At 69.8% G+C, this 56,627-nt stretch carries 50 protein-coding genes (2 of these 50 cut by a window edge); 18 read left to right on the forward strand and 32 right to left on the reverse strand.

The window, feature by feature from the left end; all coding sequences use genetic code 11:
- Positions 1-1,142, reverse strand: partial view of a YncE family protein gene (locus GF068_RS44295; protein ID WP_153820622.1) — the 5' portion only. It extends 1,696 nt beyond the left edge of the window; 1,142 of the gene's 2,838 nt are visible here — the first part of the coding sequence; it begins with the start codon at positions 1,140-1,142; its stop codon lies beyond the left edge, outside the window.
- Positions 1,143-1,455: 313 nt separating this feature from the next.
- Between GF068_RS44295 and GF068_RS17890 the strand changes: the two genes are divergently transcribed.
- The 5 genes from GF068_RS17890 to GF068_RS17910 all read left to right on the forward strand — a co-directional run bounded on the left by GF068_RS17890 (position 1,456) and on the right by GF068_RS17910 (position 7,492).
- Positions 1,456-1,896 (forward strand): BlaI/MecI/CopY family transcriptional regulator, encoded by a 441-nt coding sequence (locus GF068_RS17890; RefSeq protein ID WP_206079495.1) that lies wholly within the window; start codon positions 1,456-1,458, stop codon positions 1,894-1,896.
- Positions 1,893-3,857: a M56 family metallopeptidase gene (locus GF068_RS17895; RefSeq protein ID WP_153820623.1), complete on the forward strand. Its 1,965-nt coding sequence runs from the start codon at positions 1,893-1,895 to the stop codon at positions 3,855-3,857. Before GF068_RS17890 ends, GF068_RS17895 begins: the two co-directional genes overlap by 4 nt.
- A 119-nt stretch (positions 3,858-3,976) precedes the next feature.
- The gene (locus GF068_RS17900) at positions 3,977-4,771 is read left to right on the forward strand and encodes an SDR family NAD(P)-dependent oxidoreductase (RefSeq protein ID WP_153820624.1); all 795 of its coding nucleotides are present in this window, start codon (positions 3,977-3,979) and stop codon (positions 4,769-4,771) included.
- A 105-nt stretch (positions 4,772-4,876) separates the two neighbouring features.
- Positions 4,877-6,631, forward strand: a complete 1,755-nt coding sequence (locus GF068_RS17905; RefSeq protein WP_153820625.1) for a cation:proton antiporter — start codon at positions 4,877-4,879, stop codon at positions 6,629-6,631.
- Positions 6,632-6,745: 114 nt separating this feature from the next.
- Positions 6,746-7,492, forward strand: a complete 747-nt coding sequence (locus GF068_RS17910) for a hypothetical protein (protein ID WP_153820626.1) — start codon at positions 6,746-6,748, stop codon at positions 7,490-7,492.
- Between the two features lie 11 nt (positions 7,493-7,503).
- Here the strand turns inward: GF068_RS17910 and GF068_RS46305 are convergent, their stop codons facing one another.
- The gene (locus tag GF068_RS46305) at positions 7,504-9,675 is read right to left on the reverse strand and encodes a right-handed parallel beta-helix repeat-containing protein (protein ID WP_153820627.1); all 2,172 of its coding nucleotides are present in this window, start codon (positions 9,673-9,675) and stop codon (positions 7,504-7,506) included.
- An 11-nt stretch (positions 9,676-9,686) separates the two neighbouring features.
- Positions 9,687-9,971, reverse strand: coding sequence for a hypothetical protein (locus GF068_RS45165; protein ID WP_153820628.1), 285 nt, complete (start codon positions 9,969-9,971; stop codon positions 9,687-9,689).
- Here GF068_RS45165 and GF068_RS17925 point away from each other — a divergent pair.
- A complete protein-coding gene (locus GF068_RS17925) occupies positions 9,949-10,275 on the forward strand; it encodes a hypothetical protein (protein ID WP_153820629.1) in 327 nt (108 codons plus the stop codon). The genes GF068_RS45165 and GF068_RS17925 overlap by 23 nt on opposite strands.
- Positions 10,276-10,302: 27 nt before the next feature.
- Here GF068_RS17925 and GF068_RS17930 read toward each other — a convergent pair whose 3' ends face one another.
- Positions 10,303-10,449 carry a hypothetical protein gene (locus tag GF068_RS17930; RefSeq protein WP_153820630.1) on the reverse strand — a complete coding sequence of 49 codons (147 nt, stop codon included), beginning with the start codon at positions 10,447-10,449 and terminating at the stop codon, positions 10,303-10,305.
- 232 nt (positions 10,450-10,681) lie between these two features.
- On the opposite strand from GF068_RS17930, the gene GF068_RS17935 reads away from it, so the two are divergent.
- The gene (locus GF068_RS17935; RefSeq protein WP_153820631.1) at positions 10,682-12,115 is read left to right on the forward strand and encodes a vWA domain-containing protein; all 1,434 of its coding nucleotides are present in this window, start codon (positions 10,682-10,684) and stop codon (positions 12,113-12,115) included.
- 33 nt (positions 12,116-12,148) lie between these two features.
- Positions 12,149-12,940 (forward strand): dienelactone hydrolase family protein, encoded by a 792-nt coding sequence (locus GF068_RS17940; RefSeq protein ID WP_153820632.1) that lies wholly within the window; start codon positions 12,149-12,151, stop codon positions 12,938-12,940.
- On the opposite strand, the gene GF068_RS17945 is transcribed toward GF068_RS17940, so the two are convergent.
- The 3 genes from GF068_RS17945 to GF068_RS17955 are packed head-to-tail and all read right to left on the reverse strand — an operon-like array spanning position 12,941 to position 16,069.
- A complete protein-coding gene (locus GF068_RS17945; RefSeq protein ID WP_153820633.1) occupies positions 12,941-13,786 on the reverse strand; it encodes a carbohydrate ABC transporter permease in 846 nt (281 codons plus the stop codon). It lies immediately after the preceding gene.
- Positions 13,783-14,706 (reverse strand): carbohydrate ABC transporter permease, encoded by a 924-nt coding sequence (locus tag GF068_RS17950; RefSeq protein WP_153820634.1) that lies wholly within the window; start codon positions 14,704-14,706, stop codon positions 13,783-13,785. Before GF068_RS17950 ends, GF068_RS17945 begins: the two co-directional genes overlap by 4 nt.
- Positions 14,707-14,716: 10 nt before the next feature.
- A complete protein-coding gene (locus tag GF068_RS17955; RefSeq protein ID WP_153820635.1) occupies positions 14,717-16,069 on the reverse strand; it encodes an ABC transporter substrate-binding protein in 1,353 nt (450 codons plus the stop codon).
- 106 nt (positions 16,070-16,175) lie between these two features.
- Here GF068_RS17955 and GF068_RS17960 point away from each other — a divergent pair, with 106 nt between their 5' ends.
- Positions 16,176-16,352: a hypothetical protein gene (locus GF068_RS17960; RefSeq protein ID WP_153820636.1), complete on the forward strand. Its 177-nt coding sequence runs from the start codon at positions 16,176-16,178 to the stop codon at positions 16,350-16,352.
- On the opposite strand, the gene GF068_RS17965 is transcribed toward GF068_RS17960, so the two are convergent.
- The 15 genes from GF068_RS17965 to GF068_RS18035 form a co-directional block, all read right to left on the reverse strand.
- Positions 16,309-17,340: a diacylglycerol/lipid kinase family protein gene (locus GF068_RS17965; protein WP_153820637.1), complete on the reverse strand. Its 1,032-nt coding sequence runs from the start codon at positions 17,338-17,340 to the stop codon at positions 16,309-16,311. The genes GF068_RS17960 and GF068_RS17965 overlap by 44 nt on opposite strands.
- Positions 17,341-17,419: 79 nt before the next feature.
- Positions 17,420-22,582: an MYXO-CTERM sorting domain-containing protein gene (locus GF068_RS17970; protein WP_153820638.1), complete on the reverse strand. Its 5,163-nt coding sequence runs from the start codon at positions 22,580-22,582 to the stop codon at positions 17,420-17,422.
- 142 nt (positions 22,583-22,724) lie between these two features.
- Positions 22,725-23,516 carry a hypothetical protein gene (locus GF068_RS17975; protein ID WP_153820639.1) on the reverse strand — a complete coding sequence of 264 codons (792 nt, stop codon included), beginning with the start codon at positions 23,514-23,516 and terminating at the stop codon, positions 22,725-22,727.
- A 2-nt stretch (positions 23,517-23,518) separates the two neighbouring features.
- Positions 23,519-24,286 carry a hypothetical protein gene (locus GF068_RS17980; RefSeq protein WP_153820640.1) on the reverse strand — a complete coding sequence of 256 codons (768 nt, stop codon included), beginning with the start codon at positions 24,284-24,286 and terminating at the stop codon, positions 23,519-23,521.
- Entirely contained in the window at positions 24,283-25,026 is a 744-nt protein-coding gene (locus GF068_RS17985; protein ID WP_153820641.1) for an ABC transporter ATP-binding protein, read from the reverse strand. Before GF068_RS17985 ends, GF068_RS17980 begins: the two co-directional genes overlap by 4 nt.
- Positions 25,023-25,694: a TetR/AcrR family transcriptional regulator gene (locus GF068_RS17990; RefSeq protein WP_153820642.1), complete on the reverse strand. Its 672-nt coding sequence runs from the start codon at positions 25,692-25,694 to the stop codon at positions 25,023-25,025. The genes GF068_RS17985 and GF068_RS17990 overlap by 4 nt, the downstream gene beginning before the upstream one ends.
- A 103-nt stretch (positions 25,695-25,797) precedes the next feature.
- Entirely contained in the window at positions 25,798-26,130 is a 333-nt protein-coding gene (locus GF068_RS17995) for a hypothetical protein (protein ID WP_153820643.1), read from the reverse strand.
- Positions 26,131-26,322: 192 nt separating this feature from the next.
- Positions 26,323-28,236 carry a chloride channel protein gene (locus GF068_RS18000; protein ID WP_153820644.1) on the reverse strand — a complete coding sequence of 638 codons (1,914 nt, stop codon included), beginning with the start codon at positions 28,234-28,236 and terminating at the stop codon, positions 26,323-26,325.
- Positions 28,237-28,346: 110 nt separating this feature from the next.
- The gene (gene bla / locus GF068_RS18005) at positions 28,347-29,354 is read right to left on the reverse strand and encodes a class A beta-lactamase (protein WP_170319547.1); all 1,008 of its coding nucleotides are present in this window, start codon (positions 29,352-29,354) and stop codon (positions 28,347-28,349) included.
- A gap of 84 nt (positions 29,355-29,438) precedes the next feature.
- Entirely contained in the window at positions 29,439-30,269 is an 831-nt protein-coding gene (locus GF068_RS18010; RefSeq protein ID WP_153820646.1) for a hypothetical protein, read from the reverse strand.
- A gap of 77 nt (positions 30,270-30,346) precedes the next feature.
- Positions 30,347-30,973 carry a hypothetical protein gene (locus GF068_RS18015; protein ID WP_153820647.1) on the reverse strand — a complete coding sequence of 209 codons (627 nt, stop codon included), beginning with the start codon at positions 30,971-30,973 and terminating at the stop codon, positions 30,347-30,349.
- Positions 30,974-31,048: 75 nt separating this feature from the next.
- The gene (locus GF068_RS18020) at positions 31,049-31,462 is read right to left on the reverse strand and encodes an MYXO-CTERM sorting domain-containing protein (protein ID WP_153820648.1); all 414 of its coding nucleotides are present in this window, start codon (positions 31,460-31,462) and stop codon (positions 31,049-31,051) included.
- Positions 31,463-31,503: 41 nt separating this feature from the next.
- Entirely contained in the window at positions 31,504-32,475 is a 972-nt protein-coding gene (locus GF068_RS18025) for a P1 family peptidase (RefSeq protein ID WP_153820649.1), read from the reverse strand.
- 15 nt (positions 32,476-32,490) lie between these two features.
- Entirely contained in the window at positions 32,491-33,717 is a 1,227-nt protein-coding gene (locus GF068_RS18030) for a DmpA family aminopeptidase (protein ID WP_153820650.1), read from the reverse strand.
- A gap of 68 nt (positions 33,718-33,785) precedes the next feature.
- Positions 33,786-34,442, reverse strand: coding sequence for a TetR/AcrR family transcriptional regulator (locus GF068_RS18035; protein WP_170319548.1), 657 nt, complete (start codon positions 34,440-34,442; stop codon positions 33,786-33,788).
- A 178-nt stretch (positions 34,443-34,620) separates the two neighbouring features.
- Between GF068_RS18035 and GF068_RS18040 the strand changes: the two genes are divergently transcribed.
- Positions 34,621-35,886 carry a monooxygenase gene (locus tag GF068_RS18040; protein ID WP_153820652.1) on the forward strand — a complete coding sequence of 422 codons (1,266 nt, stop codon included), beginning with the start codon at positions 34,621-34,623 and terminating at the stop codon, positions 35,884-35,886.
- A 7-nt stretch (positions 35,887-35,893) separates the two neighbouring features.
- Here the strand turns inward: GF068_RS18040 and GF068_RS18045 are convergent, their stop codons facing one another.
- Entirely contained in the window at positions 35,894-36,535 is a 642-nt protein-coding gene (locus GF068_RS18045; protein WP_338046444.1) for a response regulator, read from the reverse strand.
- The gene (locus GF068_RS18050; protein WP_170319549.1) at positions 36,532-37,680 is read right to left on the reverse strand and encodes a sensor histidine kinase; all 1,149 of its coding nucleotides are present in this window, start codon (positions 37,678-37,680) and stop codon (positions 36,532-36,534) included. The genes GF068_RS18045 and GF068_RS18050 overlap by 4 nt, the downstream gene beginning before the upstream one ends.
- Positions 37,681-37,868: 188 nt before the next feature.
- On the opposite strand from GF068_RS18050, the gene GF068_RS18055 reads away from it, so the two are divergent.
- Together GF068_RS18055 and GF068_RS18060 are read left to right on the forward strand one after the other, a co-directional pair.
- Positions 37,869-39,032, forward strand: coding sequence for an alpha/beta hydrolase family protein (locus GF068_RS18055; RefSeq protein WP_153820654.1), 1,164 nt, complete (start codon positions 37,869-37,871; stop codon positions 39,030-39,032).
- 185 nt (positions 39,033-39,217) lie between these two features.
- Positions 39,218-40,294 (forward strand): class I SAM-dependent methyltransferase, encoded by a 1,077-nt coding sequence (locus tag GF068_RS18060; RefSeq protein WP_153820655.1) that lies wholly within the window; start codon positions 39,218-39,220, stop codon positions 40,292-40,294.
- A 75-nt stretch (positions 40,295-40,369) separates the two neighbouring features.
- Here the strand turns inward: GF068_RS18060 and GF068_RS18065 are convergent, their stop codons facing one another.
- Positions 40,370-42,316: a M56 family metallopeptidase gene (locus GF068_RS18065; RefSeq protein ID WP_153820656.1), complete on the reverse strand. Its 1,947-nt coding sequence runs from the start codon at positions 42,314-42,316 to the stop codon at positions 40,370-40,372.
- On the reverse strand, positions 42,313-42,699 hold the full coding sequence (locus tag GF068_RS18070; RefSeq protein ID WP_153820657.1) for a BlaI/MecI/CopY family transcriptional regulator: 387 nt from the start codon (positions 42,697-42,699) through the stop codon (positions 42,313-42,315). Before GF068_RS18070 ends, GF068_RS18065 begins: the two co-directional genes overlap by 4 nt.
- Positions 42,700-42,838: 139 nt before the next feature.
- Here GF068_RS18070 and GF068_RS18075 point away from each other — a divergent pair, with 139 nt between their 5' ends.
- Positions 42,839-43,462: a glutathione S-transferase family protein gene (locus GF068_RS18075; RefSeq protein WP_153820658.1), complete on the forward strand. Its 624-nt coding sequence runs from the start codon at positions 42,839-42,841 to the stop codon at positions 43,460-43,462.
- Positions 43,463-43,468: 6 nt separating this feature from the next.
- On the opposite strand, the gene GF068_RS18080 is transcribed toward GF068_RS18075, so the two are convergent.
- Positions 43,469-43,768 carry a LysR family transcriptional regulator gene (locus GF068_RS18080; protein ID WP_153820659.1) on the reverse strand — a complete coding sequence of 100 codons (300 nt, stop codon included), beginning with the start codon at positions 43,766-43,768 and terminating at the stop codon, positions 43,469-43,471.
- A gap of 106 nt (positions 43,769-43,874) precedes the next feature.
- Between GF068_RS18080 and map the strand changes: the two genes are divergently transcribed.
- Positions 43,875-44,657, forward strand: coding sequence for a type I methionyl aminopeptidase (gene map / locus GF068_RS18085; protein WP_153820660.1), 783 nt, complete (start codon positions 43,875-43,877; stop codon positions 44,655-44,657).
- Positions 44,658-44,716: 59 nt separating this feature from the next.
- Here map and GF068_RS18090 read toward each other — a convergent pair whose 3' ends face one another.
- Positions 44,717-45,055 carry a hypothetical protein gene (locus GF068_RS18090; RefSeq protein ID WP_153820661.1) on the reverse strand — a complete coding sequence of 113 codons (339 nt, stop codon included), beginning with the start codon at positions 45,053-45,055 and terminating at the stop codon, positions 44,717-44,719.
- A 122-nt stretch (positions 45,056-45,177) separates the two neighbouring features.
- Complete coding sequence (locus tag GF068_RS18095) at positions 45,178-47,355, reverse strand: catalase (protein WP_153820662.1); 2,178 nt, start codon at positions 47,353-47,355, stop codon at positions 45,178-45,180.
- Between the two features lie 222 nt (positions 47,356-47,577).
- On the opposite strand from GF068_RS18095, the gene GF068_RS18100 reads away from it, so the two are divergent.
- Together GF068_RS18100 and GF068_RS18105 are read left to right on the forward strand one after the other, a co-directional pair.
- Positions 47,578-48,819, forward strand: a complete 1,242-nt coding sequence (locus GF068_RS18100; RefSeq protein ID WP_170319550.1) for a S41 family peptidase — start codon at positions 47,578-47,580, stop codon at positions 48,817-48,819.
- A 95-nt stretch (positions 48,820-48,914) separates the two neighbouring features.
- Positions 48,915-50,072: an alpha/beta hydrolase family protein gene (locus GF068_RS18105; RefSeq protein WP_170319551.1), complete on the forward strand. Its 1,158-nt coding sequence runs from the start codon at positions 48,915-48,917 to the stop codon at positions 50,070-50,072.
- A 10-nt stretch (positions 50,073-50,082) separates the two neighbouring features.
- Here GF068_RS18105 and GF068_RS18110 read toward each other — a convergent pair whose 3' ends face one another.
- Together GF068_RS18110 and GF068_RS18115 are read right to left on the reverse strand one after the other, a co-directional pair.
- Positions 50,083-51,051 carry a pirin family protein gene (locus tag GF068_RS18110; RefSeq protein ID WP_153820665.1) on the reverse strand — a complete coding sequence of 323 codons (969 nt, stop codon included), beginning with the start codon at positions 51,049-51,051 and terminating at the stop codon, positions 50,083-50,085.
- 47 nt (positions 51,052-51,098) lie between these two features.
- Positions 51,099-52,445: a DEAD/DEAH box helicase gene (locus GF068_RS18115; protein WP_338046445.1), complete on the reverse strand. Its 1,347-nt coding sequence runs from the start codon at positions 52,443-52,445 to the stop codon at positions 51,099-51,101.
- A 378-nt stretch (positions 52,446-52,823) separates the two neighbouring features.
- Here GF068_RS18115 and GF068_RS18120 point away from each other — a divergent pair, with 378 nt between their 5' ends.
- Positions 52,824-55,307 (forward strand): serine/threonine-protein kinase, encoded by a 2,484-nt coding sequence (locus GF068_RS18120; protein WP_153820666.1) that lies wholly within the window; start codon positions 52,824-52,826, stop codon positions 55,305-55,307.
- A 13-nt stretch (positions 55,308-55,320) separates the two neighbouring features.
- Here the strand turns inward: GF068_RS18120 and GF068_RS18125 are convergent, their stop codons facing one another.
- Positions 55,321-56,172: an SDR family oxidoreductase gene (locus GF068_RS18125; protein ID WP_153820667.1), complete on the reverse strand. Its 852-nt coding sequence runs from the start codon at positions 56,170-56,172 to the stop codon at positions 55,321-55,323.
- 107 nt (positions 56,173-56,279) lie between these two features.
- Between GF068_RS18125 and GF068_RS18130 the strand changes: the two genes are divergently transcribed.
- On the forward strand, positions 56,280-56,627 hold the 5' portion of the coding sequence (locus tag GF068_RS18130; RefSeq protein WP_153820668.1) for a prolyl-tRNA synthetase associated domain-containing protein. Its footprint extends 174 nt past the window's final position; 348 of the gene's 522 nt are visible here — the first part of the coding sequence; it begins with the start codon at positions 56,280-56,282; the stop codon falls past the right edge of the window.

The raw sequence follows: 56,627 nt of genomic DNA on the forward strand, positions 1-56,627 counted from the left end.
CCGCAATCGGCGTCGTTCGAGCAGCTATACGTGCAGGAGCCCACCGTCGTATTGCACGTGCTGAGGACGTTCACGTTCGAGCATTGCGCGTTCGTCGTGCAGGCGTTCTTCTGCGACGGGCCCACCGGGCCGGCCGGCGAGGCGCAGATCGACGTCACGTACGCGAGGTCTTTCTGGATCGTGATCGACTGGAGCTGGTTCGGGAAGCAGCCCGTGGTTTGTCCCTTCGAATCGACGAAGCCCGTGTCTTCGAGGGACGGGAGCAAGATCGTGCCGACGGCGCCGTCGGACTTCACGGCGTAGACGATGCCCGCCCAGTTCGTGTCGACGTTCGACGTGCCCTGCGCGTCGATCTGCTCGGGGGCCGTGCGCTGGGCGAAGAACTCGGTCGCGTAGATCTTCTCGTCGCTGTCGTCGGCGTCGCCGTCGTTCGTGATCGCGAGCGAGCGCGGGTGCGCGAGCGCCGGCCGGGGTTTGTCCGCGGTGACCGAGGGGCCGAGCAGGCCCGTGCCGGCCAGCGGCCCGTTCAGATCGACCGTCTTCACCACCGTGAGCGAGCCGATGTCGATGTGCGAGAGCGTGCCGTCGATCCAGTTGGTCACGTAGAGCGAGGTATTGTTCGGCGTGATCGCGATGGCCGTGGGCTCGCTCCCGACGGCGACCTCCTTGCCCACGACGGGCGTGCCCTTGAGGTCCTGGATCTCCACGACCTTCTGGTCTTTGCGGACCACGACATAGGCCTTTTCGCCGCAGCCGTCGATCGCGACCTGCCACGGCTCACCGCCCACGGGCAGCTCGGCCTTCTTCGTGAGCACGGGCAGGCCGTCCACCGCGTCGTATTCGACGGAGAGGACCGTCACGCTGCCTGCGCCGCGGTTCACGGCGACGACGGTCGAGTCGTCCGCTGAAATCACCACGGCTGCGCCGCGCGTCGCGCCCGGGGCCGGCGTCGGGCAGAGCTCGGCGCCTCCCCCTGCGCCGCCTTGCCCGCCCATTCCGCCGGCGCCGCCCATCCCGCCGGCGCCGCCCATTCCGCCGGCGCCGCCGACGCCGCCGCCGGTACCGCCGCTGCCCGAGCTCGAGGACGAGCTCGTCGTTGTCGACGGATTCGTCGGTTCGTCGCCGCAGCCCGCCCCGGTCACTGCACTTCCCAGTATCAGAGCACAAACGCCGGCCAGCGCGCCCCCCAACCGACGCCGCTCCGGCCTGCTCATCGAAGCTCCTTGCATATCTCCCCTTCCTTTGAATGTGCTCCGGATCCCCCCCGTTCGCCCGAGGCACATCGAGGTCGATTCTACGCGCGAAGGGAAACCTTGGTTTCGTTATTTCCTCGGGGCGACGTCGTCGCCGCCGGGCCACGCGAGCAGGATCCCGACCTTCCATGCTCCGACGATCTTCCTTGCCCTCCATCAACTACCCAGGTAGTATTACTCAGGTAGTAGAGACGAGGAGCACGTGTCGAACAGGGACAAGGGTAAGGAAACATTCGAGGACGAAGCCGAGGGGGGGCAGAGGCCCACGCACCTCGGTGATTTGCAGCTCGCGATCATGCGAGTGCTCTGGGAGATCGGCGAGGCCACGGTCACGGATGTGCACCAGGCCTTGCTCTCCGAGCGTGGTCTCGCGCCCACGACCATCGCCACCATGCTGAAGAAGATGGAGGAGAAGGGCGTCGTGGCGCACCGCGCAGACGGCCGGAAGTTCATTTACCGGCCCACGGTGAGCGAGGATCAGGTCACGCGGGGTATGGTCTCCGACCTGACCGAGCGCCTCTTCCGAGGCGATCCCGTGGCGCTCGTGTCGCACCTGATCTCGCGACACGAGATACGCCCGGACGAACTCTCCGAGCTCGAACGAATGATCGCCGCCGCCAGGAAGAAGGAAGGGAAGCGATGAGTACCCTCGTGGGATGGATGGTCACGTATCTGATACACAGCACGGTCCTCCTCGGGGGCGCGTGGCTGGTCGACCGTTTGTCGCGGAATCGCCCCGATTGGCAGGAGCTCGCGTGGCGGGTCGCCCTCGTGGGTGGTCTCGTCACGGCCACCGTGCAGACGGCGGCCTCGCTCCGCCCGGTGGGCGGGACCTTTTCGCTCGCCGAGCCGCCGCCGTCCACGGAGCGCGCGATTCAGCGCGAAATGCCCCGGGCGACGGAGATCGTCGTGACGACGGACATGGGCCCGGCGGTCATCGTGACCACGACGAACGCGGCTGCCATTGTGCCCATCGAGGCGAAATCCGCGTCGGCGGCGAAAACCACGCGCGAGAGCTTCCTCTCGTGGTCCAAGGTGTTCGTCGCGGGGTGGGCCTTCGGCGCGATCCTCTTGCTCGGCGCGCTCGGGCGCTCGTTCCTTTTCCTGCGCAAGCGCCTCGAGGGACGGCGTCGGCTCGAAGGTGGGCCGCTCGGCGACATGCTCGCCACGCTCGCCGCGCGTGAGCCCATCTGTATGCGGGCGCCGCTGCTCAGCGCGTCCGACAAGGTGCACGTCCCCATGGCGCTCGGCATTCGCCGCCCCGAGATTTGCGTGCCGGAGCGGGTGACGAAGGAGCTCGGGCCCGACGCGCAGGAGAGCGTCCTGGCGCATGAGCTCGGGCACGTGGCGCGGCGTGATCCGCTGCTTCGCCTGGTGACGAGCGTATTCTGCCGCGTGTTTTTCTTCCAGCCTTTGAACTGGCTGGCGGCGCACCGCCTCTCGGCGTGCGCGGAGCTCCTGGCCGACGATTGGGCCGCGCGGCGCACGGCGCGCCCGCTCGACCTCGCGGAATGCCTGACGAAGGTGGCGCGCTGGGTGCACCGGCCGATGTCGGGCCTGCCCGTGCCGACGATGGCGGCGGGGACGAGCGAGCTCCGGCAGCGGGTCGAGCGGCTCGTGCGGGGCGAGGGTTTGACCACGGAGCCGCGAAGGCCGCTGTGGGCCGCGCCCATCGTCGCTTTCGTCCTGACCGCGCTCACGTTGCTCGCGCCTAGCGCTTGCGGCGTGGCCGAGGCGAAAGGTTTGCCCCCGGCGCAATCGCCGCAAGCCAAGAAGGGCGCCGCGCCCGGACCGAGGCCCCTGCTCGTCGTCACGAGCGACGAGGACGAGGACGACGAGGACGAGACGCCCGTTTGCGAGGGTCCGAAACACAAGCGGAAGGCCAAGGACCACGCCAGACCGGAGAAACGTCACGGCGACGAGCACGCCCGCCGGCACCACGGCCGTCACGTCGATCAGGACGAGGACGAGGACGAGGACGAGGACGAGGACGACGAAGACGAGGAGATCACGCGTGGCCCAGGCCGCATCCGCGTCCACGTGCCTCGGATTGGCGCGCCAAACGTCGAGGTCGACGTCGATCCGCAGATCGAAATCGACATGCGGCAGCTCCAGCGCTCGATCCCCACGCCGGAGGAGATCGACGCAGAGCTCGAGCGAGCCCTCGAGCAGGCGCGCAAGCACGCGCCCGACGAGGCCACGCGCAAGCGCGTCGAGAAGGAGATCAAGCGGGCGCGCAAGCAGGCGCGCAAGGACCTCGAGGCGGCGCGCGAGGAGCTCCAAGCGGCGCGCGAGGAAATGCAGGAGCGCCTGCGCGAGCTACGCGAGCAGATGCCGGAGATCCGCCGCCGGGCCATGGAGAACGCGCGCGAGGCCGCAGAAGAGGCCGAGAAAGAGTCCCGGAAGGCGCACAAGAAGCACAAGAGGGCGCACAAGAAGCACCATGACGGCGTGCCGCCCTTGCCGCCCGCGCCTCCCATGCCGCCGGGACCACATGGCATGCCCATGCCGCCCATGCCGCCCATGCCGCCGGGGCCGCATCACGCGCCGATGCCCCCCGCGCCGCCGGCGCCGCCCGCCCCGCCGCCCCCGCCGGCGGACTGACAAGCCTCTTCCCTCCGACACGCCGACGACGGGACCGCCGGGCGAACCTGCAAAACGGCAGGGCTCGCTGCGCCGCGCCGCGCCGCGCGCTACCATCGTTCTTTCCGAAGGAGGAAGGTATGGACCTGGGATTGACGGGGAAGCGGGCGCTCGTGACGGGCTCGACGGCTGGAATTGGCCTCGCCGCCGCGCACGCCCTGGCGAGCGAAGGCGCCCATGTCACGGTGAACGGACGGACCGAGGCCCGCGTGCAGAGCGCCGTGGACGCCCTGCGGCGCGCGCTCCCCGGCGCGACGATCGAGGGCATCGCGGCGGACCTCTCGACCGCGGCCGGGTGCAAGACGCTCCTCACGAAGCTCCCCGACGTCGACGTGCTCGTCAACAACATGGGGATCTTCGAGCCCAAGCCATTCGACGAGATCCCCGACGAGGACTGGCTCCGGTTCTTCGAGACCAACGTGCTCAGCGGCATACGTTTGTCTCGGCATTACGTGACCGGCATGCGCGCCCGCAACTGGGGCCGCATCGTCTTCGTGTCGAGCGAGTCTGCGCTGCAGATCCCCGCCGAGATGATCCATTACGGCATGACGAAGACGGCGCAGCTCGCCGTCGCCAGGGGCCTGGCCGAGACGCTGCGCGGGACGGGCGTGACCGTCAACAGCGTGCTGCCCGGCCCGACGGCGTCGGAGGGCGTGGGCGACTTCGTCGCAAAACTCGCGGCGGCGCGCGGCGCCGACGTCGCCACGGTGGAGCGCGAGTTCTTCGCCACGGCGCGGCCGAGCTCGATCATCCAGCGATTCGCCGCGCCGGACGAGGTCGCCTCCATGATTGCGTACGTATGCAGCACACGGGCGTCTGCCACCACGGGCGCGGCGCTCCTCGTGGACGGCGGCGTCGTGCGCGCCATTGCTTGATTCGCACTCCCAAGCTCTCCCGACGCGAGCGGGCGCCCGCCCCCGAGACGCCCGCTCGCCAGGCTTTCGCAACGGCCCGCCTCCTGCTCCGTATGCTTCCACGGAATGCATACGTACGACCTCATCCTCACGCTGACGGCCGGGCTGCTCGTCGCGCTCGTGCTCGGCATGATCACGCGGCGGCTCGGCGCGTCGCCCATTCTGGGTTACCTGCTCGCCGGGATCGTCGTCGGCCCGAGCACGCCCGGTTTCGTGGCGAACCTCGAGCTCGCCGGGCAGCTCGCCGAGGTGGGGATCGTCCTGCTCATGTTCGGCGTGGGATTGCATTTCCACCTCGGCGATCTCCTCAAAGTCCGGCGAATCGCGGTCCCGGGCGCGGTCGTCCAGAGCCTCTTCGCCACCACGATCGGGGCCGCGGTGGCGCTCGCCTTCGGCTGGTCCGGCGCCGCCGGCCTCGTGCTCGGCATGGCGGTCTCCGTGGCGAGCACGGTCGTGCTGATCCGAATGCTCACCGATCACGACGCCCTGGAGACGCCGCAGGGGCACGTCGCCGTCGGCTGGCTGATCGTCGAGGATATCTTCACGGTCGTCATTCTCCTCATGGTCCCGATGCTCGCGACCCTGCGCGGCGCAGAGGCCTCCGCTGCCCAGACCGCCTGGCTCATCGGCGTTGGACTGGCGAAGCTCGCCGCGCTCGTCGTGCTCGTGCTCGTCGTCGGCGCACGCGTCGTGCCCTGGTTCTTGACGAGGGTCGCGCGATCGCGGAGCCGCGAGCTCTTCACGCTCGCCGTGCTCGCGGTCGCCCTCGCCGTCGCGACGGGCTCTGCCGTCATTTTCGGCGCATCCATGGCGCTCGGCGCGTTCCTCGCGGGGATGGTCGTCGGGCAATCGAAGGTGAGCCACCAGGCCGCCGCCGACGCCCTCCCGATGCGGGACGCATTCGCCGTGCTCTTTTTCGTCACGGTCGGGATGCAGCTCGATCCCCGCTCGCTCATCGAGACGCCCGGCCTCGTCCTCTCCGTGCTCGCGATCATCCTGCTCGCCAAGCCGCTCGCCGCGCTCGTCGTGGTCGTCGTCTCGGGGTATTCGGTCCGCACGGCGCTCACGGTGGCGATCGGCCTCGCGCAGATCGGCGAATTCTCGTTCATCCTCGCCGACGCGGCGCTGAGGCTCGATCTCTTCCCCGCGGAGGGGCGCAGCGTCCTCGTGGCGAGCGCGATCGCGTCGATCGCCCTGAACCCCCTGCTCTTCCGGCTGATGGATCCGCTCGAGGATTGGCTGCGCGCGCGGCCGTCCATCTGGCAATGGCTCAACCGTCGCGCAGAGGCGCGAGGCGAGGCGCTGAGAGACCGGGCCCCGAAGGAGCCGACCCGCGAATGCGAGATCCGCGCGATCGTCGTGGGATACGGCCCCGTCGGCCGTACGGCCGTGGACATCCTCGATCGCTTCCACGTCTGCTCCGTGATCGTGGAGCTCAGCATCGACACAGTCACGGAGCTCTCGAATACGGGCCGGAACGCCGTGTATGGCGACGCGCGCCGGCCCGAGGTCCTGCAGGCCGCGGGCATCGAGACCGCTGATTACCTGGTCTTGACCACGCCGAACCCCGAGACGAGGGCCGCGGTGGTCAACGTGGTGCGGAGCCTCGAGCCCGATCTACCCATCTTCGTGCGCGCCCATTACATGAACGAGCGCGCGACGCTGGAGAGCCACCACGCGACGGCCGTCTGTTACGAGGAGGCCGAGGTCGCGGTCCGGCTGGCGGAGATGCTGTTGACGGAGATCGGCGTCGATCCGCAGCAAATCGCGGAGGAGTCGATCCGGATTCGCGTGGAGCTCGGGCCCGGCGCCACGCCTTGACGCGGCGCGTCCGGTGGGGTGAGGAGCACGTATTCATCTTGCGGCGCGACGCCGACCCGGGATACGATGCTTCCCAGGGCTCGCGGATCACGCGCCCGGGCGGAGGGAACGACCTTGAATTCATCTATCACGGAGGGGCGGAAGAAATACGCGGGGCGCCTCGGCGCCGCTTTCCTCGGCCTCGGTTTGCTCGCGGCGCCGGCCACGTCGGCTGCCCAGACGAGGAACGCGCCCCCGCCGCCGCCCGCGGCCACGCCGCCCCCGACCGCGACCACGCTGCCGCCGCCGCCCCCGCCCCCCGCGGACGCGGCGCCGCCGCCCGGGGCTCCGCCGCCCGGCGCGCAGCCGGGCCCGTACCCGTACCCATACCCGTATCCGTATCCGTACGGGCAGCCCGGTTATCCCTATCCGCCGCCGCCTCCCGGCTATGGCTATCCGGCCGATGGTGCGGAGCGCAAGCCGATCATGCCGTACAAGGGTGGAACCATTCCTCCCGGATACGTCCTCGAGGAGCGCGTCCGGAAGGGGCTCGTCATCGCGGGCAGCGTCCTCTTCGGGACGTTTTATCTCTTCACGGCGGCAGGCGCGGCGGCGGCCCAATCCGACGATGCCCCTTGGGGAGCGCTCTTCGTGCCCGTGCTCGGCCCCTTCATCGTCGCCGGGGCGGGCGATTTCAGGGGGTCGGACGCGGCGATCGCGAGGCCCCTGCTCGTCTTCGACGGCCTCGTCCAGGCCGGCGGGGCGGCCATGTTGATCGCGGGCCTCGTCGCCAAGCAGAAGGTCCTCGTGCGAGAGGACCTCGTCGCCCGCACCGAGCTCGTCGTGGGGCCGGGGTCCGTGGGAATGAAAATGAGCTTTTGAGGGAGGTCGCTCTACTCCCTGGCGCCGCGCCTCCGCCGTCGCGAGAGGCCCCAAGCGAGCGCCGCGAATGCATACAGCCCGATCCCGGGGGCGGCGCCATCCCCGAGGCGACAGCCACAACCCGCGTCCTCTTCGGCTCCGCCGCCCGCGCCATCGCCGCCCGCGCCATTGCCACCGGGGCCGTCTCCGCCCGCGCCGCTCGACGAGGCCCCCGAGCCGCCGTCCGGCAAACCGCCGTCCGGGAGCGGCCCCACCCCTCCCCGCTCGAACGCCCCGAGATCCGGCGCCGCGCCGACGACGAATCGATCGTTGATGCCCTCGATCACCACGCCCACGTCGACGAGCCCGCTCCCCTCCACCGGCGTGAAATCGCCGCCCTCCGCGTCTTCGTATTCGGGCTCGACCTGAAAGCCGTGGCCCTCGATCGTGCCCGAGGCCGAGAGCTCCGCGATGTTCGCGTATTTCACGTCGATCCATTTCACGAAACGCGGCGCCCCGTCGAGGATGTCGGTGTACAGATTGTCCCAGTCGAGGTCCACGGGGCCGCTCGGCGTGACGCTGCTCTCGATGACGTAGCGGTGCGAGGCCCAGATGTTGTTCCGCGTGATCAGGTTCGCGAAGGGGATCGTGGGCGCGATCGCCTGCGCCCCCTCGAGGCCCGCGGCCGGCCGGCTCGTCGTGTGGTACACGAGCATGAACCCCTGCGAGCCGTTGTTCACCTTGAGCGCGTGCTCCTTGAAGCCGTCGATGACGTTTCGCACGACAAACAGCGGGCCAACGTCGATCGGCGCGAGCGAGACGCCGTTCAGCACCCCGCGCATGTGGTTGTTCCAGAGGCGCACGTTCACGCAGGCGCCTTCGGGCTCGAGCCCGTCGTCGCCGTGCTCGACGAGCACGTTGTCGTACACGTCCGTCTCCGGAGCGATCGCCTCCGAGGCGTCCCCGAAAACCCCGATGTAGACCCCATTGAAGGTGCCCGTGAGCTGGTTTCGCCGCACGATGTTGCCCCCGCCGCCGGTGATCGAGATGGCGCTCGCCTCGGGCGTATGGCCCTTGACCGAGCTCCAGGGCCACGACCAGATGCTCGTGTCGCGGACGATGTTGTCCTCGATGACGTTCTCCGCCGCGAGGGGCCTGCGCACGCGGACGCCGGCGTTCATGTGGTGAATATGGTTTTTCCGGACCCACGCGCGCGCCGTGTCGCGAACGTCGATGCCCGCCCCCTCGGCATCGGCGCCGAGGTACCGGATCTCGAACCCCTCGATCACGACGTCGCTGACGGTATCGAGGAGGAACCCGACGTTCCGGACCGCCACGTGCATCGTATGCCCTGCCGGCGATCCGCCGTCGGGCAGCTTCACGTAGATTCGATTCGCGGCCGCGTCGACGTAGAACCCGCCCGCGAGGCCCGCCGCGCCGGATTGGAGGTCCGCGAGGGAGCTGTAATCGTAGAGGCGCGTATCGTCCACGGCGACGTACTGGCAAGCGCCGGAGAAGGGCGCCGAATGGATGCCGTCGCCCTCCGATTGAAAGACCGAACCGTCCTCGAGCGCCGGGTCGGATCCGTCGAGGATGGCGCCCGGCTCGGCGACGAACCAGACCGGGGCTCCCGCGTCGCCGCCGTGGCTTCCATTCACGGTCACGGTCTCGCGATACACCCCGGCCGCGACGTGCACGACCGTCCCCGGGCCCGCCGCCGAGGCCGCCGCGTTGATCGTCTTGAAGGGCGAGGCCTCGGAGCCGTCGCCGCCGTCCGAGCCATTCTTCGCGTCCACGTAGAGGTGCTTGCTCCCCTGGGGCGGGGGCGCGTCGTCGCGGGTGCGGATCGTGCCCGTGGTTTCCTGGGGCGCGGCGTTGTCGGGATCGTCGAGCGTGACGCGCACCTCGTATTCGGTCGCGGGCTCGAGGAAGAGGGCGCTGCCGCGGCGCGGGCCGGGCGTGCGGAGGAGCGGATGCCCCGTCGTGAAGCTCGCCTCGCCGACCTTGCGAAACGCGAGCTTCACCGTGGCGTCGCCGTCGTCGTCCCCCGTGACCGCGGCCGTCACGCCCACCGCGTGAATCGTGGGCCGGAGGGTGAGATTGCCGAGCGTGGACGTATCCGCGGCGCGCGCCGCGCCGGCGGCCGTGGCGATCAGCAGGAAGAGAGAAGATACGAGAATCGGGCCTTGCGGGTATCGAAGCATGGGCCAGGATCTTACGCACGACCGGGACGGCCGGAAAGGTTTTTTCGTTCGTTCCGGGCGCACTGCAGAAATGAAGGAATTTCCCTGATTGCGCCGCCGCCATCGGGTGGGTATGAGCCTTGGAACGACGGAAGAAAAGGAGAACGCGCTGTGACCAACGCAATGCCCGCCATGAACATGCCGATGTCGATGATGCCCTCGTCCATGATGGGATCGCCCATGACGGGTATGCCCATGGGGGGAATGCCGCCCATGATGAACATGATGCCCGGCATGATGAACATGATGCCCGGCATGATGGGCATGATGCCCGGCATGATGGGCATGGGCATGATGCCCGGCATGATGAACATGATGCCCATGATGGGCATGATGCCCGGCATGATGGGCATGGGTATGATGCCCGTGATGTGCCGGATGTCCTATGAAATGACGAAGGACGGAATCACCTGCAAATTGACGCCCGGCGACGGCACCTCCATGGAGATGATGAAGGAGCGCTGCGAGGCCATGGCCCGCATGATGTCGGCCGGCATGCCCATGATGATGTTGTGCGGAGGGATGCCGATGATGATGTGTATGCCGAGCGCGCAGAAGTGACCCGCCCGCGGCGGGCCGCTCCTCCATTCACATCGACGGCCAGACGGGGACCCAGAACCAGACCGGGACCCAGACGAGCACGACGGGCCCCGCCTGCGCCATTCGGCGCTGCTCGTCGGCGCGCTTCCTTCGGACCTCGTCGAGGTTGATCACGCGGGCGTAGCGCTGGTTCATCGGACGACCTCCAACAAAGCGTGGCATCGTCCAACATAACGGACGCCGCTCGTTGGATCAAGCCTTTCCGAGAGATCGGGCGTGAAGAAGCCGAGCTCACTCCAGGCCGAGCGGCATTTCCGGGGAGTTCGGCGATTCTCGACGAGGTCCTCCGTTCACGGACGCGACATTTCGCCGGAGGATCCAAATCTTCGGGCGCCGCCGCGCGTCTCAGGCGGGCTCCGGAGCCGCCATGAGAGTTTTCGCGTTTCGCACGTCGATCCCCTTCGCCCTCGTCACCCTCGTCCTCTTCGTCCTCGGCTGCGCGCCGGCCGCCTCGCCTCCCGGCGCGCGTGATCCGAACGCGATCCGCGTGGAGGTGGCGCTCGGCTCGCCCGTGCTGCTCGCGAACGGGGACAGCACGGTCTACGCCGTGCTGCGCATCTCCACGTCCACGCGCCCCGCGCGCGAGCGTGGCCCCGTGAACGTCGCGCTCGCCATCGATACCTCGGGCTCGATGGAAGGCGAGGCGATCGCCGCCGCGCGGCGCGCGAGCCTCGAGGTGATCGACGCGCTGAAGGACGGCGACAGGCTCGCGGTCGTCGTGTTTCATTCGAAGGCCGAGGTCCTCGTCCCTTCGACCGAGCTCGACGCCGAGGTCCGCGCCGAGGCGCGGCGGCGCATCGCCGCGATGGAGGCCCGCGGCACGACCGAAATGGCGGGCGGGCTCCAGACGGCGCTCGACGAGGTGCTCTCGAACGTGAACCCGAACGGCGTGAACCGCGTGGTGCTGCTCGGCGACGGGATCCCGAACCAACCGGCGAACCTCGAATACACGGCGAAGCGCGCCGCCGATCGTGGCGTCGCCATCACGACCCTGGGCCTCGGGCTCGATTACGACGAGATGCTCATGGGCAAGCTCGCGGACCTCTCGGGCGGCAGGTACCGCTACATCGAGACCGCCGACAAACTGGCTGGTTTTTTCCGGGAGGAGCTCGATCGCCTCGACCTGGTGTACGGCCGAAACGCCGCGGTCGCGCTGACGCCCGGCCCGGGCGTGCGGATCGACGCGATCGTTGGTGGTGAAACGATCTCCCCGGGCCATGCCAGGGCCTACCTGCCGCTCGGCGACATCACGCGTGGGGACAGCCGCGACGTCGTCGTTCGAATGACGGTGACGCCTCGCAAGGCGGACGTGCCGATCGAGCTGCTCGACGCGGTGCTCACCTTCGACGACGCGCTGGAGCAGGCGGGTCGGCTGGAGCGGCGCCTGTACCTCGGCGCGCGCACGACGCTCGACGAGGCCGAGGTCGCGAGAGCGAAGAACCCTGCCGTCGAGCTCTCGGCCGCGCTCGCCGAGGCGTCCGCGACCACGCTCCAGGCGCTCGAGCTCGGCAAGCAAGGCGCCTACCTGCGCGCGCGCGGGCTGCTCGAGAAGGGCGCCGCGGCGGCCCTGGCGCAGTCGAAGCGCACGCCGAGCGCCGAGCTCGAGAAACTCGCGGCGAACATGACCTCGGTGGCCAAGGACATGCCCGAGGCCGACCGACCCGCGCCGAAATCGCCCTCCTCGGGGTACGAGTACGAATTTTCGGACGACTCCATGGCCGCGCCGATGCCCGCGGAGGCCCCCTCGGTCGTTCGCAAACGCAAAGAGGTGCACCAGAAGGCCGTGGAGGCCCTCCATTGAACGGCGCCCGCATCCGCGCTACCCTCCGCGGCCATGCCCATCGAGCTCGACGGCTTTTCGCGTGAATCTTTCACCCACGAAGGCGCGACCCGGGACGTCTACCGCCGCGGAAGTGGCCCCGGCGTCGTCGTCATGAGCGAGATGCCCGGCATCACGCCCCAGGTGATGCGCTTCGCCGAGCGGGTCGCCGCGGAGGGTTTCACGGTGTTCATGCCGCAGCTCTTCGGCACGCCGGGACGACCGCTCTCCTTTCCTTATGCAATCACCGAGCTCACGCGGGCGTGCATCTCACGCGAGTTCGCGGTGCTCGCGGCCCATGAATCGAGCCCCCTCGTCGACTGGCTGCGCGCGCTCTGCCGTCACGTCCACGCGGAGCTCGGCGGGAGAGGCGTCGGCGCAATCGGCATGTGCATCACCGGCAATTTCGCGCTCGCGCTCATGGTGGATCCGGTGGTCGCGGCGCCGGTGCTCAGCCAGCCATCGTTGCCGCTCGGACTCGGCGCGGCTCGCCGCGCCGGAATGCACATCTCGGATCGTGACCTCGCCGCCGTGAAGGAGCGATGCGCGGCCGGCGCGCAGGTGCTCGCCATGCGCTTCACGCACGACCCGCTCTGCCCGGGCGAGCGCTTCGTGTCGTTACGCAAGGCCCTCGGCCCCGCGCTCGAATCCATCGAAATCGACTCGGGCCCGCAGAACCCCTGGGGCATCCCGCGGCGCGCCCATTCCGTCGTGACGAGCGACCTCGTCGACGAGGCCGGTCACCCCACGCGACAGGCGCTCGACCGCGTGCTCGCCTTCTTCGGCGAGCGCCTGCGAGAATCGTGATCAGCCCTTGACCGCTCCCGCGGTGAGGCCCGCGATGATACGTCGCTGGAAGATCAGCGCGAGCACGACGAGCGGCGTCGTCACGAGCACGGACGCGGCCATCATCTGCCCCCAGGGCACCTCGAAGGCCGAGCTCGTCGTCGCGGAGAACGAGAGGATCGCATAGGTCACGGTCCGTTTGTCCGGGGTCTGCATGAAGGAGAGCGCGAACAGGAGCTCGTTCCAGGCGGCGATGAAGGAGAGCAGCCCCGTCGTGACCATCCCGGGGGCCGCGAGCGGGAGCATGATCTTCGCGAAGAGCTGGAGCGGAGACGCGCCATCCATGATGGCCGCCTCCTCGATTTCGATCGGCACGGCTTCGAGGAACCCGGTGAGCACCCAGACGGTGAATGGCAGCGTGAAGACGAGGTACGTCAGGGTGAGGGCCGGCAACCGGTTGTAGAGGCCGAGCGCATTGACGAGCTGGAAGAGCGCGCCGAGGACGGCGATCTGGGGGAAAAGCGTCATCGAGAGGACGACGTAGAGCACGAGGCTGCGGCCGCGGAATCGGTAGCGGCCGAGGGCGAACGCCGAGAGCGCGCCGATCGCGAGGGAGACGAGCGTCACGGAGCAGGCCACGAAGACGCTGTTCAGCGCCGCGCGGAGGAAATCGTCGTTCGCGAGCACGTGGCGATAATGCTCGAGCGTCGGGTGCGCGGGCCAGAACCGCGCGGGCGTCGCGAAGAGCTCGGCGTTCGTCTTGAACGAGGACACGAGCGCCCAGCCAAAAGGAAACACGAGATACACGAGGAGACAGAAGACGCAGAGCCCGAACGCGACGCGCTTCGCCGTGGCCCGGACCTTCATGCCTCCCTCCCGCGGAAGAGCGCGATGTAAATGCCGATGAAGACGGCGATGACGAGGAAAATCGCGGTGGAGACTGCCGATCCATATCCAACGTCGGAGATGCTGACGAGGATCTCGTGGGCATACGTGGCCAGCGTCTGCATGTCGGGCCGGCTCCCGAACATCACGTAGAAGACGTCGAAAACGCGTAATGCGTCGAGCGTACGGAACACGAGCGCGACGAGCAGGGCGGGCCGGAGGAGCGGCAGGGTGATGCGCGTGAAGGCCTGGAGGCGCGTGGCGCCGTCGACGCGCGCGGCCTCGTAGAGCTCGCGCGGGATGAGCTGCAGCCCTGCGAGGAGGAGCAATGCGACGAACGGCGTCGTCTTCCAGACGTCCACGAGCACGGCCGCGGCGAGCGACGTCCTCGGGTCCGCGGTGAACGCGATCGGCTCGGAGACGAGCCCCAGGCGATCGACGAGGATGTCATTGAAGACGCCGTAGACGTCGTTGTACATCCATTTCCACATCTGCGTGGACACCGCCGTGGGGATCGCCCAGGGGACGAGCATCGCCGCGCGCATCGCGGAGCGACCCTTGAAACGAGCATCGAGGAGCAGCGCGATGCCGAGGCCGAGGGCGAGCTCCAGGATCACGGTGAGCACGGCGAAGAGCACGGTGAGGAGGAGCGCGTCCAGGAAAAACCCATCGTGGACGAGCTCCACATAGTTCGACAAACCCACGAACCGAGCCGGCTCCTCGCTGCCGAGCCGGGTGTTCGTGAGGCTCAGGTACAGGGTCTGGACGAGCGGATACAGCGCCACGAACGCCGTCACGACGAGGGCCGGCGAGAGGAACGCCCACGCCACCCTGGCGCGCCTCTTCGCGCGGCTCCCCGCGAGATTTTTTGTTTCTTTCGCGCCGCCCATGGTCGTGCTCATCCCGCGCCCCTCAGCGTAACGAGCGCCGGATGCGCCGCGCGATCTGCGAGAGCGCCTCCTCGGGGTCCGTCCCGTAAAGCGCCTTGCTCACGCCTTGATAAAAGGCGATGGACACCTCGTTGTACCTCGCCCCCGCCTGGCTCGAGGGCCGCGCGATCAGCGTCGACCCCCGGACGCGCTCGAGGAAAGGCAGGACCCGGGCGACGTCCGGATCCCTCTGCACCGCGGGGATCGTGGGGATGTATCCGCCGACGAGCGCCCGGAAGCGCTGCACCTCGGGCGAGCAGAGGTAGCCCACGAAATCGATCGCCGCGTCGGGAAAGCGTGAATACCTCGATACGCCGAGGGTCCATCCGCCCAGGGTCGCGCTGCTCTCGTGGCCGGGCTCGCGCGGGAGCGGCGCGACGTCGAAGCGCCCCTCGATCGAGGAGCCCTTCATGTTCCCCGCCGCGTACGCGTATGGCCAGTTGCGCATGAAGGCCGCATTGCCTCCCTGAAACACGTTGCGCGCGTCCTCTTCCTCGTATCCCGTCACGCCGATCGGCGAAATCGTCCCGACGAACCTGTGGAAACGCGCGAGGGCCCGCGCGGCCCGGGGGTTCTCGACCGTGGGCTCGCGGCCCTCCAGGATGGTGCCTCCTCCGTGCGAATGGATCCACTCGAGCGCATTGCAGGTGAGCCCCTCGTACGCCTTGCCCTGCCAGACGAAGCCGGCGAACGAGCGGCTGCGCGCGCGCTCCCCCTCCTGGATCCTCCGCGCCATCGATTCGAGCTCGTCCCACGTCGCCGGGGCCGCCACGAATCCGTACTTCTGGAGCAGATCGGTGCGATGGTAGAGCATGCCGAAATCGGTGAAATAAGGCATAGCCACGAGCCGCCCCTCCACGGTGTCGTTCCGGATGGCGGCCTCGAGGTGCGTCGCCGCGAGGCCCCCGAGGGCCTCTCCGAGGTCGAGCAAATGCGGCGCGAAAATGCCAGGCCATACGACGTCGAGCGAGAGGATATCCACATCGGCGGAGCGTGCCTGGAAGAGGCGCTGGTAGCCCGCGTAGGTCTCGGTGGCGTCACGCGGGCGCAGGACGACGTCCACGACGGCGCCCGTGTCCAGGGCGAACCGCCGCGCGAGGACACGATCGATGGCGGCGCCGATACCGACCGACTCCGCATAATACACGAGCCGCGCGCCCGCGTGCCGCGCGGCGCCCGGGACGGGCGGCGGCGGCGCGGAGACCTCGGGGAGATCCAGGGCCCCTTCGGCGTCCGAGGAGGGCGCGCCCCGACAACCGTGGATCAGCGCAGAGAGCGGGAGCGCCGCCGCCGCCGCGAGGAAGGAACGTCGCGTCTGCTCGCCTCTCTCGCCCATCGCCACGAGATCGTTCCGCCATCACTCGGCTTCGTCAAATGGTTTGTCCTCAAACGGCTCGGCAAAACGAGCGGCACGGTTCCTGCTGAAGCTGAAGGGACGGGTCATGGACCTCGACGTCGTGATCCGCGGGACGGGCACGCTCATCGACGCGTTCGGCGTCGCGGTCATCGCCCTGGGCATCGTGGTCGCGACGGGCCGGCTCGTTCGTCACCTCGTCTGGACGCTGGAGGTCGAGCTCAGCGGTCGGTTCCCCTGGCAGCAGCGGGGACGATCAGCCTGAGCACGCGAGGGAGGACCTCGATCGAAGCCCGCTCGTGGCGAGGGAACTCCTCGCCGTCGAGCTGACAAGGCGGGGGAGCGTCGCCTTCCGCGACGCGGAAATGGATATCGATCCGCGCGGACCGCCGCGTCCCCGGGGGCGCATCGGGGGCGACGAGCCGGGCGCGCGCGAGGGGCCCGAGCGAGAGGCCGAGCGTGGCGCGCAGGAGCCAATCGCGCCGCGTGGGAAAGGGGATCACCTCGAACAGGCCGTCGTCGTGGCGCGCGGTCGGGTCCACCACCCAACCGCCTGCGTACACGGGTGTCCCTCGAATCAAGAGCTCCGTGAGCCGCGCCTCGTATCGACATTCGTCGGCGGCGACCTCGGCCACGCAATCGACGTCCGTGCGCGGAGCAGAGAGGAGGGTACGGAGCAAGGCGCCACCATAAACGAGCTCGTCGCGGTACAGCGCCGCGGCCCCGAGGCGCCGGGCCCGATGGCGGTCCACGTTGCGCGCCGCGATCACCGCCGCGCCGATGCCATAACCCACGGAGTCGAAGAAGGTCGCGCGCGCGACCGTCCTGCCGGCGCCGTCCTGCGCCTCGAGGTTTCCCGCGTCGAGCCTTGTCTCCCGGCCGATGACGAGCACGCGGACATTACGATCGAGCGCGCCCTCACCGGCCCTCAGCCCGAAGCTCAGGCCGTGGTTGTTCGCGGTCCCCGCGGGGAGCATGCCGAGCGTCACCGCGTCCCTCCGCGGGCTCTCGAGCAGCCCCTCCGCGACCTCGCGAAACGTCCCGTCTCCGCCCATGGCAATGACGCATCGATACGGCTCCTCCGCGAGCGCGTCTCGCACCGCCTGCACGGTTTTCCCGCCGGGCTCGGTCGGCAAGAGGCGCGCCCCGAGCCCCGCCGCGCGAAGCAAGCGTAATGCGCGATCGATTCGCGCCGCATTACGCCCGCTCTGGGCCATCGGGTTCGCGACGAGGAGGTGCGTGGGCGCCGGCATCTGGGCGGAGTGTACCCGAAGCGAGGCGGGACGCCGCGCCCGTCAGGGCGCGGCCAGGAGGGAGGAGAGAGGGAGGGGCTCAGGCCGAGCGACGACGCCGGCGCAGGCCAAACGCCGCCACGACGAGCAGAGCGCCAACGCCGGAGGCCGTGGAGGACGCAGGCGCCGTCCGGCAGCCGCAGCCGCTGCTGTCCGTCGTTTGCCCGCCGCCGCCGGCGCCATCCCTGCCGCCCATGCCGCCCATGCCGCCTGCGCCGCCAGCGCCGCCAGCGCCACCGGCACCACCATTGCCGCCATTGCCACCGGCACCACCATCGCCGCCAGCGCCGCCAGCGCCGCCAGCGCCGCCAGCGCCGCCAGCGCCGCCAGCGCCGCCAGCGCCACCCGCGCCCATGGAGGGAATGCACCACTCCATGACCGGATCACACTCGTGGTCCGGGGCGCATTGGCTGTCGCTCGTGCAGCTCGTCGCGCACTTCGTCCCGTCGCAAGCGTACCCGGGCACGCAGCTCGTCTCCGTGCCGGCGACACACGTGCCGCCGCCGTCGCACTGCGACGGGTTCGTTTGCGTGGTCCCCGCGCACGCGCCCGGGGCGCATTGCGTGCCCGAGGCGTGGAGCGCGCACGCGCCATCGCCGTTGCACTGGCCGTTCTGGCCGCAGGTCGAGGGCACCTGGGCCGCGCACTCGTTATCCGGGTCCGTCCCGTTCTTGATCGGCCCGCACGCCCCGTCGGCGCCCTGGCCCTTCTTCGCCGTGGAGCAGGCCTCGCAGCCGCCATTGCAGGCCGCGTCGCAGCAGACGCCGTCCACGCAGAAGCCCGAGCTGCACTCCGACGCGTTCGCGCAGGGCGCGCCCGGCGAGCCCGCCGGCTGACAAGCGCCCGCATTGCAGACGTTGCCCGGCAAGCACTCGTTGCTGTTCGTGCAGGGGTTCTTGCACGTCCCCGCCGAGCAGACGTACGGCGCGCAGTCCTGCCCCATCGCGTCGTTCACGCACTGCCCCGAGCCATTGCAGATCTGGCCCGTCACCACGCTGCCCTGGCAGGTGCTCACGCCGCAGGAGGTGCCCTGCGGGTGGAGCTGGCAGGCGCCCGTGCCATTACAAGCGCCCGTCTGCCCGCAGCTCGTCGCGGCCTGCGTCATGCACTCGTTGTCCGGATCGACGCCGAGCGCGATGGGCCCACACACGCCGTCCGAGCCATTGCCCTTCTTGGCCACGGTGCACGCCTGGCAAAGCCCGCCGCACGTCGTGTTGCAACACACGCCGTCGACGCAGAAGCCCGACGCGCACTGGGCGTTCGTCGAGCACGCCCCGCCATTACCGAGCGGCGGGACACACGCGCCCATCACGCAGGCAAACCCCGAAGCGCAATCGGCGCTCGTCGCGCACGCGCCCTCGCAAGCGCCGCTCGAGCACGCGTACGGCGCACACTCTTGCCCCATCGTGGACGGGATGCACGTGCCCACGCCGTCGCAGATCTGGCCCTTCAGCACCGTCCCATCGCAGAGCGGGCTGCCGCAAGACGTGCCCGCCCCGTGGAGCTGGCAGGCGCCGGCGCCATTACATTGCCCCGTCCTGCCGCAGGTCGAGGCCGCCTCCGCCGAGCACTCGTTGTCCGGATCCGCGCCGACCACGATGGGCCCGCACGTCCCGTCCGCGCCCTCGCCCTTCTTGCCCGCCGAGCACGCCTGGCACGAGCCCGTGCAGGCCGTGTTGCAGCAGACGCCGTCGACGCAGTTGCCCGACTGGCAATCGGCGCTCGTCATGCATTGTGCGCCGTTGCCGAGCAGGCCCACGCACGCGCCGCCCACGCACGAGAAACCGGCCGCGCAATCCGCGCCCGTCGTGCACGAGCTCTTGCACATGTCATTGCTGCAGGTGTACGGCGCGCAGCTCGTCGGCGTGCCGTTCGCCGCGCACGTCCCCGCGCCGTCGCAGGCCTCGGGCTGGAGCGATCCGCCATTACACGTCGATCCGCAGCTCGTGCCCGCAGCATAGAGCTTGCACGCGGCCATGCCGTTGCAGCTCCCGTTCGTCCCGCACGAGCTCGCGCCCTGATCGGTGCACTCGTTGTCGGGATCGGTGTCGACCGCGATCGGCCCGCAGACGCCGTCCGCGCCCGCGCCCTTCTTCGCGGCGGTGCAGGCCTGGCAGGTGCTCGTGCAGCCCGCGTCGCAGCAGACGCCGTCCGCGCAGAACCCGCTCACGCATTGCGCGGCGATCGAGCAGGCCGTGCCGTTCGCGCCCGGCGAGACGTCCGAGAGGAGACGCGCGCGCGCCCGATCCGCGCCGTAGGGCTGCTGCGGATCGAACCGGTAGTACGTGGCGAGGACCTCCTGCGGCTTGCCCGCCGCGAGCTGCGGCCGGAGCTCGCGCTGCAGCACGTCGTTCGACACGACGAGCCCGCCCGGATCCTTGTTCGTGCCGGTGCTCGTGATACGCGCGGCGTAGATGTCCTGATAACTCGAGGTCACGCGGTCGTCCTGCCAGGCGACCCAGTACTGCGTGCCGTCCCAGGCCGCGGAGGGGTAGCCCTGGGTGTTCAGCGCGTTGCTCACGGTGATACCCACGACGTCGAGCACCGTCCCCGCGGCGTTGACGCGGGCGCCGCGCACGTCGTTGGAGCCGTTCCATGCGACAAACCAGTCCGTCCCGTTCGACGCGACCGTGGCGCTCGTCTCGGTCGAACCCACGACGGCCGAGACCGGGATCGCGAGCGCGCCCGCGTCGAGGACCGAGCCGTCGGGCGCGACGCGCGAGGCGAAGATGTCGCTCGAGTTCGTCGGCTTGGTCCAGGCGACGAGGTAGTTCGTCCCGTTGTACGCGAGGGCGGGGAACGAGCCGCCGCCGGTCGAGATCTTGATGCCCGCGGGATCGAGCACGGTCGACGCGGGCGCGACACGCGCGCCCCAGATCTCGACGCTGCTGGCGTCGCGCCACGTGACGAGCCAGTTCGTCCCGTCGGCCGCGACGACAGGGTTCATCTGGTTGCCGCTCGCCGTGTTCACGGCGACGCCGCCGGCGTCGAGCACGGCGCCCGTGCTGGAGACACGCGACGCGAAGATGTCGTCGTTGCCGGAGCCGTTCCGCCGGTCTTGCCAGACCACGAGCCAGTCGGCGCCGTTCGCCGCGACGGACGGGACGAGCTGCACGTCCGTCGCCTGCGAGATCGCGATCCCGCCCGGATCGAGCACCGTTCCCGCGCTGGAGAGGCGCGCGCCCCAGATGTCGCTCGTGAGGCCCGGGCGCAGGTCCTCCCAGACCACGAGCCAGTTCGTCCCGTTGTATGCGACGCGCGGGTGACGCTCGTCGTTCGAAGCGCGGGAGAGCAGCGTGCTCGTGGCGTCGACCTTGACGATCGCGTTCGACACGCGCAGCCCGTAGATGTCGGACGAGGTCCCCGTCACCTCGTTGCGCAGGTCGCTGAAGGCCACGTAGAAGTTCGTCCCGTCGTGCGCCGCCCCGGGGTACAGGCGCATGCCCATCTCGTTCGTCACGACGGTCGCCGTCACGAGCACCGCCGCGCCCGAGCTCACGCGTGCGCCATAGACCTGGATCTGGTCGTCCCAGAACACGCCGTAGCCGTTGCCCGCGAAGACGACGGCGACGTTCGTGGGAGCGAACGCATTCGCGCCCGACCCGATGGTGAAGCCGCTGCTCCCATCCATGACGCTGCCGGTCGACGAGATGCGCTGGCCGTAGACGGTGTTCGCGTTGGAGTGGTTGTCCCAGGCGAGCAGCCAGTTCACCCCGTCCGACGCCAACCCGATCGGCCCGTTGGGACAAACCGAGCTGTTGTTGCATGCGTAGATGTCGCTCGCGTCGATCACGGTGCCGGCGGGAGACACGCGTCGCCCGACGACGCGATAATACGACGCGCCCGTCCAGACGTTCGTCGCGACGAGGTAGTGCGTACCGTTGAAGGCGACCGCCGTGTCGACCGGATTGTACGTCGACGAGGTGATGGTCACGGTCGTCGGGTTGACCGTACCGTTCATCCCGACGAACGACCCGCGCACCACGTTGTTCGACCCGTGCACGATGAAGTAGTTCGTGCCGTCGAACGCGATCGAAGGAGCGCTCTTGCTGCCGCCGGTGGCAACGGCGATCCCGTTCGGATCCTGCACGACGCCTGCCGCGGTGACGCGCGCGGCGTAGACGTCACTCACGCCGTTGCGCGTGTCGAGCCACGTGACCATCCAGTCCGTCCCGTTGTTCGCCACGGCCGGCGAATACTGGTAGCCCTTCGCGACCGCGATCGGGATGCCCGACGTATCGAGCACGGTGCCGGCCGACGACACGCGCGCGCCGTACACGGCCTCGGAGCCCTGGTACCGAGTGTCCGACCAGACGACGAGGAAGTTGCCGCCCGCGTACGAGACGACCGTCTCGTACTGCTCCCTGGTCGTCGCGGCGTGCACGGGCGTGTCGATCGCGGTCTCGGGGCCGATCACGGGATCGAGCACCGCCGGATACGCGCTCGCGTCGAGCACGGAAGACGGCACGCGCAGCACGATGCGCCCGTCCACGAAGTCCGACTCCACGTGCGTCCGCACGCCGTTCGCGTCGATCCACGTGGCCACGCCGTAACGCACGCCGACGCCCGTCGCGGGATCGGCGAAGTGCAAGCCGCCCTCGGTCTCGCCGAGGAACTCTTCACCCGTCACCGCGATCTTCAGCTCGAGATCACCCACGCCCGCCGGGCGATCGGCGAATTCGAAGCTCTGCTCGACGCCCTCCTCGTCGTTCTCGAGGTGCTCGACGACGGCGCCGCGCTGGATGCCGAGGCTCGCGTCGGCGCGCACCGCGGCCGTGCCGCCGCGCGTCTCCACGATCGACGTCCCGCCGCGCGTGATGCTCTCCAGCGACGCGACGAACGGCGCCGTGGTGCTCTCCTCGGGCGTGACCGCGAGGTCGCCCTCGCTCGGCCACACCATGAGCGCCTCGGGGCTCGCCTTGACCGCGTACGTCACGTGCCCGGCCGAGAACTCGGAGCCCTCGGCGCGATAGCCGAAGTGCGTCCGGCGCATGACGGCGGCGAGATCGGGGGACGCGGCAGGGTTTGTCACGGCCGCGGCCTGCGCCGGAGCGCCTGCATTTTCCTGCGGGCCCGGGTTTGGCTTTTCAGAACTACACCCTGCGAGCGCGGCGAGGATCAGGCTGTGACAAACCCAGCCGATCGCCGCGCCGAGGATCCGCCGATGGGCGGCGCGCGTGCGTGGAACGGATCGAGATTGCATGTCTCCCACCAGGTGAATGCTGGCCCCGCGTGTACACCGCGGCTCGACGAGGCCGCAGCCGGCGGGGACGTTTTCGGCGCGCATCGGACAGCATGGACCGGCGCACGTCAAGCGACGGGGACCCGCATTCCGCGAGGAGACGTCAGCGCGTGTCGGACCGCTCGAGCACGCGACCGGCGAGCCGCACGAAGAGCACGCAGAGCGGGATCACGACCACGAGCGAGAGAGGGCCAAGCCACGCGGAGGTGGCGTCGTGCCAGAGGAGGGTGGGCATGGCGATCGTGGATCGCAACGTCGTGTGGTTCTCGTAGACGTCGGGGCGATAGATCAAGACGGCGCTCGGCAGCACGGGCACGAGCCACACGACGGCCCCGACGAGCAACGCATGGAAGGTGTCGCGCATGCGCACGAGCAGCGGCAAGAGCAGCGCGAGCAGGAGCAGCGCGTACGCGGTGAGAAAGAGCCCCGCGCCGAGCGCGCCTGCGAAGCTGATCATGTCGCCCGGCACGAGGTGCGGCACGAGCGCGATCGCCGTCACGATGGAGACGGCCGCGCCGCTCGCAGCCGCAGCGCCGAGGATGGGAACGACGCGCGCGGCGAGGACCACGTGGGCCGGGATCGGCTTGGCGAGCAAGAGCTCGAGCCGACCCTCTTCCCGGGCCGCGACGAGGGCGCCGAGCAGGCCCGCGAGCCCCACGAAAAACGCAGCGAAATACGAGGCGAGCAGGTCGTTGACGAGCAGGACCGCCGCCATGCCCCGGATGTCGAACGCCTGCTCCAGGAAGCGGATCACGCGCTCGGGCAGACGCACGAGGAGCGCGTGGGTCCCAAGGACCGCGGCGGCGCCGACGATCGCAGCCGCCATCGGAGCGCGGCGCGGCATGTGGCGCGCCTCGAGCACGTAATAATCGCGGAGCGAAGCCGACGTGGTCATGATCAAGCCTCCATGCGGCGCACGCCGGCGGCGCCGACGCCGATCGCGGCGATCGAGAGGAGCGCGAGGGCGAACATCGGCGGCGCGAGCTCGGCCGGGCCGAGGTGGTCGAGGCTCCCGAGCGAGAGCGCGCCGAGCGCGATGGGGTTCACGAGCAACGCGGGCCGCCACGCCGGCTGGTAGAAGCCGACGAGCGACATCCCGACGAGCAGGCCGAGCACCGTGAGCCCGATCAAAGCGGACGCGCCGCGGTGCTTCACCCAGGCGGCGATCGCGGCCGAGAGCCCGGTCGCGAAGACCGCGCCGAAGAGGTGCAGCGTCATCGCGGCGAGGAACGTCCCGGGTCGGAAGCCCGGCACGCGCGAGGGGAAGTAGAGCAGGCCGAGGAGCTGCGTGCCCACGTGGAGCGTGGCCATGACGCCACACGCGCTGATCGCGCGTAACGCGAAGTAACGCGGCATCGAGAGGGGTTTGGCCGCGAGGATCGAGAGCACGCCGACGTCGCGCTCGCGCAGCACGACGCCGCTCGCGAGCACGACCGGGAGGAACGCGATCGCCTTGTTCATCGCGAGGTCGATCCACACGAACATGAAGATCACGAACGGCCTGTCGTCGCCGAACCACATGGCGATCGCGTCCTGCACGTGCGCGGGCGGGCGCGCGAGCATCGCCGGAATGGCGAGCACCGCGTAGAGGAGCATGGCGCCGCAGAGCCACGTCTTGCGCTCGCGCAAGGTCGCGAGATAGTCGAGCCACTGGAGCCGGATCACGCGGCCTCCTTGCGCACGAGCGCGAGGTAGAGGTCGTCCATCGTGCGAGCGCCGTGCCGATCCTTGAGCTCTTCGACGTCGCCGAACGCGACGAGCCTGGCCCGATGCAGGACGGCCACGTGCCGGCAAAGCGCCTCGACGTCGGAGAGGATGTGCGACGAAAAGAGGACGGTGACGCCCCGATCGCGGGCGAGCTCGCGGAGCAGCTCGAGCAGCTCGTGGCGGCCGAGCGGATCGAGGCCCGAGGTCGGCTCGTCGAGCAAGAGCACGCGTGGCTCGTTGATGAGCGCCTGGGCGAGCCCCACCTTCTGCGCCATGCCGGTGGAGAAGCCGCGCAGCGCTCGATCCGCGTCACGCACGAGGTCGAAACGTCGGAGCAGCGCCTCCGCGCGCTCCGTGATCACGTCCCGCGGGAGCGCGAACATGGCGCCGACGTATTGCAAGAATTGCCGCGCCGTCATGTCGGGCGGGAGGGTGTAATGCGCCGGCAAATACCCCGCTGTGCGGCGAACCTCGAGCGTCTCCTGCCCGACCTCCCGGCCGAGCACGCGCGCCGAGCCGGACGTGAGGGGCGTGAGCCCGAGGAGCATGCGCAGCGTCGTGGTTTTCCCCGCGCCGTTGTGCCCCATGAACCCGAAGACCTCGCCGGGCTCGACGAAAAACGTGACGTCGTCGACGGCCGTCACCCCTCCGAATCGCTTCGTCAGGCCGGAAAGCTCGATTGCATGCGTCTTGGTCATCGCTTGGATCTCCTCGGTTTCGTGCGTCGGGAGCTCTCCGGCTCCTCGGGGTCCCTCTTCGCGGAGAGGCCCGCGCGGAAGACGTCGACGATCGCGTCGAGCGCGCGCTCGGGTGAAAAGAGGCCGAGCTCGGCGACGAGGCCGAGGTGTTGCGGGGCGAAGCGCAGCACCCCGAGGACGATCGGGACCGCGTCGCGATCGACGTCGGCGCGGATCTCGCCGCGCGTGATCCCCTCGTCGACCCAGCCGCGGATCATGGCGACCTGCGCCCGGCCCTGCTCGATCTTTTTCGCGTCCGAGGCGAGCCCGAGCGCGCGCAGATCCGGGTCCTCGCGGAGCAGCTTGCCGAACATCGGATCGGCGAGGAGCTGGCGATACGCGAAGCGCAGGGTGCCGACGATCCGCTCGAGTGGCGACTCGATCGTCATCACCTCCTCGACGTAACGAGCGCCGATCGCCGCGAACGCCTGCTCGACGACCTCACGCAGGAGCGACTCCTTGTCGGCGAACTCGAGGTACAGCGCGCCCTTCGCGCAGCCCGCCTCGGCCGCGACCGCGTCGAGGTTCGTCCCCTTGAAGCCGTGCTGGGTGAAGTGCCGCCGCGCCGCTTCGAGGATGCGCTGGCGACGCGCAGGGTCGCGGGGCTTCTGGATACGTCGGCCTGCCATCCCGACCAAGATGACTCATAAGGTCGTTCGAGTCAACTCCGGCCACGTTCGAGCGAGCGCGCGTGTCCCGCGAGCTCGCTCGAGCGCGGCGCCTCGGCCCCGATCAGTCGATGTCCTCGCCCTTGGCGACGAGCTTGCCGTCCGCGGTCACGGCGACCTCGAGCTTCTGGCCGTCGGCTTTCTCGATCTCCGCCTTGTAGTGGACCTGGCCGCCCTTCAGCGAGATCTGCTCGACCTTCTTGATCTGGCCCCCGCTGGCCCACGTCCGGAGGGTCGTTTGCGCCGCGGTGGGCAGGTTCGCGAACGGGATATCGGACTTGTCGGCGTCTTCGTATTGATCCTCGAGCGAATGCCCCTCGTGGTGGTCCGCCAGGGCCGGCGCCGCGAAGAGCCCGAGCGCGAGCGCGGCGAACAAGGGCCGGAGTACCCGAGTCATGATCGTCTCCTTCCGGTTGAATGCCTGCCGCGACCCTCGCAGCAGGCTCCCCACCTCGCACATGCGAGACCGGTGCCGTTTCCCGCGTGAACGCCGCGCCCGAGAGAGCCCGAGCCCGCCACGCTCGGGCAACGATCGAGGAGCGGAGCGAGGAGGCCCCAGGCTCCTCCGCGCGCCTTCATCCAGAGAAGATCAAGCCGCCCGCTCTTCGCGCGGCGTCGAGTCGAGGTAAGCGCGGCTCACCTCGGATTCGTCGAGGAAACCCACGATCCTGCCCGAATCGTCGACGACGGGCACCTCCCGCACGCCCTGCGCGAGCAGCACCTCGGTCGCCTTCCTCAAATCATCGTCCGGCCGCAACGTCACGGGCGGCTGCATGGCGTCGGCGGCGACGGTCAATCCCTCGAGCTCGCGCTCCGTGGCCAGCAAACGCACGACGTCACTCGTGATGACCCCGGCCATCTTGCCGTGCGCGTCGAGCACGGGGAACACGTCCTGCCAGCCCGTGTCGGCCGCGAGGCGGAGGACCTCGTGCACGGGCGTCGCGAGGGCAAAATGGACGAAGGGCCTGCCGGCGACCATCACGTCGGCGACCTTGAGGGAGCGGAGCACGTCGAGCACGCCCGGCGGATGCGCCGGAGAATCACGCTGCGTGGGGACCTGGGCCGAATAAAGCGAGCGATCGCGAAGCGCCACGAACGCAATGCCCTCGGCCAGCATGAGCGGCACGAGCAGGTCATAGCTGCCCGCGAGCTCGCAAACCATGACGAGCGAGCCGATCGGCACGTGCGCGACGCCCCCGTAAAACGTGCCCATCCCGACGAGCGCGAAGGCGCCGGGGTCGATGCGCGGATCGCCGATCGAGAGCTCCGCGATGCGGCCGAACGCGCCCCCGACGAGCCCGCCGATCGCCAGCGACGGGGCGAAATCGCCGGCGCTGCCGCCCGTGCCGATGGTGAGCGACGCGGCGACGATCTTGAGCACCGCGAGCACCACGAGCAGCTCCACGCCGTGCCAGCCCTCGGGCAACCACGACGCGCCCGTGATGGCCACCTGCGCGGCGCCATAACCGCCCCCGAGCACGCCGATCCCCTGCCCCGCCGGCACGACGTGCCACGCGCCGAGGAAAAGCAGCAATGGCACCGCCACGAGCCCGAGCGCGAGCCCGCCAACGCCCGGGCGCGCCCAGTCGGGGACGGGCAGGCGCGCAGAGGCGCGCTTCACGAAGTCCATCGTCTTGAGGAATACGATGGCCGAGAGCGCGATGAAGATGGCGAGGAGCGCATAAAGCGGCAGGTGCGCCGGGACGAACGGATACCGCGGCGAATGCGCGAACAGCGTGGCCTCGCCGAAGACCGAGATGAAGACCGAATACGAAAGGACGCTCGCGAGCAGCGCGGGGACGAGCGCGTCGTTCTCCACGTCGTCGCGGTAGAGGACCTCGGTGGCGAGCAACGCGGCGCCGAGCGGGGTCCGGAAGATCGCGCTCATGCCGGCCGCGACGCCCGAGATCATGAGGATACGCCGCTCGCGGGCCGAGACGTTCAGCGTCCCGGCCACGAACGACCCGAACGCCGCGCCGATCTGCATCGTGGGCCCCTCGCGCCCGCCCGCGCCGCCCGTCCCCAGCGTGAGCGCCGAGGCGAGCGCCTTCACCCAGATGACGCGCCGCCGGAGCACGCCGCCGTGGCGATGAAATGCCTCGATCATCGCGTCGCCGCCGCCTCCGCGGCATTCGGGCGCGAGGCGGGTGACGAGCCCGCTCGCGAGGCCGCCGAGGCCGGGCAACATGAAGAGGACCCAGGGACGGAAGGTGCCCGCGGCGTGCTCGCCGAAGAACGCCTCGCCTGCGGCGCGCAGCGCGCGGTAGCCGGCGAGGCCCGCGAGGAAGAACCGATCCAGGAGCTCGATCGCCGCAAAAAACACCACGGAGACGACGCCCGCCCCGACCCCGACCAGCGCCGCGTGGAACAAGGTGCGGCCCACGAGGCGCAGGTCGATCGGCGAGGCCTCGACGAAGAGCGCGGAGAGGATCCCCTGCGCGCGTGGCGTCGGAAGGGGCGTCCGTGTGGCGCCGGGGCCGGGTTTGTCCGGGGATGGATCCATTGCAGGCTCGGCTGAAAAACTCGCCGAGTCTAGACGAGGGTGTCGGCGAAGGGCAACCTCGAAGCGTCGTCAGCGCTGCGGGGAGCCCGGAAAACCAGCGATCCGCGCCGTCAAGTCCCGCCAGGAGGCGTGCTCGCGAGGGCCCCCACGGCGGCGCGCGCGACGTCGGCCAGGGCCGCCTCGCGGGTCTCCTGAGGCGCATTCGAGTCCGTCAAGAGCGCCACGATCACGAGCTTTCGCCCGTCCGGCAGCGTGGCGATGCCGATGTCGTTCGTCGCGCCATTGCGGCCCTCGGTATCCGCGGACGTCCCGGTTTTGTGCGCCAAACGCGCGCCCGGCGGGAGCCCCGCGCGTAGCCTCTGCGCGCCGGTCTTGGTCGCGTACATGATATCGAGCAGGACACGCGTCGACGTGGGCCCGAGCATCTCGCCGCGATCGAGCTTCAACAGGAAATCCGCCGCGGCTTCGGGCGTCGTCGTATCGCGGGGATCACGCAGGTAGGCCTCGTAGGCGCGGAGCTGCTCGTCCTTGGGCACCCGAGCGACCGCGGCGTCCATCCCCTCGCAGGTGGACATGGCCGGCTCGTAGGCGGCGAGCCCATGGAACTGGAGCTGCAAATCACGCTCGTACCGATCGACGCGTATCCCCACGACGGCCGATTTCGAGAGCAAAACATTGACGCTCTCGGGGCCGCCGAGCTGGTGCATGAGCACGTCGGCCGCCGTATTGTCGCTCGTGGTGACCGACTCCGTGATCAGGTCGAGCACCGAAAACGATTGTGCCTCGCCCTGGAAGCTCTCCGCGAGCGGGCTCCAGCAGACGCTCAAATCGTCGCGACGCACCTCGATCTTCGTATCGAGCGAGAGCGCGCCCGCGTCCACGCGCGCGAGCACCGCCGCGGCGAGCGGCGCCTTGAAGGTGCTCTGCAGAGGAAAACGCTGGCCCGCGTGGTGCACCCACCGCTCCCCCGAGGTCGGCTCGACCACCGCGACGCCGAGGCGACCCCCCGAGCGCGCTTCGGCCGCGGCGATGTCCCGTTCGAGGCGCGTCACGTCGAGCGCGCGAGGCGGGGCGGCACACGCGCAGAGGAGGACGGCGGCGACAGAAAAAAGCGACAAACGTATCATGGTCCGCGACGAACGCGCGAGGCAAGCGCGTTATTCCAGGGTGTACACGTCGACGACGACGCCTCGGACAAACCCTCATTTCGCTCCGCCATCCAGCGCCGCCAGCGTCTTCTGCCATTTCTTCTGGGCGGCGATGTCCTTCGCCGACCGGCGGTCCGACGCCGAGACGGCCGACGCGGACCAGCCCGCGCCGATCAGGAGCGAGACGGTCTTGGCCACCTCCTCGTCGTTTTTCCCGTGACGCACGGCCTCCCAGACCGCGGCCTCGCCTCTCGGGCAGGCGTCGGGCTTGATCCCGCGGTCGAGCGCCGTCTTGACGAACTCGTAGCTCCGGCCGAGGAGCGGGCAGCGGCGATGCGCCTCGGGGCGGGTCGAGTCGCGCATGTCGGCGCCCGCTTCCAGGAGGAGGGCCAACGCGGGAGCATTGTCGTATTGCGCGGCGCGGCCGACGGCCCGGTCGAGCGCCGAGCGGTCCGGGCCCTTGGCCAGCTCGGCCTTGACGTCTTCGAGATCGCCGTCGGTCGCATAATAAGCGAGCATGCTCCCGTACGTGCTCTTCAGCGCGACGATCTGGAGCCCGCGGCCGACGACGACGAGCAAGGCGAGCGCGCCGAGGAGGATGCCGACCCGAAGCAGCGGCTTGCCTTTGGCCTCGGTGAACTTGCGGCGCACGAGCCCGCCGAAGGCCGTGAGCCCGATCAGGAGCACGCCCGCCGCAGCGACGCCGGCGCACTCCTCGTAGCTGCTCGGCAGGGGCGTGCTCGTGCCATACACCGAGAGCGCGAGCTTCAGGTCGAGCGCGGTGTTGAGCACGCCGACCAGGGCGACGAGCACGCAGCCCCCGCCAATGAGGATCCCCAGGAGGCCGACGATACCGCCCTCCGACGCCTTTTTCGTCTCCGCCATGCGCTTGTCCCTCGTTCGTCCGGGGAGACCTTATCGCAGAAAGTCGCCAGGATGGGAACGAGCAGATGCGCGGGGCATCAATTCGGCGGCGGGCCCTCGTTCTCGAGGTGCTTCTGCAAGAGCCCGAGCTTGTTCCGCGCAGAGAGGACCTGCTGCCGCAGCGCCTCCGCCTCGCGCGAGAGGTCCTGCGCTTCGGCCTCGCGCGCGTCGTGCACGAGCTGCTGCGCGCCCTCGACGACCGCGCCGAGCCCCTCGAGCGCCTGCGCGATCGACGCGCGGAGCTCCGTACGATCGGAGCCGTCGCCGGGCTCGCGCTTGACCGCCGCGGCCCGCTGCATGATCACGTTGACCTCGGCCGCCTGCGTGCCGAGCTGCGCGAAGCGCTCGCGAAGCTCCATGAACTTCGCGGCGCGCGCGTCGATCTCCCCCACCCGCGCGTTGATCGTCGCCGCCGCCGCCGCCTGCCGGTCACGCGCGGCGTTCACGGCGTCGACGAGCGCCTTCAAATGCTGGGCGAAACGCGACTGCGAGGCCGCCGCGTCGCTCGTGGCCCGCGCCGCTTGCTCGATGCCCTTCTGCGAGTTCAGCGGCGCCCGCCCGACCCCCGCGGCGAGCTCTTCGAAGCGCCGCAGCTCCTGCTCCAGGGAGAGCGCTGCGGCCGCGAGCTCACCTCCCTCGTCCCGACGACGATCGTCCTTGCTCATACGCCGAGCATATCACGGGTTTCTCCTTCCGGAACGGGCAGGATGGCGGCCGTTCACGCCGAACCTCGCCGCGCATCAGCTCGACCGTCGCGGCGCCGACGTCCGACGACGCCGCGCCCACGCGATTCCCATACCGGCGAGGAAAACGACCATCCCCGCGCCCCCCGCGGCCCCCGCCGAAGCACAAGCGCCGCAGCCACCGCCGACCACGCGCGTCTCCGGCTTCACGCCCGCCGGGCAAAAAAAGACCGAATCGCCGGCGCCCTGCCTGTGGCGGCAAGCCTCCACGAGCCCTTTCTCGCGGAGAGGTGCTGCGCAAAGCTCGAACTGCTCCTTGTCGCTCGGGCTATCGCCATAGTGCCCCCAGCACGACTGACAGCCGAGCCCCTCGACGTCGCATTCGTTGCGCGGCCCCGGCACGTCCGCCGCGGCGAGGACTGTGAACGTCGAGATCATGGTGAAAAGAAGTGTCGAGAAGAAGATTCGCACGCGTCCCTTGTAGCGCACGGAGAGAGCCGCGTCGATACCGTCTAGAGCTCCCCGAGGGAAGTGATGACCTCGGCCGGCGCCTTCGCCGCCGTACGCCCCTTCCGCCCCGTCACCGCCGCCGCTCCCCCGAGCGCCTTTCCCAGCGCCCCCCGCGCCGCGCGGGCCGCCGCGTCGCAGAGCGGGCCGAGCCCGGCCACCCCGAGCCGCTGCGCCTCATAAAGCCGCCCCGGCGGCGCCGTGAGGGACCCGTCGATCGTATTCGCCACCGAAAAGACGAGCGCGAGCCGCCCCTCTTCGCCGCCGATCGTCGCGGCCGCGTCGACCCCACGCATCGCGGCCTCACCCAGCCACCGGAGCTCCTCGGGGAAAAGCGGCGCGTCCGTCGCGACGATCGCCGCGAATCCAGGCGAGGCCGCGCGCACGGCCCCCCCGCGCGGCGCGCCGCCGTTCGCCACGAGCAGCACGCCCACGACAAACGGGTTTTCCCCGACGCGCGCAGCGGCCGAGGCGTCCCCCACGCCGCCCTTGTACCCGAGGGCCACGAGCCCCCGGCCAATGCCCACGCTCCCCGAGGCCGGCACGTCGCCGCGCGCCGCCTCGCACGCGGCGAGCACGTCGTCGTGCTTCACCCGGCGCCGCCGCAAATCGTTCAAATACCCGTCGTCGATCCCCACCACGACGGGCGGCCAGCCATCGTCGACCGGCAGCTCCGGGTCCCGCCTGTGCCCCCGCGTGATCAGCGCGTCGTAGGCCGCGCCCACGCTCGTCGCATTGCAGAGCACGATCGGCGACGCGAACGTGCCGAAATCCTCCGCCACCTGCACGCCCGTGAAGGCGAGCCCCGCGCCGGCGACGTACACGCCGAGGGAAAACTTCCGATGACGCACGGACGGCGGACACGGGAAGATCACGGTCACGCCCGTCTGTACGTCGCCCTCGGCCACGGTCAGGTGCCCGACCTCCACGCCGGGGACGTCGATGATCGAATGGCGAAGCTCGCGATCGGACGGCATGGTTCTATGCGGCTCCTAACGTGTCGGGATCGGACGGCCGTACTTGCGCATGATGTCGGGCAACCTGTCGAGCGGCAGCGCGTAGGCCGTATTTCCGTGGATGCCGGTCGTCGTCCGGGCCATCGCCATGGCATTGAGCACGGCCTCCTCCGTCGCCTCGACCGCGGCCTCGTGCGCCACGCTGATGTGCTCGTCGTTCCAGACGGGCGCCGCGGTCAGGGCGGCGCCGCGCCGCACGCGGACGCCTGTCGAAAAGAAGAGCAAAAGATCCCCCGACCCGTGCATCGAGACCGCGCCCGTCCGCCCCAGGCCGAGCGCCATCCGCTTCGCCAGCCTCCCGAGCTGCACCGGCGTCATCGGCGCGTCGGTGGCGCCGATGATCAAGATCGATTTCGTCTTCCTGCCCTCGAAGGGCATTCCCTCCGTGATCTCTCGACCCACCGGCACGCCGTCGATCCGGAGCTGATGCCTCCTGCCGTGGTTCGCCTGCACCAGGACGCCGAGCGTGTAGCTCCCCATCGAAGCGGGCAGCCGCCTCGACGCGGTCCCGATGCCGCCCTTGAATTCGTAACAGAGCATTCCCGTGCCGCCGCCCACGGCCCCCTCCTCGACCGGGCCGCCGCGCGCCGACAGGATGGCCTCGCGCACGTGCGCGTCCGTGAGGTGCCGGCCCTCGGCGTCGTGCAGGAACGCGGCCCAGGTCTCGCCCACGATCGGCGTGGGGACGGGCGCGGTGTCGCCGATCTCGGGGTACGTCTCCAGCATCCAAGCGAGCGCGCCGTCCATCACCCGGCCGATGTTCGAGGTGTCGGTCAGGAAGATCGGCGTCTCCAGGAGGCCGCGCCGGTCCAGCGTGGTGACGCCCGTGAGCTCACCATTGCCGTTCAACGTGAAGCGCGCCGCGGGCAGATTGTCGCGCCAAACATCGTCGCCGGGCATGATCACGGTCACGCCGGTGCGGATCGGGCCGCGACCGGGCACGAGCGGGCCTTCGCCCTCGATACGCGTCAGGTGGCCCACGCGCACGCCGGGCACGTCGGTGATCGCATTGTGACGGCCGGGCGGCAGCGCCCCGATGGCGATCCCGAGGTCCCGGATCCGCCGCCGGACCGCGGGCGCTCTCGGCACCTCGGCCGGTAAAACGTTACATCCGGCGGCCTCGAGCGCCGCGAGCGCGCCGCCGGCCAGGAGCACGCGGCGCGAGACGGTCCGCCCTTTCCCGAGGTCGCTCTCGTCGGCCATCGGCGCGAGTATGCAGATCTGGGCAGCGGTTGGGAAGCTTCACGCGACCACACGGCGCGGCCGCTCCTTCAGCCTGGGACTTTTTCCCGCCTGTGGCGCCCGGGGCGCCGCCGTGGCTCGGGGCGCTCGCCGAGGAGCTGCTGGACGAGCAGGCGCGCGAACGGCTCGGCCCCCGCGCGCTCGTGGAGGCCGCGGGGAACGAATCCCTCGCAGAGGCGTGGCGCGAGGCAAACCAGATGAAGGGCGGACCAGAATGCAGCGACGGAGAGGCGCTGCTCCTCCTCCGTGCCTCTCGGCAAGGCGAGGCGCACGCGCCGGAAAAAACCTTCGAGGAAATCGCGGTACGCCTTCACGGCCTGACCCGAGTAGTCCTGACGCATGATGGCGTCGTGCAGGTGAGCTGCGCTGAGACGCGGATACCGCACGGCGTCCGGCAAGAGCTCCCGCACGAAGCGCTCGAGCGCGACGCGCACGTCCCCGCGCTCGGCCTCGATGCATGCGTCGAGCTCGCGGAGCTGCCCGCCGAGCCCATTCTCCAGCGTACGCGCGAGCACCGCCTCGACGAGCCGCTCCTTGCTCCCGAAGTAATAGTTGATCGCGGCGACGTTCACGCCCGCTCGCTGGGCGATCGCGCGCACCGTGAGGGACTCGATCCCTTCGCGCGCGACGACCTCGATCGCGGCCTCCATGATCCGCTCGCGCGCGCCGCCCTGCTCGCTCTCCATCGCAGACCGACCTCTAGCCCAGATCCCGCGAAGCCGTCGAGCCCCCGCAGCCCTCCTCGTGGGCGCCGACGTCGGAATCCTGCTCTTCGCTGAACGAATCGGCTCCTCAAACAACTGTTTGAAACAACCGTTTGAACCTGCGCCGGACCGAACACGCGCAGGCGTGGAGAGGTGTGTCATGCGTGATGAAAATGCCTGGAAACGAAGGGCGTTTGGGTTGATTTTTGCAGTTTGCGGGGCCGCCGGGGCGGCCGCGTGTGGCGCGGAGCCGGAGCCCGGGCCGACGTGGTACCGGGACATCCAGCCGCTGGTCGAACGATCGTGCGCCGCGTGCCACGACGGGGTCGGCGTGGGCAGGGTGGACCTGCGGGACGCCGCGACGGCGCAGGCGCTCGCGCCCACGATGGCCGCGCGGGTCGCGTCGGGCGAGATGCCGCCTCCCGCGCTCGACCCTTCGTGCCGGCCGTATGCAGGCGCGGAGAAGATGTACCTCTCCCCGGAGGAGCGCGCGCGTTTCCGCGCGTGGGCCGCGGCCGGCGCGCCGCTCGGCGATCCGGGCGAAGCGGCGCCGCCGCAGCACGGCGCCGCGCATATCGAGGATCCGGACCTCGTCTTCGAGATGCCCGAGGCGCACGAGGTGGCGCCGGACGACGACGGCAATGAATACTGGTGCGTCGTGCTCGACAATCCGCTCGCCGCGACCGCGTGGATCAAGGCGATCGAGGCCGTGCCCGGCGACCCGTCGGTCGTGCATCACATCGCGCTCTACCGCGACGCGGGGCACGACGCGGGCGCGGGCTACGGCGTCCCGCCGGGCACGAAGGGCTTTCCGTGCCGGAACCCGATCCTGGAGCTCGACTGGCAGCTCCTGCACGGCTTCGCGCCGGGCGTCTCCGTGATGGAGCTGCCGAAGGGCGCGGCGATCCGGCTCGATCCGGGCGAGCAGATCGTGATGCAGATGCATTATTACGCGTCGAAGCCCGGCGCGCTCGATCGGTCGGCGTATCACATGCGCCTCTCGACGGAGGCGCCCGCCGCGGAGGTCTTCATGGACGTCTTCGGCCCGGTGCCATTCACGATCCCCGCGGGCGCCTCGCAGCACGTCGAGCGGAGCGCGGTCACGAACGAGGGCGAGCCGATGACGATTTACGGCCTCCTGCCGCACATGCACCTCCTCGGCCGCTCCTACGACGCGTGGATCGAGGACGACGCGGGCGCGAACACGTGCGTCGCGCGGGGCCATTTCGATTTCCACCACCAGGCGCTCTACATGTTCGACGAGCCGGTCGTGTGGCAGCCGGGTCAGCGGTTCGTCACCGAATGCACCTGGGACAACTCGACGACGGCCAAAGGGCAGACGTCCTTCCCGCCGCTCGACGTCGCCTGGGGCGAGGGCACGAACCAGGAGATGTGCTTCATGGTCGCGTACGTGTCGAAGCCTTGAGCCGTCGCTAGATACATCCGAGCTCGATCGCCCGCAGCACGGCCTTCGTCCGATCCCGCACCCCGAGCTTCGAGAAGATGCTCGACGCGTGGTTCTTCACGGTGCCCTCGGCCGTCCCGAGCATCTCGGCGATCTCGCGGTTGCTCGCCCCCGAGGCCATGAGGCGCAAGACCTCGACCTCGCGCGCCGTGAGCGCGGCCATGGGCTCGATCACCGGGACGTCGAGCTTCAAGCGGTCGAGCCCGCGGAGGACCTTCTCGGTGATCGCCGGGTTCCAGAGCGTGCCGCCCGCGTGCACGGCGCGGATCGCCTCGGCGAGCTGCTCGAGGCCGATGTCCTTCAACAGAAACCCCCGCGCCCCGAGCCGGATCCCCGCCGCAGCGACGGCGTCGTCGTCGAACGTCGTGAGCAAGATGGCGGGAGGCGCCTTGTTGTTTCCCCGCAGCGCCGTGAGCACGTCGAGCCCGGTTTTTCGAGGCATTCGCACGTCGAGCAGGAGCACGTCGAGCGCGGTCGTCGCGACGATCGCGAGCGCCTCCTCGCCGTCGCTCGCCTCGGCGGCGACCCGGATGTCGGGCGTGAGCGCGAGCAGGCTCTTGATCCCCTGCCGCACGAGCGTCTGATCGTCCGCGAGCAAGACGTGAATCACGGCGCACCTCGGGGGAGCGAGCGCGGCGGAACGACCACGCGTAATTCGAACCCTTTGCCCGGACCGGGCCTCACGGTCAAGGCCCCACCGAGCGCAAGGGCCCGCTCGCGCAGCCCCGAGAGCCCGCTGCCTTCCTCGACGCCCTCCGCGCCCTGCCCGTCATCGCGCGCCTCGAGCACGAGCCCCTCCGGCCCCTCGGCGACGCGGACCCAGACGTTCTCCGCGCCTCCGTGGCGCGCCGCATTCGTGATCGCCTCCTGCACGCCACGAAAGAGCGCGTGGGCGAGGGCGTCGTCGTCGATCCGGAGGTCCTCGGCGATATCGACGTGCACCCGCGGGCGCGGCAAACCCGCGGCGAGCGCCTCGATCGCGCGGGGCAGGTCGAGCGCGCGCTCCTCGCGCATCGCGCGCACGACGCCGCGCACCTCGGAGAGCGTGCTCTTCGCGAGCTCGTGCGCCCGCGCGAGGGCCTCTTCCCCGGGCGAAGTGCGGCGCGCGAGCTCGAGGTGGATGCTCATCGCCGTGAGGTGATGGCCGACGGCGTCGTGCAATTCGCGCGCGATGTGCAGCCGCTCGGCCGTGCGCGCGCTCTCGGCGAGCATCACCTGCGCGGCGTGGAGCTCGGCCGCCGCCCGCGAGAGCTCGGCGCGCGCGGCCGCCTCGTGCCGCGCCAGCGTCCCGATCGTGGTGGCGAAGAGCTGAAAGCCGAGCACGCCCGCCGTCCAGAACGCCGCCTGGGCCACGTCCGCGCGCCCCACGTAAAAAGGGAAGATCGCCGCGGTCTGCGCGGCGACCCAGCCGAGCGCGGCGACGCGCGGCAGGAGCAACGACGCTTGCGCCGCCACGATCGCCAGGAGCCCCGCTTCGAGCCACAGGTCCCGGAGGTGCACGAGCACGAGCGCGGCCACCGATTGCGCCGCGAGCAGCACGATCCGGGTCCTCGGCCCGAGCCTCTCGAGCCTCGAGGCGCTCGTGACGAACGCGCCGAGGTACGCCGCGTGCGCCGCGAGGCCCGCGAGCGCGGCCCCGTCCGTGATACGCGCCGGATCCCGGAGGAGCGGCAGCAAAAACGGCTGCGCGATGGCGGCCCAAGCCAGCGTCCCCGCGACGAAGAGCAACATCCGGGTGGGCGGCGGCCGGTCCATGCGCGCGCCATCGTAGCGCCACGCACGCGCGCCTGTGCCGAAAGTCATGCTGGAAATCGACCAGGGACCATGACGAGCGGCACAGGCCCCCTCCCCTTTCGGGCCTCACGCTGGAGGTCATGGCGAACGTCACCTCGTTGCTCCCGACCTCGAACGCTCCTGCTCCGTCCTGCTACGCTCCCGCTGCGATGACCGAGACGAAAGCCCCCGCGAACGCGCCTCGCGAGCGGCGAAAGGTGGGGCGCGCCCTGCTCTTCGTCCTGCTCGTGGCGGTCGTGCTCCTCGCGCGGCCGGCGGATCGGCATTTGCGCGCGGCCTCGCTCCTCTTGCGCTTCGCGGACGAACACGCGCAGGGGTTCTTGCCGGACTACGGAAAATACGCGCTCGACGAGAGCGTGACCGAGGTGGCCTCCGCGCGTGGGCCCGTGCGGGCGCGCGTGTATTCGCCCGTCGGCGCCACGAATGCGCCCGGCGTGGTGATCGTCCACGGCGTGCATCGCCTCGCCATCGACGAGCCTCGCCTCATGCGTTTTGCCCGCGCGATCGCGGCTTCGGGCATCGTCGTGCTCACGCCCGAGGTCGCGGAGATCGCCGACTATCGCATCGACCCGGCCTCGATCGGGACCCTCGGCGCGGCCGCTCGTTCCTTGCGTGAGCGGCTCGGCGGCCGGCCCGTCGGGCTCATGGGCATGAGCTTCGCGGGCGGCCTCGCCCTGCGCGCCGCGTCGGCGGAGGCGTTCGCGGACGACATCTCGTTCGTCGTGGCGATCGGGGCGCACCACGACATGCGCCGCGTGCTTCAGTTTTTCAAGACGAACGAGACCACGTGGCCCGACGGGCACAAGGAGGCGCTCGCCGCGCACCCTTATGGCGCGCTGGTCCTTTTGTATTCGCATGTCGAGAGCCTCGTCTCGCCGGCCGACGCCCCCGCGGCGCGTGACGCGATCCGGCTCTTTCTCTGGGAGGAGCACGAGGCGTCGAAGGCGAAGCTCGCGGAGATGAGCGCCGAGGGGCGGGCGAAGGTCGAAATTTTGCTCGAAGGAAAGGCCGACGTGCCGGCGCTCATCGACGAGATCACGAGACACCCCGAGCAAGCCGGGGCGGTCTCTCCTGCCGGTCACCTCGGCGCGCTGCGCGCCCCCGTGTTCTTGCTGCACGGCGCGACGGATTCGGTGATCCCGGCGTCGGAGACCGAGTGGCTGGCGAAGGACGTCCCGTCTCCGCTCCTGCGCGCCGCGCTCGTGACGCCGGCCGTCGAGCACGTCGAGCTCCGCGGCGAGCCGACGGTCGCACAGCAATGGGAGCTCGTCCGGTTCATGGCGGGCGTGCTCGACGCGGCGAACGAAAACTGAAAGCACCTACGTGCAGCCCACAAGGGCGCCAAACGCAGCGCACGAGGTCGCGAGCGACCACACATTGTGATTTTATTCCTGGAAAAAGTGCGGACGTAATTTTCGCGTGATCCAGGGCGCGCCGTGGCAAACCGATTCGACGCCGCCGTTGCGTTCGCCTTTCCGTTGGGGCAAGGATGCGTCCCATGAAACGAAGTCTGCTTGCGCTGGCCTTGCTGGCCGCGCCGATGCTCGCCTGTGGCTCCTCGACGCCGGAGGTCCAGAACCCCGACGAGACGGCCACCGAGACCACCACCACGACGAACGCCGCGCCGACGGCGGCCCCGGCCGCGCCGACGGCCACGCCCGAGGCCACGAAGGAGCCCTCGCCCGAGGAGCTCAAGAAGCAGAAGGCCGCCCAGGAGCTCGCCGCCGATCGCGCCAAGTGGGAGGCCGAGGCGAAGGCCGAGGACACGCGCTTCACCCCGGAGATCAAGGCCGAGGCGAAGAAGCTCGCCGAAAAGAAGCACGCGTCGCTCGACGCCGCGCTGAAGGAAATCCTCGCGGGCAAGCACCGCGTGCCCAAGAACGTCGAGCGCGACAAGCACCGCCACCCCCAGGAGACACTGAAATTCTTCGGCCTGACGCCGAAGATGACCGTGCTCGAATACGGCCCCGGTGAGGGCTGGTGGACGGAGCTCCTCGCCCCGACGCTCGCCGCGCAAGGCAAGCTGCTCGTGACGACGACCGACCCGAAGGGCCCGCCCGAGGCGCGCAGCACGTTCTACGCCCAGCGCCTCTCGCGTTTCCTCGAGCGGTCGCCGGAGCTCTACGGCAAGGTCGAGAAGATCGTGATCGACCCGAAGAACCCGAAATTCGGGCTCGAAAACAAGGTCGACCTGGTGATCGTGATGCGCTCGATGCACGGCCTGCACCGCGACAAACTCCTGCCCGGCTTCCTCTCCGAGGTGTTCACGGCGCTGAAGCCCGGCGGCGTGCTCGGCGTGGAGCAGCACCGCGCCAAACCCGACGCGGACCCCGACAAGAGCGCGCCGCAGGGCTACCTGCCCGAGGCGTTCGTGATCAAGCAGGCCGAGGCCGCGGGCTTCAAGCTCGAGGGCAAGTCCGAGGTCAACGCGAACCCGAAGGACACGAAGGACCACCCCGAAGGCGTGTGGACGCTGCCGCCCACGCTGGAGCTCGGCGAGAAGGACAAGGACAAGTACATGGCGATCGGCGAGAGCGATCGCATGACGCTGAAGTTCGTGAAGCCGAAGAAGTAAGCATTCTGCAGGCACGACGAGGGCGCTCGGGGAAAACAACCCCGATGCGCCCTCGTTCGTTCGTGCTCCGCGCGCTCAGGGCGTCACGGTTTGTCCGAGATAACGCGCCGGATCGATCGCCTCGCCATTGTCGCGCACCTCGAAGTGCACGTGCGGCCCCCCTTCGGGCGTGCCGACCTCGCCGATCGCAGCCCCGCGCGTCACGGCCGCGCCAGGTCGCGCCTTCACGTTCGTGAGGCCGCGATATCGCGTCTCGATGCCGCGGCCGTGCGCGAGGACGAGCACGGGCTCGCCTTTCGAGCTCTGCTCGATACGCTCGACCGTCCCGTCGAGGGGCGCGAGCACCACCGTCCCGGGCGCCGCCGCGAGGTCCACGCCCTGGTGCAGGACATGGGGCTGTTTGGGCGCGGTGTCGCCAAAAGCCAAGGTCACGCGGGCGCCGGGGAGCGGGTGGGCCGAGCGGGAGGCCACCTTGCCGCGCACGCGCTCGCGCCAGGTGTCGTACGTCGCGGAGCGCGCCGCGTGGCGCTCGTTCCACATGCCGGTGGCGAGGGCGCGGTACGTCTCGGTCTCCTCGGAGAGCTCGGCCTTTCCGTCGAGCCACGCGCGCACGCGGCTCTCGCCGCCGTTGTACGCCGCGGCCGAGAGCTCGAACGCGCGCGCCGGGTCTTTCTTGCCAAACTCGGCGAACTGCTTGCCGAGATACGAGGCGCCGAGCTCGAGGTTGTAGGCCGGATCGAGCAGGCGCTCGTCCGCGTGATCGGTGATGCCGAGCTCCCCGGCGACCAGGCTCGCGGTCCGGGGCATGAGCTGCATCAGGCCGAGGGCGCCGCTCGGGCTCTTGGCCTTCGGATCCCCGCACGACTCGACGAGCGTGAGGATCGCGATGGCCTCGGGATCCACGTTGCCCTTGCGCGCGGAGGCGGCGATGGCCGATTCCCAGCGCGCGATGGCGGGAGGGAGCCAGGGAATGCCGAGCGCGGCGGCCTCTGTTTGCGCGGCCGTGACGCTCGGCTTCTCCGCGGCGGGCGGCGGCTCTCCCCCGCAAGCGGCGAGGGTGGCGAGGGCGAGGCCGAGCGTGCTCGCGAGCGCGAGCGCGGGCGCGGCGAGGGCGCGGCTCGTGGGCGGCTGGGGCGTGGTGCCATCGATCAGACGTCGAATTCTCATGACGAGCGAACCTCCATTCGAGCCGAGCGCGAGCTCGGGCGTACGTGCGCGCATCCCCTCGAGCGCGGCGAGGGCGCGGGCATAACGGACCGGATCCCCGACGGCCGCGACGGCGTCGTCGTCGCAGAGGTGCTCGCGCTCTCTCCGGGCGACACGAGAGACCCAGTGGACGGCGGGGTGATAGAACAACGCTGCCTCGACGATCGATTGCAGGATGTTCGTGAGGAAATCGAACCTGCGCACGTGCGCGAGCTCGTGCGCGAGCAGGGCGGAGAGGCAAGACGGCGAAAGGTCGGTGAGCGCATAGAGGGGCACGAGCACGACGGGCCGGAGCCAGCCGATGACCATGGGCACGTCCACGCGATCGGAGGCGAAGAGCCGCACGCCCTCCCGGACGCCGAGGCGCCGCGCGAGTTTGTCGAAGCGCACCTCGAGCGCCGAGGAGACGGGCATCGTGTGGTGCCGGATCAAGCTCGAGAGGCGCAGGAGACCCACGGCGAGGCGGGCCGACATGAAGAGCGCGCCGGCGCTCCAGGCCATGACGACGATCGCGGGCCAAAGAGGCGGCGCGCTGGCCTCCGCGGAGGCGGAGAGCAAGGCAAAGGCGTTCGGCGGGACGAACGGTACGGCCGCGAAGGATGCGTGAAAATAGGCGAACGTGACGGGCGGCGCGAGCGCCATGAGGGCGAGCGCGGCGCAGGCGGCCGTGTAACGCGCGGCGGCGTGGCTGCGCGGCAGGCTCGAGAGGGTCGCGGCGAGGAAGAGGGCGATCACCGCGCCCTGCCAGAGGAAATGGAGGAGCGCGAGCCCGAGCGCCGCGACGAACGGCGAGGTGGCGAGCGTGGCGAGGTTCATTTCGACTTCTTTCGCTCGATGTCGTCGAGGAGCGCGCGGATCTCGGCGAGCTCCTCGCGGGAGGCTCGCTCGCTCGAGAGCGCGCGCAGGACGAGCCGCGACGCGGAGCCGCCGAACGCCTTTTCGACGAGCTCGTGCACGAGGCCGCGTTGCGCCTGCTCCTCGGGGATCATGGCCCGATACACGTGGCTCTTGCCCGCCTCGTCCCGCTCGACGAGCCCCTTCTGGGCCATGATCTGCATGAGCTTGAGCACCGTCGTGTACCCCGTGCCCTGGACGGGCCTGAGGTCCTCGTGGACCTCACGCACCGTCGAGGGGCCGCGGCGCCAGAGGACGCGCAAGATCGCGAGCTCCGCGTCCGTGGGGAGCGACCTGTTCACCATGGCCCCATGATGTACGAAGTTCTTCGTAGATGTCAAGCGGAGCGCAGCATCATTTCCGCGCCGCCCGGCCGCGGCCCCCTCTTGTGCTGACCGTCCGTTCATGCCAAACAGCGGGGCCCAGAGGGAGGTTACCGATCACATGGCCATCACGTTTTATTACTCGCCGTACTCCAGCGCGGTTCGCACGCATTGGGCGCTCGAGGAGCTCGGCATCCCGTACGAGGGGATCCGGCTGGATCTGAAGGCGGGCGATCAGAAGAAGCCCGAGCTCCTGAAGCTGAACCCGAACGGCAAGGTCCCGACGCTCGTCGTCGACGACGTGCCCTATTTCGAGTCCGCGGCGATCAACATTCTCCTCGGAGAGAAATACGGCGTGGACAAGGGCCTCTGGCCCAAGGCCGGCACGCCCGCGCACGGGCGCGCGATGTCGTGGACGGTGTGGGCCGCGGCGTCGCTGCTCTCGGCCGGGACGCGGGTCATGTACAATACGTCGCCGGAGGCCCCGGAAGAGCAAAAGAATGCGGCGCAGGGCGAGGCCGCGCGCAAAGAGTTCGACGGGCTGCTCGACCTGCTCGACGCCGAGCTCAAGGACAAACCCTACCTGACCGGGGATACGTTCACGCTGGCGGACGCGCTCCTCGCGGCCGATCTGTGGTGGTACCAGATGGTGATCGTGCCCTCGCTGGCCCGCTGGCCCCACCTGCAGGCGTGGGTGGGCCGCTGCATGGAGCGGCCGGCCTTCAAGCGCGTCTCGGCGGGCTGAAGCCCGTCAGCGCGGCCGTGTCACGACGGGCGCTCCTGCCTCCGCCGGAGCGCCCGCCTGCACGGCCGTCACGGCCGCGTCGACCTGCGCCAGGATCGCGCGCGCGTGCGTGAGCATCGTCTCGCCCGACGGCAAGAGGCGCACCCCACGCGCCGTCCGCTCGAAGAGCGGGACGCCGAGCTCCTCCTCCAGGCTACGGATCTGCCGGGTCAAGGGCGGCTGCGCGATCCGGAGACGCGTCGCCGCGCGGGTCACGTTGCCTTCCTCGGCCACCGCCACGAAGTACTTGAGCTGCGCCAGGCTCATGCGAGATCGCTACCACGGCCCGGGCCCGGATCCAAGCGCCGCGCGAAAGCCATATCCAAACGGTATTGGACAACCGTCCTCGCGAGCCCTCATGCTCGCGGGCATCATGGCGACCATCGAGATTCATACGCTCCGCGCGGTCGAGGCCCTGCGCCACGCAGGCCGCGCCGCCGCCGCGACCCTCGCCACCGTGGCGGCGCGCCTCGCCCCCGGCGTGCGCGCCGACCAGATCGATCAATGGGTACGAGAGGACACCGCGCGCCGCGGCGGGCGCCCGAGCCAGCTCAACTACCACGGCTTCCCCGCCTCGGTATGCGTCAGCCGCAACCACGTGGTTTGTCACGGTATACCCACCGCAAAGGAGGTCCTCGCCGACGGCGACATCGTCAATGTCGACGTGACCACCGAGCTCGGCGGATATCACGGCGACACGTCGGCGACCTTCATCGTGGGCCGCTCCTCGCCGGAGGCGAGGCACGTCGTCGACGTCGCGCGCCGCTGCCGCGACGCCGGGATCGCCCAGGTCCGCGACGGCGCGCGGCTCGGCGATATCGGCGCGGCGATCGAGGAGCTGGCGCGCAAGGAGGGGTGCTCCGTGGTGCGCGAATACGGCGGCCACGGCATCGGCCGCGTGATGCACGCCGCCCCGCACGTGAGCCACGTCGGCAGGCGCGGCACGGGCCCGCGGCTCCGCGCGGGAATGGTCTTCACGATCGAGCCGATGGTCAACCTCGGGGGCGCGGCGGTCCGGCTGCTCGACGACGGCTGGACCGTGGTCACCGAGGACGGCTCCCTCTCGGCGCAGTTCGAGCACACGGTGGTGGTCACGCGGAATGGATGCGAGATCCTCACGCCCGAGCCCGAGGTGGCCATGGCCGTGGCGCTCTAGCCGACGCGAGCGTCGAATCTCGCGGCGCCGACGTGAATGCCGGCGCCCGCGGATTTGCCTCAGTTACACTGCTTCTCGAGCTGCTCGACCGCGGCGTTGCAGCCCTTGATCAGCCCGTCCCTCGTGGCGGGGTTCGCCGCGAGCGGCTTCCAGGCCTGCGCGCTCTGCTTCATCGCCGGCTCGAGCATGGGCTTGAGCTCGGGCTTCTTGCCCATGCAATCGGCGACCTTCTTGAAATAAGCGTCGCACTCCGGAACGCCGATCGACTCCGCCGCGGGCGCGGCCGCCGGCGCCGCCGCCGTCTCCGCCGGCTTGGCCTCGGGCTTCTCGTCTTTGCTGCAAGCCGCACCGAGCAGCATTGCGCTCATCATCACGAACCCAACCGCGAGTTTCTTCATTTCCGTCTCCGTCCTTCGTCGGCGCGCGCGCCGGGAGGTGGCATCCTGCCACAGACGCGCGCGCCGGATCGAAAAAGTGGACGAGTTCCCGCGAAGACCCGCTTTTTCCGCGGCGTTTGAGCTCAGGCCGGCACGGACTCCTTCTCGGCGCGGCTCCAGTGCCGGTGCTGCGCGATCGCCTTGATGAAGTCCTGGATGAAGACTGCGAGATCCTTGGCGCCGCGCACCGTGACCACGCCCTCGGCGCTGAAGGTTTGTCCCGCCGCTCCAGCGCTCGCCACCGTGACGCCCTTGATGTGCGAGGCGAGCAAGAGCTCCACGCCCTCGCCCGTCGCGCCGATGGGCTTGTTGTGCCGGAAGGCCTCGTTGACGAAATGGATCGGATCCCCGAGCTTCTTCATCGCCTCGACGCTCGCCGCTCCGCCGGGCACGAAGACCGCGTCGTAAAGGACGGATCCGACGTGGATGCTCGCCTGATCAACCTCGACGTCGCTTCCCTCCGCGGCCTCGATCGTGCCGAGCGTCGACGAGATCACGTGCACCTCGGCCCCTTCCGCGACGAGCGCGCTCTTCACCGCCGAGAGCTCCGCGAGGCTCACGCCTTTCTCCGCGAGGACGGCGACGCGGCGGGTACGAATCGAGCTCTTCACGGTGTTCTCCATGCTGAGCGCGGGCGATTCGGACACGGAGCGCTTCGTCGTGATCTTCTGCGCCGCGGCGTGCGCCGCCCTCTTCACGGCCGCCCCGAGGCCCGCGTGCCCCGTGATCCCGAGCCCCGCGGCCACGGCCTGGCCGAAAGCGGTGTCCACGCGCGTGAATTGCTCCACCATTCGCTCGCGGATCACCTTGCTCTCCACCTTGCCGAGTTCGAAGATGGCCGCCTTCACGAGGTGCTCCTTCTCGGGCGTGGAGATGCTCTTCCAGAAGAGCGTCGCCTGGCTGAAATGGTCGCCGAAGCTCTCGCTCCGGGCGCGTTGCTTCACCCCAGAGAGTTTTTCGGGGTAATGCGTGAACGCGCCCGCGCCGGGGCCCGCGACCATCGGGCAGCCGCCGCCGAGCGAATTCGGCGTGTAATGCGCGCGCCCCGTGGGGATCCGGTGCTGGTGGAAGCCGTCTTTCTGGTGGTTGTCCACCCGGGCGACGGGCCGGTTGATCGGGATCTGCGCGAAGTTCGGCCCTCCGAGCCGGGTGAGCTGCGTGTCGAGGTACGAGAAGAGGCGCGCGTGCATCAGCGGATCGTCGGTGAAATCGACCCCCGGGACGACGTTCTGCACGCAAAACGCGACCTGCTCCGTCTCGGCGAAGAAGTTGTCGGGGTTTCTGTTCAGCACGAGCTTCCCCACGCGCCGCACGGGCACGAGCTCCTCGGGGACGATCTTCGTCGGGTCGAGCAGGTCGAAATCGAAATCGTCCGCCTCGTCCTCCTCGATGACCTGCAGGCCGAGCTCGTACTCGGGATATGCGCCCTTCTCGATCGCATTCCAGAGATCACGCCGGTGGTAGTCCGGGTCCTGCCCGGCGATCTTCTGGGCCTCGTCCCAGACGAGCGAATGCACGCCGAGGAGCGGCTTCCAGTGGAACTTGACGAAGCGTGATTTGCCTGCCTCGTCGACGAGCCGGAACGTGTGGACGCCGAAGCCCTCCATCATGCGGAAGCTGCGCGGGATCGCGCGGTCCGAGAGGACCCACATGAGCATGTGCGTGATCTCGGGGACGAGCGACGCGAAATCCCAGAAGGTATCGTGCGCCGACGCGGCCTGGGGGATCTCGCGGTCCGGCTCGGGTTTGACCGCGTGCACCAGGTCCGGGAACTTGATTCCATCCTGGATGAAGAAGACGGGGATGTTGTTGCCTACGAGGTCGAAATTGCCCTCCTCCGTGTAGAACTTGACCGCGAAGCCCCGCACGTCGCGCACCGTATCGGCGGAGCCGCGGGAGCCGACGACCGTCGAGAAACGCACGAAGACCGGGGTCTTCACGGCGGGATCCTGGAGGAATCGTGCGCGGGTGAGGTCCTTCAGCGACGCGTAGACCTGGAAATACCCGTGCGCCGCCGAGCCGCGGGCGTGGACCACGCGCTCGGGGATCCGCTCGTGATCGAATCGGGTGAGCTTCTCGCGAAGATGGAAGTCCTCGAGCAACGTGGGCCCGCGGGCGCCGACCTTCAGCGAGTTGTCCGTGTCGTCGATCCGGATCCCCTGGTCGGTTGTCAGGTGCGTACCGGCCGGATCCTTGCGTTCGGCCTCCAGGTCGCGGATCTTCGCCTGCTCGTCGATCGAGGTTGTCTTGGTATGCGCCATCCTGCCCTCCCTCTCCACCGTTCGTCCCGCGCTCGAAGCGCGCGCAATGCGGGCTCGACATGACACGAAATCGATGCCCGAGCATGCCCGCTCGGCCGAATCTCGAATTTTAGGAAAGGAATGCCGTTCGACCGGGACGCGCCCGCGACGAAGTGTACGCACCTGCACAGATGGCAATTTCGTGCCCGACGGATGTCGGATGCGCTAAACATCACCTCGAACATGAACGAAGCTCCGAGCGGAAGCGCATCGCCGCCGAAGGTGGGAAAAAAGACGGGCCGGAGGGTTTTTCGCTGGCTCGGGATCGGATTGTCTTCGATCTTGCTCGGGCTCCTCGGCTGGGACGTGATCACGTTCGACCGCGGCACGTGGCTGCGTGATTTCGAGGCGCTCGAGGTCACGATGGCCAGGGAGTACGCGAACCTCGACTGGATGGTCGAGCGTCGCGGGGTCGATCCCGTGAAGCTCGATCGCGATACGCGCGCCGCGCTCGACGGCGCGTTCACGCGGGTGCAGGCCTTCCTCGCCCTCCGCCGGTTCGTCCGCGCCTTTCAGGATCCGCATTTCAAGCTGACGAGGGGCAGAGGCCCGAGCCCTGCACCTCCCCCTGCTGCCGAGGCGCCCGAGCCGCCCTCGCCGCCCGTCGCGAGCTGCGCGTCGGCGGGATACGAGGCGCGCGCCGTCGATTTCCGTTTTCCTTTCAAGAAAATGAAGGGGTTTGCCCTTGTACATGAGGCCCCATTCCCGGCCGGCGTGACCGGCGAGCTCGGGGTGATCCGAATCGCCCATTTCGGGGAAGACAGATACCTGGCGACCTGCGAGCAGGCATTCTCCGCGGGAATGGACGAGCGGGCCTTGAAGCTCGCGGTCCGCGCGAAGCTCCAGGAGGCGCTGCTGGCGGCGATCGGGTCGCTGCGTGATCGCGGGGCGAAGCGCCTGCTCGTCGATCTCACGGGCAATGGCGGCGGCACCGAGTGGGTCTCGGAGGCCGTCCCCCTGTTCACCGAGCGCACCCTGCATCGCAAAGAGGCGCGAATCGTCTCGCCGACCTGCGATCGAGCGCCCCTGTGGAGAGGCGAGAAGGTCTGCTCGATTTTCAGCGACACGCCGGAGACGACGACCCTCGAAGGCAGGGGCGCCTGGAAGGGTCCGCTGTTCGTCCTGACAGACCGTGGCACGGGCTCGGCCTCCGAGGATTTCGTCGCCTGGTTCAAGGACAACGGCGCGGCCACGATCCTCGGCGCTCGCACGGCCGGCGCGGGGTGCGGGTACGTCAATGGCGGGGGACGGTTCGCCCTGCGAGAGATCGGCTTCGACGTGCACATGCCGAACTGCGCGCGTTTCCGCGCCGACGGGACGAACGAGGTGGAGGGCATCACGCCGGACATCTCCCTCCCGCTCGACGAGGCCGACGAGAAAAAGATGACCGCGCTCGAGGCCGCGCTCGCCGCGCCGCGGCCCTGATCCTGCGACGACGCGCCGCGCCGGCGGGATTGAACCCCGCCGAAGAGGATGTCACCATCCAAGAAGTACGCCGCTCGGCCGTCTGGATGAAACCCATGCGCCTCGCCTCGCTGCCGCTCGCCGTGTCGCTCCTTTGCGCCTGCGGCTCGGCGCCACCCGCGCCATCCCTCGCGAGCCGCCCCGCGGCCACGCGAGGCACGCCCGCCGCAGCGCCCGCCCGGCCGCGCCTGCCCAAAAAAGACGTGCCCCTCGCCTTCGATCGTGGCCTCTGGCGCCTCGAAGGCACGTTGACGCTCCCCGCGCGCGAGGAGGGCGAACGTGTGCCCGCCGTGGTCATCGTGCATGGCAGCGGCCCCATGTCGCGCGACGGCGTGATGCGTGGACAGATTGGCCTCGGCTTCGGCTTCGAGATCCCCGTCTACCAGCGCCTCGCCGAGGCGCTCGCCGACCGCGGATACGCTGTGTATCGTTACGACAAACGCACGTGCGGCCAGTTCAACGCGTGCGCCGACACCGGCTTCACCTCCCTCCCGTACGCCCTGCTCGAGGTGGAGTTCGCCACGACCGAATACGTGCGCGACGCCGAGGCCGCGCTCGACGCGGTGGCGGCCCGCCCCGAGATCGATCGTGAACGCCTGTTTTTCGCGGGGCACAGCGAAGGCGGGGAGCTCGTCCCCGTGCTGCTCTCGGACCGCCCCGAGGTGCGCGCGGGCATCATGCTGGCGCCGCCATTTCACACGATGGCCGTCGTGCTGGAGCAGCAAAGCGAGCGCGTCCGCTGGTCGTTCACCATGGCCGGGCAGCCGGAGCGCGCCGAGGCGGAGGCGCGGGAGCTTCATGCCGCCGCGCAGGCGCTGCGTCACATCGAACGCGGCACGCATCTCGGCGCGCCCATCCTCGGGCAGCCGCCAGGGCTCTGGGAGTCGTGGATCGACCTCGCCCGGCAGGCGCCCGAGATCGCCGAAAACCTCGATCGGCCGCTGCTCGTGCTCGGCGGGAGCTACGATTACAACGTCGTCCCCTCGGAGATCGAGACCTGGGCGAAATGGCTCGACGGCTCGTCACGCGCGCCGCACCGGGTGCGCGTGCTCGATTGCGTCACGCACGCCTTGAACTGCATCACCCAGCCGGACGCCACGCGGATCACGCAGGACGACATCGGGCGCGACATCTCGCCCGCGGTGGTCGCGGAGGTCTCGCGTTTCCTCGACGCCCACGCCTCCCGTGCCAGGCTGACGGAAGCGGGGCGCTGAGCCGACCCCCTCAGCCCCCGACGAGGCGCCCCGAGCGATAATCCTCGAAGGCCCGCTGGATCTCCTCCGCCGTGTTCATCACGAAAGGCCCGCGGCGCGCGATCGGCTCGCCGATCGGCTGCCCCGCGAGAAGCAAGAGGCGCGCCCCGGCGGCGCTCGTCGAAATGGCGGATCGGCCCGCGCCGAGCACGGCGAGCTCGCCTCGCGCGACCTTCGTGCCCTCGGGCCCGATCCGCGCGGAGCCCTCGATCACGTACACGAATGCATTGTGCTCGATCGGCAAGGGATGCCGGAAGCTCGCGCCGGCCTCGAGCGTGACGTCGAGCAAGCTCGGCGCGACGATCACGCCGTCCACGGGCCCGCGCCGCCCTCCGGCCTCGCCCGCGACGACCCGCACACGCGCGTCCGTGATGTCGACCTCGGGGATCGCCGAGGGCGGGATGTCCTGATATCGCGGCTTCGTCATCTTGCGCGCGGCCGGCAGGTTCACCCAGAGCTGAAAACCCCACATGAGCCCCTGCTCCTGCCTGGGCATCTCGGAGTGGATGATCCCGCGCCCCGCGGTCATCCATTGCGCGCTGCCAGGGCCGAGGCGGCCCCGATTTCCCACGCTGTCCCGGTGCTCCATCGCGCCGTGGATCATGTACGTGACGGTCTCGAAGCCGCGGTGCGGATGATCGGGGAAACCGGCGATGTAATCGTCCGGGCGATCGGTGTGGAACTCGTCGAGGAGGAGGAAGGGATCGAGGTCGGGAAGGGCCCGGCCCCCGAGCGCGCGCGAGAGCCGCACGCCGGCGCCGTCCCGCGTGGGCTCGGCCCTCACGATTCGAAGCACGGGGCGCGCGTCGGGATCGAGCCCGCCGCCCGCGGCGAGGGGCGCGGGCGCGTCGGCGTCACGCGAGAGCAAGGCGAACGTCGCCGCGGGGATGGCAGCACCCGCGGCGAGGAGGAAGTGGCGCCTGGTCGAAGCACGGGCCATGCGCGCGAGGATAACGCGCGCGCGGCCCGCGCTCAATCACCGTGAATTCAGCTTCGACGGCCGCGCGGGGCGTGGCCTTGCGAGGGGCGCGGTCCCCGGCGGCGATCTTCGGGCGCGAAGGCGCGGCGCGTCTCGGCGCGCGGGGCCGGGGCGGGCGGCGCGTCGGCGGGAGGCGCCTGGCCCTCGGCCACCGGAATGCGGCGACGGAGGAGCTTTTCGATGTCCGAGAGCAGCGCGCGCTCCTCGCGGTCGCAGAACGAAATGGCGCTGCCCGTCGCGCCCGCGCGGCCCGTACGGCCGATCCGGTGCACGTAACTCTCGGGCACGTTCGGCAGATCGTAATTGATGACGTGCGAGACGCCCTCGACGTCGATGCCACGCGCGGCGATGTCCGTCGCGACGAGCACGGGCGTGACGCCGCGGCGGAAGCGGTCGAGGGCGCGCTCGCGGGCGCCTTGCGACTTGTTGCCGTGAATGGCGAGCGCCTCGATGCCGGCGCGCACGAGCTGCTCGGAGATGCGGTTGGCGCCGTGCTTCGTGCGGGTGAAGACGAGCGCGCGCTCGACGCTCGACGCTCGCAAGAGCCGCTCGAGCAGGGCGCGTTTGTCGGCCTTCTCGACGAAGAAGATCGACTGCTCGACGGTGTCGGCGGCCGCGCGCGCGGGCGTGACCGAGACGCGCGCCGGGTCGACCAGGATGTTATCGGCGAGCGCGGCGATCTCGCGGGGCATCGTCGCCGAGAAGAAGAGCGTCTGCTTTTGCTTGGGCAGCGCCGCGACGACGCGGCGCACGTCGTGGATGAAGCCCATGTCGAGCATACGATCGGCCTCGTCGAGGACGAAGACCTCCACGCGATCGAGGCGGACGAACCCCTGCTGCATCAGGTCGAGCAGCCGGCCCGGCGTGGCCACGAGCAGATCGGGGCCCTTGGCGAGGTTCTCCTCCTGCGGCCGCTGGCCGACGCCGCCGTAAATCACGACGTGGCGAAGCCCGAGGTGCCGCCCGTACGCGGTGACGCGCTCGCCGATCTGCGCCGCGAGCTCGCGGGTCGGCGTGAGGACGAGCGCGCGAATGCCGCCATGCCGTTGCGTCTTCGACAGGCGCTGGAGGATTGGCAGGACGAACGCCGCCGTCTTGCCGGTGCCGGTCTGGGCGCAGCCGAGCAAATCACGGCCGGAGAGCGCCTCGGGGATCGACTGGGATTGAATGGGCGTCGGGTGCTCGTAGCCCTCTTTCACGAGGGCGCGCACGAGCGGGGCCGCGAGGCCGAGCGCGGCGAACGCAGCGCCGGGGGCCTCGCCGCCCATGGAAACCGGAACGATCGGCGCGTTGCCCGTGGCACGCGGCGCCTCGACGGGGGCCGCCACGGGCCGCCCGGAAACGGGAAAAGTCACGTTGAAAAATGCTCTCTCGCGGCCCGAACCCGAAAAGGGTGTGTCTCGCTGGCCCCCTCCCGCCGAGCCGCCAGGGTCCGGAAAGGGCGTGAAACGCGCCCCTCTGGCGCGCTCCACCGCGGGGCGACACTCGCACGGTATCACCCCGCCACGCCTTCCCGGTTGCCTTCGTCGGACGCAAGCACGCGCGCATCTGCCGCGGTTGCTCGCCGGATAGGATCGTGAGCCCGGACGTGGTAGCTCACGGCAGCCGCCCGCGCAAGCGCCGTATTCGCCGCGCTCTGCGTCGCGGCCGGGGCGTGAAGACCCGGACCGCCCACCTTGACACCCAACGTGGCTCGCGGTGTCCTCACGGTTCCTCGCGGAGGAGGAGCGCCCATGCTTCGCTTCTGGCAACGCCGCAAAGACGACCCGCGCGTGATCCCTCCTTCCGCGGAAGGGGCCGACGAGGGCGCGGCGCGCTCCTCGGAGCAAGGGACGTTCAAGCCGGGGATGCAGATCGCCGGCAAGTTCTCGCTCCAGCGCCTCATCGCCGCGGGCTCGATGGGCACCGTCTTCGAGGCGTGGGACATGTTCGTGGAGCGGCGCGTCGCCATCAAGCTGATGCACCCGAACTTCGATCGGGACCCCAGCATGATCGCGCGCTTCCGCCGCGAAGCGCAGACGACCGCCGCGATCCAGCACCCGAACGTGGTGACCGTGCACGAGGTCGGGCAGCGCCGCGACGGCACGTTTTACATGGTGCAGGAGCTGCTCGAGGGCGAGAGCTTGCGTGAATACCTCGCCCCGCGCGGCAGGCTCACCGAGCACGAGGCCATGACGATCATGGTCCCCATCATGGGCGCGCTCATCGCCGCGCACCGCCGCGGCATCGTGCACCGCGACATCAAGCCCGAGAACATCGTCCTCACCGAGTCGACCTCCGGCGAGATCGTCCCCAAGCTCATCGACTTCGGCCTCGCCCGCGTCCACACGCTCGACCCGAACCGCAAGCTGACGTTGAGCGGCGTCGTCATGGGCACGCCCGAGTACATGGCGCCCGAGCAGGCGAAGGGAGATCCAGGGGTCGACGCGCGCGCCGATGTCTGGTCCGTCGGCGCGGTCCTCTTCGAGCTGCTCTCCGGGCGGCGGCCCTTCGACGGCCCGACGCACCAGACCGTGCTCATCAAGATCGTCACGGAGCCGCCGCCGATCCTGTCGATGTTCGTCGACGACATCCCCTCTGCCTTCCTCGAGGTCGTCCAGGGCGCGCTCGTGCAGGAGCGAGAGCGGCGTTATCCGTCGATGCAGGCGTTCCGCGACAAACTCGTCTTCGCCTACGAGAACATCTCGCACCGCGTGGTCCTCGCGCAGACGATGGGCGCGCCTCTGGACGAGGTCGAGGCCGCGCCGACGTCGCGGCTCAGCACAGAGGGGATCGAGGGCGGCGGGGATGTGCAGGAGCTCGATCCGGCGGATCTCGTCCTCGACGAGGACACGGTGACCGAGCTCGACGAGGCCATCGCGAGCCTCGCGACGACGACGATCGCCACGGTCCCGCGGTCGGAGATCGAGTGGCGCGACGCAGCCGCGCTCTTCCCCGGATCGCCGCCGACGGCCGAGGAGAACGCCGCGTTCGACGCGCTCGGCGTGAACGCGCTCCGGGACGCGGAGGCCCACGCGGCGCGGGCGATCGAGGCGTCGAGCGCGCCGGAGACGATCGCGCGCATGCGGCTCGTGCAGGCGATCGCGCGTCGCTGGCTCGGTCACATGGCCGAGGCGCGGCGCGCGGCGGAGGAGGCGATCACGCGCTTGCCGCGCGGGAGCACGGCCTATCACGCCGCGCTCGGGCACCTCGTGATCGCGTCGGCGAGCATGGGCGACGGCGCGCGGATCGCGGCCTTCGTCGACGAGCTCGCCGCGCTCGCGCGCGAGGGCGTGCTCAGCGAGGCGCACATCGTGACGGCCGGGCGCCTGGTCGTCGCGCTCGTGCGCGCGGGCCTGCCGGATCGAGCGCACGACGTCTTCGCGGGCGCGCAGCGTCTCGCGCAGCGGCACAGCGTGGCGAGCGCGTTCGTGTTCGCCTGGCTCGACGTGGCGCGCGCCGAGCTCGCGCTGCACGAGGGGGATCTCATCGCGTACGTGCGGCGCATCGAGTCGGCCGTGGAGAACTTCACGTCGGCCGGCGACATGCGCAACGCCTGCCTCCAGCGCTGCAACATCGGCAACGCGTACCTGCACCTCGGCGCGTATGGCCTCGCGGTCGCGGCGTTCCGCGAGGCGCAGGCGATCGCCGAGCCGATGCAGCTCGACTTCGTCTCCTCGCTCCTCGCGAACCTCGGTTACGCCCTCGCGCACATGGAGAACCTCACCGAGGCGATCGTGGTGGAGACGGCGGCGCTCGAGCGCCTCGTGCGTCAAGGCAACCGGCGCGGCGAGGGGTTCGTGCGGGTCTACCTCTCGACGATCCTGCGGCTCGCGGGCCGGACGGACGAGGCGCTCGCCATGGCGCAGCAGGCGATGGACGTCTCCGAGGGCGTGCCCGCGGTGCGCGCGTGCGCGCTCGCGCTCGTCGCGGGGATCAAGATCGTGCAGAACAACGTGCGCGAGGCGTTCACGAAGGCGACGGAGGCCATGCAGATCCTCGATCGGCTCGAAGGGATCGAGGAGGGTGAGAGCCTGATCCAGTGGACGTACGCGCTCGCGTTGCGCGTGAACGGGGCCGAGGAGGAGGCGCTGCGTCGCATCACGGAGGCGCGGCGACGGCTGCAGAAGCGCGCCGATCGCATCAGCGATCCGCGCTGGCGGCAGAGCTTCCTCGAGCAGGTGCCCGACAACGCGCGGGTGATGGAGTTCGCCGCGATCTGGCTCGGCGAGCGCTGAAGGGCGCGCAGGTTCAGGAGGCGAGCTTCTCCGAGAGCTCCCACAGGCCCTTCGCGAGCTCGTCGTTTCGCGCGCGCTTCGACGTCCGCGCGACGCCGCGATCTTGGAAGTATTCGCCGTTGTACGAGGCGGCCTCGTCGCTCGTCGCGAGCCAGATGATCGTGTCGGCGCCCTTCTCCGGCGTGCGGGCGAACAGCGCGGCGGCGGCCTTGGCGAAGGCCGCCGCGATCGGGCCGTTGTTCAGCGCGAAGCCCGTGCGTACGTAGCCGGGGTGCATGCAGTTCGCCGTCGCGCTCGAACCTTCGAGGCGCCGGGCGAGCTCACGCGTGAACAGGACGTTCGCGAGCTTCGAATCGCCGTACGCGCCGAAGCCCGCGGACTTGCCGCTCCGCTTCGCGACCGTAGCGAGGTCCATCTTGCCCATGTGGTGGGCGCCGCTCGACGTGCTGATCACGCGGGCCTTCGGCGTCTTCTTGATCAGGTCGAGCAGGCTCGTCGTGAGGACGAAGTAGGCCATGTGGTTCAGCGCGAACGTCATCTCGATCCCGTCGTCGCTGAGCTTGTGGTCGGTGAAGACGGCGCCCGCGTTGTTCACGAGCACGTCGAGCCGGTCGTATTTCGCGCGGAAGGCGCTGGCCACGGCGCGCGTGTCGGCGATCTTCGAGAGGTCGCCGAGGAGGAGCTCGACGTTTTCGTTTCCGCTCGCCTCCTTGATCTCCTTCACCACGCGCTCGCTCTTCTCGCGGCTGCGCCCGACGAGCACGAGGGTCGCGCCGCGCTTGGCGAAGGCCATGGCGGCCGCCTTGCCGATGCCTTCGGTCGCGCCCGTCACCAGAAACACTTTGCCTTCGAGATCCTTCGCCATCACTCGCTCCTTGCCGACGCCCGCATCTCTAGCGCACGTGCGTGGGCTCGGGGAGACGTGCGCACGAAACGTTGATCGGCGAGCGCCTGCGGGGTAACCCCTCACGCATGACGAGCCCCCAAAAAGGCGCGCTCTTCGAGCGGCTCGCGGCCCTCGGCATCGAGACGGAGACCGTCACGCATCCGCCCGTCTACACCGTGGAGGAGGCGAAGGCGCATCGGGTACGGCATGACGGCGTACATGTGAAGAACCTCTTCTTGCGCAACAAGAAGGGCGCGATGTGGCTCGTGGTGCTCGACGAGGATCGCGTGGTGGACCTGCGGGACCTCGGCCGTCGTATCGGGGCGGGGCACGTCTCGTTTTGCTCGCCCGAGAGGCTGCGGCAGCACCTCGGGGTCGAGCCGGGATCGGTCACGCCGCTCGCGGCGATGATGGACGAGGCGGGCCTCGTGCGG

The organism is Polyangium spumosum, assembly GCF_009649845.1.
Taxonomy (GTDB): Bacteria; Myxococcota_A; Polyangia; order Polyangiales; family Polyangiaceae; genus Polyangium; species Polyangium spumosum.

Excerpts from the sequence above, each read along its gene's own strand:
- GF068_RS17975 (WP_153820639.1), bottom strand. The coding sequence starts at position 23,516 with ATGACCACGTCGGCTTCGCTCCGCGATTATTACGTGCTCGAGGCGCGC.
- GF068_RS18090 (WP_153820661.1), bottom strand. The coding sequence starts at position 45,055 with ATGAAGAAACTCGCGGTTGGGTTCGTGATGATGAGCGCAATGCTGCTC.
- GF068_RS17945 (WP_153820633.1), bottom strand. The coding sequence starts at position 13,786 with ATGAAGGTCCGGGCCACGGCGAAGCGCGTCGCGTTCGGGCTCTGCGTC.
- GF068_RS17925 (WP_153820629.1), top strand. The coding sequence starts at position 9,949 with ATGATGAACATGATGCCCGGCATGATGGGCATGATGCCCGGCATGATG.
- GF068_RS18120 (WP_153820666.1), top strand. The coding sequence starts at position 52,824 with ATGCTTCGCTTCTGGCAACGCCGCAAAGACGACCCGCGCGTGATCCCT.
- GF068_RS18095 (WP_153820662.1), bottom strand. The coding sequence starts at position 47,355 with ATGGCGCATACCAAGACAACCTCGATCGACGAGCAGGCGAAGATCCGC.
- GF068_RS17950 (WP_153820634.1), bottom strand. The coding sequence starts at position 14,706 with ATGAGCACGACCATGGGCGGCGCGAAAGAAACAAAAAATCTCGCGGGG.
- GF068_RS18105 (WP_170319551.1), top strand. The coding sequence starts at position 48,915 with ATGCGCCTCGCCTCGCTGCCGCTCGCCGTGTCGCTCCTTTGCGCCTGC.
- GF068_RS18050 (WP_170319549.1), bottom strand. The coding sequence starts at position 37,680 with ATGGACCGGCCGCCGCCCACCCGGATGTTGCTCTTCGTCGCGGGGACG.
- GF068_RS17905 (WP_153820625.1), top strand. The coding sequence starts at position 4,877 with ATGCATACGTACGACCTCATCCTCACGCTGACGGCCGGGCTGCTCGTC.
- GF068_RS17895 (WP_153820623.1), top strand. The coding sequence starts at position 1,893 with ATGAGTACCCTCGTGGGATGGATGGTCACGTATCTGATACACAGCACG.
- map (WP_153820660.1), top strand. The coding sequence starts at position 43,875 with ATGGCGACCATCGAGATTCATACGCTCCGCGCGGTCGAGGCCCTGCGC.
- GF068_RS18125 (WP_153820667.1), bottom strand. The coding sequence starts at position 56,172 with ATGGCGAAGGATCTCGAAGGCAAAGTGTTTCTGGTGACGGGCGCGACC.
- GF068_RS18030 (WP_153820650.1), bottom strand. The coding sequence starts at position 33,717 with ATGGCCGACGAGAGCGACCTCGGGAAAGGGCGGACCGTCTCGCGCCGC.
- GF068_RS17900 (WP_153820624.1), top strand. The coding sequence starts at position 3,977 with ATGGACCTGGGATTGACGGGGAAGCGGGCGCTCGTGACGGGCTCGACG.
- GF068_RS18075 (WP_153820658.1), top strand. The coding sequence starts at position 42,839 with ATGGCCATCACGTTTTATTACTCGCCGTACTCCAGCGCGGTTCGCACG.
- GF068_RS18080 (WP_153820659.1), bottom strand. The coding sequence starts at position 43,768 with ATGAGCCTGGCGCAGCTCAAGTACTTCGTGGCGGTGGCCGAGGAAGGC.
- GF068_RS18065 (WP_153820656.1), bottom strand. The coding sequence starts at position 42,316 with ATGAACCTCGCCACGCTCGCCACCTCGCCGTTCGTCGCGGCGCTCGGG.
- GF068_RS17960 (WP_153820636.1), top strand. The coding sequence starts at position 16,176 with ATGGACCTCGACGTCGTGATCCGCGGGACGGGCACGCTCATCGACGCG.
- GF068_RS18000 (WP_153820644.1), bottom strand. The coding sequence starts at position 28,236 with ATGGATCCATCCCCGGACAAACCCGGCCCCGGCGCCACACGGACGCCC.
- GF068_RS18060 (WP_153820655.1), top strand. The coding sequence starts at position 39,218 with ATGAAACGAAGTCTGCTTGCGCTGGCCTTGCTGGCCGCGCCGATGCTC.
- GF068_RS17990 (WP_153820642.1), bottom strand. The coding sequence starts at position 25,694 with ATGGCAGGCCGACGTATCCAGAAGCCCCGCGACCCTGCGCGTCGCCAG.
- GF068_RS17935 (WP_153820631.1), top strand. The coding sequence starts at position 10,682 with ATGAGAGTTTTCGCGTTTCGCACGTCGATCCCCTTCGCCCTCGTCACC.
- GF068_RS18025 (WP_153820649.1), bottom strand. The coding sequence starts at position 32,475 with ATGCCGTCCGATCGCGAGCTTCGCCATTCGATCATCGACGTCCCCGGC.
- GF068_RS18040 (WP_153820652.1), top strand. The coding sequence starts at position 34,621 with ATGCGTGATGAAAATGCCTGGAAACGAAGGGCGTTTGGGTTGATTTTT.
- GF068_RS17970 (WP_153820638.1), bottom strand. The coding sequence starts at position 22,582 with ATGCAATCTCGATCCGTTCCACGCACGCGCGCCGCCCATCGGCGGATC.
- GF068_RS17995 (WP_153820643.1), bottom strand. The coding sequence starts at position 26,130 with ATGACTCGGGTACTCCGGCCCTTGTTCGCCGCGCTCGCGCTCGGGCTC.
- GF068_RS17955 (WP_153820635.1), bottom strand. The coding sequence starts at position 16,069 with ATGGGCGAGAGAGGCGAGCAGACGCGACGTTCCTTCCTCGCGGCGGCG.
- GF068_RS18010 (WP_153820646.1), bottom strand. The coding sequence starts at position 30,269 with ATGGCGGAGACGAAAAAGGCGTCGGAGGGCGGTATCGTCGGCCTCCTG.
- GF068_RS17965 (WP_153820637.1), bottom strand. The coding sequence starts at position 17,340 with ATGCCGGCGCCCACGCACCTCCTCGTCGCGAACCCGATGGCCCAGAGC.
- GF068_RS18055 (WP_153820654.1), top strand. The coding sequence starts at position 37,869 with ATGACCGAGACGAAAGCCCCCGCGAACGCGCCTCGCGAGCGGCGAAAG.
- GF068_RS18035 (WP_170319548.1), bottom strand. The coding sequence starts at position 34,442 with ATGGAGAGCGAGCAGGGCGGCGCGCGCGAGCGGATCATGGAGGCCGCG.
- GF068_RS17940 (WP_153820632.1), top strand. The coding sequence starts at position 12,149 with ATGCCCATCGAGCTCGACGGCTTTTCGCGTGAATCTTTCACCCACGAA.
- GF068_RS46305 (WP_153820627.1), bottom strand. The coding sequence starts at position 9,675 with ATGCTTCGATACCCGCAAGGCCCGATTCTCGTATCTTCTCTCTTCCTG.
- GF068_RS17930 (WP_153820630.1), bottom strand. The coding sequence starts at position 10,449 with ATGAACCAGCGCTACGCCCGCGTGATCAACCTCGACGAGGTCCGAAGG.
- GF068_RS45165 (WP_153820628.1), bottom strand. The coding sequence starts at position 9,971 with ATGCCGGGCATCATGTTCATCATGCCGGGCATCATGTTCATCATGGGC.
- GF068_RS17985 (WP_153820641.1), bottom strand. The coding sequence starts at position 25,026 with ATGACCAAGACGCATGCAATCGAGCTTTCCGGCCTGACGAAGCGATTC.
- GF068_RS18015 (WP_153820647.1), bottom strand. The coding sequence starts at position 30,973 with ATGAGCAAGGACGATCGTCGTCGGGACGAGGGAGGTGAGCTCGCGGCC.
- GF068_RS18070 (WP_153820657.1), bottom strand. The coding sequence starts at position 42,699 with ATGGTGAACAGGTCGCTCCCCACGGACGCGGAGCTCGCGATCTTGCGC.
- GF068_RS18110 (WP_153820665.1), bottom strand. The coding sequence starts at position 51,051 with ATGGCCCGTGCTTCGACCAGGCGCCACTTCCTCCTCGCCGCGGGTGCT.
- GF068_RS18100 (WP_170319550.1), top strand. The coding sequence starts at position 47,578 with ATGAACGAAGCTCCGAGCGGAAGCGCATCGCCGCCGAAGGTGGGAAAA.